Raw genomic sequence first — 48221 nt, 5'->3', positions numbered from 1 at the left:
GTACCACGACCCGTACAGGGCCCGTTCCCGCTCCACCAGCAACGGCAACGGCTCCGAACAGGTCACCAACTCCCGCAACGGATACCGCGCCAGGACCTTCTCGACCTCCGGTCCGAGCGCGGCGGCCAGACGCCAGGGGGCCGGGCTGTCCTCGTCGCGCAGGACCTCCGCGGCGGCCAGCAGGACGTCCCGCTTCTTGTGCTTCGGCACCCCGGCGGCGGCCCGTTCGAGGAGCCGGGCACCCTCCTCCAGGACCAGACCGGTGTCCATGCCCGCCGGGATCTTGATCTGCGCGTGGTGCCGCCAGGTGGCGACCGGATCCGACCAGGCCTCGACCTGGTAGGTCCAACGGCCCGGCTTCCCCTCGACGGTGACGGTGGCTCCCCAGCGGTCGGTGCCGGGGGCCAGCTCCCGCATCGGGGTCCAGGGACCGGGACGGCCCTTGGGGTCCTTCAGCACGACATTGGCGGCGACGGCGTCATGACCCTCGCGGAAGACGGTGGCGGTGACCTCGAACGACTCCCCGGTCACCGCCTTGGCGGGCCGCCGCCCCTGCTGGACCAGCGGGCGGACGTCGAGTACGGGGATGCGGCCGACGGCGGTGGCCCCGTCCGCGGGTGGCTCGGGCGACACGGGGGGTGCGGTCGAAGCGGGGGGTGCGGCACGGGCTGACGTGCGCTGTGTCGGAGGTACTGACGGCTTGTGCGTGGCGGGCATGACCGCTCCTGTCCGCGGCAACGGGGGTGTGGGCGGATGGGTGGTGACGGGACGGGTCCTGCGGCTGTATCCGGAGGCGTACTTGAGGGTCTACCTGTGCGGGGTATCAGCGCTGTGTCCATGGGGTGTACCGGAGGAGCCTTCCCATACTTTTCGGGTGGGCAATCCGGCACTTTGTTAACTACTCGGCCGTATGTCTACGCACAAGACCGGCCCCGTTCCGAACGAACGGGGCCGGTGGCGTGTTCGCAGTCGAGAAAACGCTTCACGTTCTCGGCACCCGCAGGAGCCGGTTCGGTGATCCCGGCCCCACATGGGTCACCTTCCCGCTCGCCGCTCCCGCAATCAGGGCCTCGGCGACCCGGGCCGGGGTGGCCCTCGGACGACCGGCCAGGTAGAGCGCGGCGGCGCCCGCCACGTGCGGTGCCGCCATCGAGGTGCCCGAGTAGGTCGCCGTACGGGTGTCGCTCCGGTACGAGTCCGAGGTGATCGCCACGCCCGGCGCGAACAGGTCCACGGCCGCGCCGAAGTCGGAGAAGCCCGCGCGGGCGTCGGTGCGGTCGGTGGCGCCGACGGTGATCGCCTGCGGCACGTCGGCCGGTGAATAGTCCCCCACGGGGCGCCCGTTGTTGCCGGCCGCGACCGTGAACGTCACCCCGGACCTGATCGAGTTCCGCACCGCGGCGTCGAGTTGGGCGTTGTGCGCACCGCCCAGACTGAGGTTGGCGACCGCCGGTCTGCGGGCGTGCGCGGTGACCCAGTCGATACCGGCGATGACCTGGGCGGTGGTGCCCGCGCCCGTGTCGTCCATCACCCGGACGGAGACCACCTTCGCCTTCTTCGCGACGCCGTACCTGGCCCCGGCGACGATGCCGGCGACATGTGTCCCGTGACCGTTGCTGTCACCGGCGGATCCGTCTCCGTCGACGAAGTCCCAGCCGTAGCTCGCCCGGCCGCCGAAGTCGCGGTTGCCGATCCGGACGCCGGTGTCGAGCACGTAGACGGTGACGCCCGCGCCCCCCGACCCCGGCCAGCCGTAGGACCTGTCGAGCGGCAGTCCCGCCTGGTCGACACGGTCCAGGCCCCAGGACGGCGGGTCCTGCTGGGTGCGCTGCAGCCGTATCCGGCTGTCCTGCACCACGGTCGCCACCCGCGGGTCCGCGGCGAGCCGCCGGGCCTGTGCGGCGCTCGCCCTGATGGCGTAGCCGTTCAGCACACGGCCGTAAGTATGGCTTATTTTCGCCCCATAGCGGTCGGCGACGGCTCTCCCGGCCGCCGAGGCCCCTCTCGTTCCCCCGTCCAGCGTCACCAGATAGCTTCCGCCGACCGAGCCCGGCCGGCCGGCGCCCCACACGGTCCCCTCGGGCACGGCGTGCGCGGGCAGCGCCGCCGACGACAGCGCGGCGGCCGTCACCACCGCCGTCAGGGCCCCCACGACACGCGAACGCCGGATGATCGTCCATGACATGGCTGCGCGTTCCCCCTCCTCAGCTCAGGGGGGCAGGGTCTCGTGCGGGGCCGGGTCCCACAAGGAGGCGTGACGCGCCGCCCGGGTCCGTCCACCGGGGTACGGACCCGGAGTCCGGTGCCGGAGCTCCGACAACGGCCGCCCCGACACCGGTACCGTCTGAAGGACGCCGAGCCGCACACCGCCGTACGGCTCTCACCACGAACGCGTGGAGTGGAATGTGAAGGCGATCCGTCGGTTCACCGTCCGTCCCGTTCTCCCCGAAACCCTCCGTCCGCTCAGTGACCTGGCGCGAAACCTGCGCTGGTCCTGGCATACCGAGACCCGTGACCTCTTCCAGTCCGTCGACCCCGAGCGCTGGGCCGCCTCGGAGGGCGATCCGGTGCGGCTGCTCGGCAGCGTGCCGTCGGCGCGGCTCGCCGAGCTGGCCGGTGACCGCCGGTTCCTGCGCCGGCTGACGGCGGTCGCGGACGACCTCAACGACTACGTGACCGGTGACCGCTGGTACCAGTCCCGGCCGCAGGCCGCCGGGCTCCCGGCGGCCGTCGCCTACTTCTCGCCCGAGTTCGGCGTCACGGCCGCCCTGCCGCAGTACTCCGGCGGCCTCGGCATCCTGGCCGGCGACCACCTCAAGTCGGCCAGCGACCTCGGCGTTCCGCTGATCGGTGTCGGCCTGCTCTACCGGCACGGGTACTTCCGGCAGACCCTGTCCCGGGACGGCTGGCAGCAGGAGCACTATCCCGTCCTGGACCCGAACGAACTTCCGGTGGTCCCGCTCAAGGAGGCCGACGGCACCCCGGCGTACGTCTCCCTCGCGCTGCCCGGCGGCAGGCTGCTGCGGGCCCGGATCTGGCTGGCCCAGGTCGGCCGGGTGCCGCTGCTGATGCTGGACTCCGACGTGGAGGACAACGACTTCGGCGAACGCGGGGTCACCGACCGGCTCTACGGCGGCGGCAGCGAGCACCGGCTGCTCCAGGAGATGCTGCTCGGCATAGGGGGTGTGCGCGCCGTCCGGACGTACTGCCGGCTGACCGGCCACCCCGAGCCCGAGGTCTTCCACACCAACGAGGGGCACGCCGGTTTCCTGGGCCTGGAGCGGATCGCCGAACTGGTCGCCGCCGGGCTGGACTTCGAGTCGGCGCTGGAGGCGGTGCGGGCCGGTACCGTCTTCACCACCCACACGCCGGTCCCCGCCGGCATCGACCGCTTCGACCGTGAGCTGGTCGCCCACCACTTCGGTCCCGACGCCGAACTCCCCGGGATCGGGGTGGAGCACATCCTGCGCCTGGGGATGGAGACCTACCCCGGCGGCGAACCCAACCTGTTCAACATGGCCGTGATGGGCCTGCGGCTCGCCCAGCGGGCCAACGGGGTCTCACTCCTGCACGGCAACGTCAGCCGGGAGATGTTCTCCGGGCTCTGGCCGGGATTCGACCCCGACGAGGTGCCGATCACCTCCGTGACCAACGGCGTGCACGCCCCGACCTGGGTGGCCCCCGAGGTGGTCCGGCTGGGCGCCCGGCAGATCGGCGACCGGCGTACCGAGGAGGCGCTGACCGTCGGCGGCACCGAACGCTGGGACGCGGTCGCGGACGTCACCGACCAGGAGATCTGGGAGCTGCGCCGTGGCCTGCGGGAGCAGCTCGTCCTGGAGGTACGGGACCGGCTGCGGGCCTCCTGGCGGCAGCGCGGCGCCGGGACGGCCGAGCTGGGCTGGATCGAAGACGCCCTCGACCCCGACGTCCTGACCATCGGATTCGCCCGGCGCGTCCCCTCGTACAAGCGGCTCACGCTCATGCTCCGCGACCGTGACCGGCTGCTCGACCTGCTGACCCACCCCGACCGGCCGATCCAGATCGTGGTGGCCGGGAAGGCGCACCCTGCCGACGACGGCGGCAAGCGGCTGGTGCAGGAACTGGTGCGGTTCACCGACGACCCGCGGGTCCGGCACCGGATCGTCTTCCTGCCCGACTACGGCATGGCGATGGCGCAGAAGCTGCTGACCGGCTGTGACATCTGGCTGAACAACCCGCTGCGCCCGCTGGAGGCGTGCGGGACCAGCGGGATGAAGGCGGCGCTCAACGGCGGCCTCAACCTGTCGGTCCTGGACGGCTGGTGGGACGAGTGGTTCCAGCCGGACTTCGGCTGGGCGATCCCGACGGCGGACGGGGCCGGCACCGACCCCGACCGCCGGGACGACATCGAGGCGGCCGCCCTGTACGACCTCCTCGAACAGCGCGTGACCCCGCGCTTCTACGAGCGCGGCCGCAGCGGTCTGCCCGACCGCTGGATCGAGATGGTCCGCCAGACCCTGACATTGCTGGGACCCAAGGTGCTGGCCGGCCGCATGGTCCGGGAGTACGTGGAGCGCCTCTACACCCCGGCGGCGCACGCCCACCGCTCGATGACCGGCGACGCGGCCCGGGAACTGTCCGCCTGGAAGGGCCGGGTGCGGGGGGCCTGGCACGGTGTCTCGGTGGACCACGTCGAGGCGGCCACCGCCACGGCCAGCGCCGAACTGGGCACCACCCTCGCGCTGCGGGTCCGGGTCCGCCTCGGCGACCTCACCCCCGACGACGTCGAGGTCCAGGCGGTCTCCGGCCGGGTCGACCCGGAGGACCGCATCACGGACGCGACGACGGTCCCCCTGAAACCGACGGGAGGCCCGGACCTGGAGGGCCACTGGACCTACGAGGGCCCCCTCTCCCTGGACCGCACGGGCCCCTACGGCTACACGGTCCGCATCCTTCCCGCCCACCGACTCCTGGCGTCCGGAGCGGAACTGGGCCTGATGGTGGTACCGGCCGGGGGAGCGGTGACGGGGGCCGGGGTACTGATGCGCTGAGGCGGACGGTCCGGCGGCCCGGTCCGGGCAGTCACCGGCCCCGGCCGCCGGACCCGTCAGAACGCGTCGGGCTCGTCCGCGCACAGACCGCGCAGCACCTTGCCGCATCTGCGGGCGTACGCCTGCTGCAGCCCCCGGGTCGCCGGGCCGCCCGCTCGGGCGTACCACTTGGCGGGTCTGCTGAAGGCGGCGACGGTCAGCCAGACCGTGCCGTCGCCGGTGCGGGTGACCAGGAAGGCCTCCTCGCCGGACTCGGGGTGGCCGGGCAGCGTGCCGTAGGCCCAGCCGGCCCGGCGGGACTCCTCGACCGTCCACACTATGCGGCAGGGGGCCTTGATCAGGCCGGCCAGGCTGACGGTGACGTCGACGCCGGTGGCCGCGCGGTCGGCGGAGGCTTCGATGCCGACGCCCAGGGCGCGGTGGAGTTCCCAGGTGAGGACCGCCTCGGCGGCCTTGTGGAAGACCTCCGCGCCCTCGCCTATGCGCGTGCGCACATGGAGCGGGCGGAAGCCGGGCGGGCAGGCGGCGAGGTCGTCGAGGGTCGCGCCGACCGCCTCGTACGTGAAGGACATGGGGGAGAGCGTAGGGCGGACCCCGGGGACGGCTTCGTCCCGGGGTCCGCCCGATGCGCTGTGATCAGGTCACGTGACGTTCACGGCCGACCAGGCGGCCGCCACCGTGTTGTACTCGGTGGAGCCGGAGCCGTACAGGGCGGCCGCCGCCGACAGGGTGCCGGTGCGCGCCGACTTGTAGTTGGTCGTCGACGTGAAGTACGTCGTCAGCGCCTTGTACCAGATCTGCAGGGCCTTGGCCCGGCCGATACCGGTGACCGTGGAGCCGTTGTAGGTCGGGGAGTTGTAGGACACCCCGTTGATGGTCTTCGCGCCGCTGCCCTCGGACAGCAGGTAGAAGAAGTGGTTGGCGACACCGGACGAGTAGTGCACGTCCAGGTTCTTCACCGACGAGGACCAGTTGTCGGCCGAACCGCCGTCCTTGCTGGGCTTGTCCATGTAGCGCAGCGGGGTGCCGTTGCCGTTGATGTTGATCTTCTCGCCGATGAGGTAGTCACCGGGGTCGGAGGCGTTGGCGGCGTAGAACTCCACACCGGTGCCGAAGATGTCCGAGGTGGCCTCGTTCAGGCCGCCGGACTCACCGCTGTAGTTGAGGCCCGCGGTGTTGGAGGTGACGCCGTGGCTCATCTCGTGGCCGGCCACGTCGAGGGCGGTCAGCGGGTGGGTGTTGCCGGAGCCGTCGCCGTAGGTCATGCAGAAGCAGCTGTCGTCCCAGAACGCGTTGACGTAGCCGCTGCTGTAGTGGACCCGCGAGTAGGCCGCGACGCCGTTGTTCTTGATGCCGTTGCGGCCGAAGGTCGCCTTGTAGAAGTCCCAGGTCTCCTGGGCGCCGTAGGCCGCGTCCACGGCGGCCGTCTGGTCGGTGGAGGAGCTGGAGGCCGTGCCCGTGCCCCAGGTGTTGTCGGCGTCGGTGAACAGCGAGCCGGTGCCGGAGGTGCCACGGGCCAGGTTGTACGTCTTGTGGCCGCCGCGCGTGGTGTCGTACAGCTGGTACGTCGAGCCCGACAGGTTGGTGCTGAGGCTGACGGTGCCGGAGTAGAGGCTCTTGCCGGTGCCGGTGGCGTTCTCGATGCCCTGGTACTCGAAGAGCTTCTTGCCGGTGGTGGCGTCGGTGATGACGTGCAGCTGGTTGGGGGTGCCGTCGTCCTGGAAGCCGCCGACGACCGTCTCGTAGGCGAGGACGGGGGTGCCGGAGCCGGCCCAGATCACCTTGCGGGCGCCGTCGGCGGCCGACTTGGCGGAACCGAGCGTCCTGGCGACGCTCAGCGCCGACTTCTCCGCCTTGGCGGTGCTGATCTGCGGCTTGAGGGAGGCCACCTTGATGGCCGCCTTCGTCGCCTTGGTGACGCCCTCGGTCCTGCCGGCCTCGGAGGTGTGCACGACCAGGTCGCCGCCGAGCACCGGGAGGCCCGCGTAGGTGCGCTCGTAGCGGGTGTGGACGGTGCCGTCGACGTCCTTGACGACGTCCTTGACGACGAGCTTCTCCTTGGCGCCGAGGCCTATCTGCTGCGCGGTCTCGGCGACGTCCGCCTGCGCCTTCTGGACGAGGGCGGTGCGGGCGGAGTTGGAGAGCAGGGTGGGGGCGGCGGCCAGCGGCTGCTTGGGGGCGGCCGTGGCGGTGGTGGTCAGGCCCGTGGTCAGCAGGGCGCCGGCGGCGACAGCGGTGGCGATGGCCAGAGTGGTGCGCTTGTGACGCGCGTAGAGGGGGCTCACTCAAGCTCCTTCAGGCTGTGGGGAGTCCGGGACGGAGTGGGGTTACCGCACCGGCTGTGGGGTCGTGAAGTTGCTGTGCTGTGCGACGGGTGAGGGAAGAGTGACACCTAGGTCGCGTACATGTCAGGACCCTGAAGTGATGTTGGCCGAAAAGCAGGTGTCGGGTGAACGTTGCGAACATGTAAAACGGGCGCCGCCCGGCGGGGTTCGAACCCCCGGACGGCGCCCGCGGCTCACGCCCGTGTCCTGCGGTTTACGGGAAGGTCAGCTTCCAGCTGTTGATCTTGCCGACGTCCTGCGCGGCCTGGTCCTGGACCTTCAGCTTCCACGTCCCATTGGCCGATTCCGACGAGGCGTTCACCGTGTAGGTGTCCGTCACGTTGTCCGCGGAGTCCGAGGAGCTGAAGTTCTTCAGGCGGTACGACGTCCCGGACGGGCCGACCAGGTCGACCACCAGGTCACCGCGCCAGGTGTGGCTGATGTTCGGCGTCACCTGGAGGTTGGACGGCGCGTTCCCGCTGCGGCCGGAGACCGTGATCGACGAGGTGACCGCGGGTCCGTTGTCCGGGATCGACACCACCGTGGTGCTCTCGTACGAGGTGCCGCCACCGCCGCCACCGCCGGAGCGCGAGCCGACCGCGATGGCCGCCCAGGCGTCCTGCACCGCCTTGTACTCGGCGCTCGTGGTGCCGTACAGCTCACCGGCCGCCGCGAGGGTGCCGGTGCGGGCGCTCGCGTAGTTGGTGGTGGAGGTGAACTTGGTGGTGAGCGCCCGGTACCAGATCTGCAGCGCCTTGTCCCGGCCGATGCCGGTGACCGGAAGGCCGTCGGCGGTCGGCGAGTTGTAGCTGACGCCGTTGATCACCTTGGCGCCGCTGCCCTCGCTCAGCAGGTAGAAGAAGTGGTTCGCCGGACCGGACGAGTAGTGCACGTCCAGGCCGCCGAGCCCCGAGTACCAGCTGTCCTTGGACGCGCCGTCCTTGCTCGGCTTGTCCATGTAGCGCAGCGGGGTGCCGTCGCCGTTGATGTCGATCTTCTCGCCGATGAGGTAGTCGCCGACGTCGGAGGAGTTCGCCGCGTAGAACTCCACACCGGTGCCGAAGATGTCCGAGGTGGCCTCGTTCAGGCCGCCGGACTCGCCGGAGTAGTTGAGGCCCGCGGTGTTGGAGGTGACGCCGTGGCTCATCTCGTGGCCGGCCACGTCCAGGGCGGTCAGCGGGTCCGCGTTGCCGGAGCCGTCGCCGTAGGTCATGCAGAAGCAGCCGTCGTCCCAGAACGCGTTCACGTACGAGTTGCCGTAGTGCACGCGGGAGTAGGCGCCGACACCGTTGTTCTTGATGCCGCTGCGGCCGAAGGTGTTCTTGTAGAAGTCCCAGGTCTCGGCGGCCCCGTAGTGCGCGTCGGCGCCCGCGGTGGCGGCGTTGGACGTGGTGCCGTTGCCCCAGGTGTTGCTCGACTGGGAGAACAGCGTGCCGGTGCCCGAGGTGCCGTGGTTCAGGTTGTACGTCTTGTGGCCGCCGCGATCGCCGTCGGTCAGGTTGTACGTCGAGCCCGACTGGGTCGTCGACAGCGAGACGGTGCCGCTGTACTGGGTGTTGCCGGTACCGGTGACGTTCTCGATGCCCTGGTACTCGAAGAGCTTCTTGCCGGTGGCGGCGTCGGTGACGACGTGCAGCTGGTTCGGCGTGCCGTCGTCCTGGAAGCCGCCCACGATCGTCTCGTAGGCGAGGACGGGGGTGCCGGAGCCGGCCCAGATCACCTTGCGGGCGCCGTCCGCGGCGGACTTGGTGGAGCCGAGGGCCTTGGCGCGGGAGAGGGCCGTCTTCTCGGCGCTCGCCGCGCTGACCGCCGGGGTGAGGTCCGCGACCTTGAGCGTGGCGTTGTTCGCCTTGGTCACGCGCTCGGTGGCGCCCGACTTGGCGGTGTCGACGATCAGGTCGCCGCCGAGCACCGGCAGGCCCGCGTAGGTGCGCTCGTAGCGGGTGTGGACGGTGCCGTCGGCGTCCTTGACGGCGTCCTTGACGACCAGCTTCTCCTGCGAACCGAGGCCGATGGCCCTGGCGGTGGCGGCGCGGTCGGCGCTCGCGTCGCGCAGCAGCTCCGCGCGCTGCGAGGGCGAGAGCTTCATGGCGACGTGCGCGGGGTTGACCTTGCCGGCCTGGGGCGCGGCGGGGGCGGCGCTGGCGGCGCCGGACTGGACGGCCGCGGCGATCAGGGCGGTGACGCCCGCGAGGGCCACTACTGCGGTGCGGTGGGGGGTGCGTCTGCGAGAGGAACTGCTTCTCAACACTGACTCCTTCTGCGTGGCCGCGGATCACACGGCCAGGGGAGATCCGGAGGGCGGGTGGGCCGTCCGGGCAGAACTCGGAACAGGTGGAACGCGGAACCACGTACGCGTGCGGGGCCGGACTCGGCAGCGACTGGGTGATCCTGTGGGGTTGCTGTGAGTCGGCCGTGGGAAGAGTGGCACCAGAAAACGCGATCTGTCAGGACCGCGTCATAAATTTGGCCGGAAACGGTTCGTTGACCGGATGTTCATGTTCGGTATGCGGATCGTTCGGTGCACGGATCGTTCGGTCAGGCACCAGGCACGCCGACGGATCGACGCGTTGATCGACGGCGGGACGGCGGGACGGGCGGGCCCGGTCTCAGGGCGATGTACCGCCGTGCCAGGTCGCCCAGAGCGCCGCGTACGCGCCGCCCGCCGCCACCAGCTCCTCGTGGGTGCCGAGTTCGGTGAGCAGGCCGTCCTCCATCACGGCCACCCGGTCGGCGTCGTGCGCCGTGTGCAGCCGGTGCGCGATGGCGATGACCGTACGGCCCGCCAGCACGGCGGCCAGGGCACGCTCGGCGTGCCGGGCGGTCGCCGGATCCAGCAACGCCGTCGCCTCGTCCAGGATCAGCGTGTGCGGGTCCGCGAGCACCACGCGGGCGAGCGCGAGCTGCTGCGCCTGGGAGCCGTCGGTGTCCCGGCCGCCCGCGCCGAGCACGGTGTCCAGACCGCCGGGCAGGCCGCGGATCCAGCCGTCGGCGCCCACCGCCGTCAGCGCCGACCACAGGTCGGCGTCGCTCGCGGCCGGTTCGGCGATCAGCAGATTGTCCCGGACCGTGCCGAGGAAGACATGGTGCTCCTGGGTGACCAGGACGACCTGACGGCGCAGCAGCTCCGGTGACAGCCCGGCGATGGGCACCCCGCCCACGGTCACCGTGCCGGAGCCGGGCGCGTCCACGCCCGCCAGCAGCCGGCTCAGCGTCGTCTTCCCGGCGCCGGACGGTCCGACCACCGCCAGCCGCTCCCCGGGCCGCACCGTGAGATCCACCCCGCGCAGCACCTCGCCGCCGCGCTCGTAGGCGAACCGGGCCCCGCGCACGTCGATCCGGTCGTCCGCCGGGGCCGGCGCCCCGCCCGCCGCCGTCGTCCGGGTGGCCTGCGCAAGCCCTTCCACCCGGGCGAACGACGCACCGCTGGCCTGCAGTTGCTCCACCCGCATCAGAATCTGGTCCAGCGGCTCGGTGAACTGCTTCAGATACAGCGCCGCCGACACCACCACACCGACCCCGGCGTGCAGCACCCCGCCGACCAGCAGCACCCCGGCCACCGGTACGGAGTACGACACCTCGACCGCCGGGAAGAACACGCTGCGGAGGTACAGCGTGTGCAAGCGGGCCCCGCGGTTGGCCTCCAGCGCGTCCCGGCCGGCCCTGATCCGCGTCTCCTGGAGCCGGAACGCCTCCACCGTGCGCGCGCCCTCCACCGTCGCCGTGACGATCTCGGCGACCCCGGAGGTCGTCTCGCCCTCCGCGAGATAGCCGTCCCGGGCCCGGCGCAGATACCAGCGCAGCGCGAACCAGATCGGGGTCAGTCCGAGCACCCCGAACGCGCCGAGCACCGGGTCCAGGGCGAAGACCGCGGCCAGCACGAACAGCGCCTGCACCGAGCAGACCAGCAGCTCGGGTCCGGCGTCCCGCAGCGTGGTGCCGACGGTGCTGACGTCCGAGGTGCCGCGCGCGGTCAGGTCACCGGTGCCGGCCCGCTCCACGGCCGACGCCGGCAGCGCCAGCGCCCGGTCCACGAACTGCTCGCGCACCCGGGCCAGGGTTCGCTCCCCGAAGCGGTGGCCCACGTAGCGGGCGGAGCGGGCGAGCAGCAGCTGTACGAGCGCGCAGAGCAGGATCCACAGGGCGAGGCGGTCCACGGCGCCGACCCCGCGGCCGGCCCGGACCGCGTCCACGATCCGGCCGACCAGCCACGGGCCGGCCAGGCCGGCCCCGGCGGCGAGCGCGTTCAGCAGCAGGGCGGCGCAGAAGGCACCGCGGTCGGCCCGCACCAGGCGGAACAGGGCCCGGCGGACGGCGGCCCGTCCGGCGACGGGAAGCTGGTCCGCCGTCACCGTACGACCTCCTCTTCGTCCTCCGCGTCCCTGGCCACCAGGGCGCGGTAGCCGGGTTCGTAGCCGAGCAGGTCCTCGTGGGTGCCGGTCGCCGCGACCTTGCCGTCGACCAGGTAGACCACCTCGTCGGCGCGGGCCAGCATCAGCGGGGAGGTGGTGGTCAGGAGGGTGGTGCGGCCGGCACGGGCGGTGCGCAGGCGCTCGGCCACGAGGGACTCCGTGTGGGCGTCGAGGGCGGAGGTGGGCTCCACGGCGAGCAGGACCTCTGGATCGGCCAGCAACGCCCTTGCGAGGCGGACGCGTTGGCGCTGGCCGCCGGAGAGGTTGCGGGCCTGGGCGGAGAGCTCCGAGTCGAGGCCGTTCGGGAGGGCGTGGAGGATGTCGGTGGCGGCGGCCGCGTGCAGGGCGTGAGCGGTTCGCGTGTCGGCAGGTTCGGGCTCGTGTGCGGGCTCGGGTACTCCGGCGGCCGCGGGTTCGTGTCCTTCGGCGGCCGCGGGGGCGGGTTCGTGTGCTTCGGCCGCCGCGGGTGCGTGGGGGCTGGTCGCGCAGTTCCCCGCGCCCCTTTGGGGCGCGTTGTGGTCGGGCGGGGGATGTGGGGCTGGGGTGGCTGTGGTTCGGAGGGAGTTGCGGAGGGTGTCGGCGAAGAAGTGTGAGTCGTTGTCGGCCACCAGGATGCGGGTACGGACCTCCCGCAGCGGTACGGCGTCCAGGCGGGTGGCTCCCCAGGTGACGTCCGACCCGGTGTAGCGGCCCAGGCGGTCCACCACCGCCGCCGTCTCCGTCGGACTCGCGCCCACCAGCGCGGTCAGCCGGCCCGGCCGCACCCGTACCCCCGACTCCGGGTCGTGCAGGACCGCCGGTCCGGCCGGAGCCCGCTCCGTGCCCTCGTCCGGTTCGGGTTCCAGGTGCAGCAGGCGGACCACCCGGCGGGCGGCCACCACACCCCGGCTCAGCTGGTAGCCCATGTCCAGGAAGAACGCCACCGGGCCCACCAGGACCGCGACGTAGCCGTACACCGACACCAGCTGGCCCACCGTGATCTCGCCGCGGGCCGCCATCCGGGCCGCGAGCCAGGTCACCACCGCCAGGTACACCGTGGGCAGGCCGACGCCCAGGGCCTGGACCCAGCTGGCGACCGCGCCCACCCGGTAGCCCTGGGCGCGCAGGTGCTGCGAGTCCCCGCGGAAGGCGTCCGCGAACAGGCCTTTGCCGCCGAGCCCGTTGAGCACCCGGAGGCCGCCCGCCAGGTCGCCGATGCGGGCCGTGAGGACGCCCTGGCGCTCCCGGTACTCGGTCTCCCGTCCCTGCAGCCGCCGGGTCAACGGGCCCGCGAGCAGCGCCACCAGCGGCACCCCGAGCAGGACCACGCCGGTCAGCAGGGGAGAGACCGGCATCAGCAGGGCGGCCACCACCGCGTACACCACGACCGCGCCCACCCCGGGGCCGACGACGGTCAGCGCCTGGGCGATGGTGTGCACGTCACCGACGCCGATCGTGACGACCTCACCGGCCGACGCCCGCCGGGGCAGGGCCGCACCGAGCCGCACCGCGTGCCCGACGACCACCTTGATCGTGCGGAAGTACGCGTCCATGCGCACCCGGGTCATCGTGCGGTGGCGCATGATGCTGATCCACGCGTTGACCGCCCCGAGGACGAAGATCGCCGCCGTCCATCCGGCCAGCACCCCCATGCGCCCCGGTACCAGGCCGTCGTCCACGGCCCGGGCCATCAGGTACGGCGTGCCGGCCATCAGCGTCAGCCAGGTACTGCCCAGCAGCGCCCCGGCCAGCGAGCGGCCCGGCTGTCGGTGCACCAGCCACCACAGGTAGGACCAGCCCCCGCGTGCGTCGGGCGTCCCCGGATCCTCGTACGCGTCGATCACCCTGCGACCCCCGTTCCCGCCGTCAGGCCAGACTGTCCCGCCACGCCCGGTGCAGGTCGGCGAACCGGCCCGTGCCGGCGATGAGTTCGGCCGGGCGGCCGTCCTCGACGATCCGGCCGTGCTCCATGACCAGTACCCGGTCGGCGATCTCCACGGTGGACAGCCGGTGCGCGATCACCACCGCCGTACGGCCCCTCAGCACCGTCGACATGGCCCGCTGCACGGCCCGTTCGCCGGGGATGTCCAGGGAACTGGTCGCTTCGTCGAGGATCAGCACCGCCGGGTCGGCGAGCAGGGCGCGTGCGAAGGCGACCAGTTGGCGCTGGCCGGCCGAGATGCGCCCGCCGCGCTTGCGGACGTCCGTGTCGTAGCCGTCGGGCAGTGCGGCGATGAACTCGTGGGCGCCGATCGCCTTGGCCGCCTGCTCGATCTCCTCGCGGCCGGCGTCCGGGCGGCCGATGGCGATGTTCTCGGCGACCGTGCCGGAGAACAGGAACGACTCCTGGGTGACCATCACGACCCCGCGCCGCAGCTCCGGCACGGTCAGTTCGCGCAGGTCCACACCGTCCAGGAGGACCCGTCCCTCGGTCGGGTCGTAGAAGCGGGCGAGCAGCTTGGCGAGGGTCGACTTGCCGGCGCCGGTGGAGCCGACCACCGCGACGGTCTGGCCCGCCGGGAGGGTGAGGGCGAAGCGAGGCAGGACCTCGCCGCCGGTGCGGTAGGCGAAGCGGACGTCGTCGAAGACGACCTCACGACCGGGCAGTTCGCCCTTCCGGGCGGGCAGTTCCCTGGGGGCCGAGGGTTCCGGCACGGACGGTGTCTGGGCCAGCAGGCCCGCGATCTTCTCCAGCGAGGCGGCGGCCGACTGGTAGGAGTTGAGGAACATGCCGAGGCGGTCGATCGGGTCGTACAGCCGCCGCAGGTATAGGACGGCCGCCGCCAGGACACCGAGTTCGAGCGAGCCGGACGCCACCCGGTAGGCGCCCCACAGCACGATCACCGCGACCGAGGTGTTGGCGACCAGCCGGGAGCCGACGACGTACCGCGCCATCTCGAGGAGCGCGTCGCCGTTGGTGCGTTCGTGGCGGCGGTTGAGCACGGCGAACTCGGCGTCGTTGGCGGCCTCCCGGCGGAACGCGCGCACCGGGCGGATGCCGTTCATCGTCTCCACGAACTTCACGATCACCGCCGCGATCGCGGTGGAACGCGCCTTGTACACCCGTACCGCGCGCCGCTGGTAGAGCCTGACCAGCAGGTACAGCGGCACGAACGAGGCCACGGCCACCGCGCCCAGGCCCAGGTCCAGCCAGAGCAGCATCGCCGAGATGTACAGGAAGGAGAGGATGACCGTGACCAGCTCCTGGAGGCCCTCGCTGAGCAGCTCGCGCAGCGACTCGACGTCCGTGGTGGAGCGGGAGATCAGCCGGCCCGAGGTGTAGCGCTCGTGGAAGTCGATGCTCAGGGCCTGGGCGTGGCGGAAGATGCGGCCGCGCAGGTCGAGGAGGACGTCCTGGTTGACCCGGGCGGACGCCTCGATGAAGGCGTACTGGAGGCCGCCGGAGAGCAGGGCGCTCAGGCCGTAGCCGACCCCCACCGCGAGCAGCGGGCCGTTGTCGTGGTCCCGGAACGCGGGGACGGCGCGGTCGATGGCGTAGGCCACCAGCAGTGGGCCCGCCTGCGCGGCCGCCTGCTGGAACAGCAGCAGCAGCGTGGTCACGGCGACCCGCGCCTTCATCGGCGTCAGCAGCGAGCGCAGCAGGGCGGCGGTGGCGCCGGGCGGGACGGGCAGGACGTCCCGGTCGAAGGGATCGCCGGAGCCGGTGGCGGCCGCGGTGCCGGCGGTGCCGGCCGGTTCGGGGCCGGAGCGCTCGTCGTCCTCGTCGGGGGCGGGCAGCGAGGTGGCGGCGGTCATCGGCGGTGGTCCTCCCCGGACATCAGACGGGCGTACTCGGCATTGCCGCGGAGCAGTTCCTGGTGGGTGCCGACGGCGGTGACCCGGCCGTCGGAGAGCAGGGCGACGCGGTCGGCGAGCAGGACGGTGGAGGGGCGGTGGGCGACGATCAGGGCCGTGGTGTCGGCGAGCACCTCGCGCAGGGCGGCCTCCACGGCGGCCTCGGTGTGCACGTCCAGGGCGGAGAGCGGGTCGTCGAGGACGAGGAAGCGGGGCCGGCCGACGACCGCCCGGGCGAGCGCGAGGCGCTGGCGCTGGCCGCCGGAGAGGCTGAGGCCCTGCTCGCCGACCTGCGTCCCGGTGCCCTGCGGGAGGGCGTGCGCGAAGTCCGCCTGGGCGACGGCCAGGGCCCGCTCCAGCTCCGGTGCGCCCGCTCCGTCACCGGCGCCCATCAGCACGTTCTCGCCGACCGAGGCGGAGAAGAGGGTGGGTTCCTCGAAGGCCACGGCGACCAGGGAGCGGAGTTCCTCGCGGGGTATGGCGGTGATGTCCCGGCCGTCGAGGGTGATCCGTCCTGACGTGATCTCGTGCAGGCGGGGGACGAGTGCGGTGAGGGTGGTCTTCCCGCTGCCGGTGGCTCCGACGAGGGCCATGGACTCGCCGGGGCGGATGTGCAGGTCGATGTGGCCGAGGGTGGGGGTCGAGTCGGGGGCGGCGTCGGGGTAGCGGAAGGACACGGAGTGGAAGCGGATGCCGTCGTCGTCGGCCGCGGGTGGTTCGTGGCCGGTCGCGCAGTTGCCCGCGCCCCCCTGGTCCGCGTCCTCCCGCGCCGCGTCCCGTACCTCGAAGTACCGTTCCGTCGCGGTCGCCGCCTCCTGGCTCATCGCCAGCAGGAAGCCGATCGACTCCACCGGCCAGCGCAGCGCCAGCGCCGTCGACAGGAACGCGACCAGCGTCCCCGCGCTCAGCTCGCCCTGCGCGACCTGGACCGAACCCCACAGGAGGGCCGCTCCGATGGCCAGTTCCGGGAGGGTCACGATGACGCCCCAGATCGCCGCCAGCATCCGCGCCTTGCGCAGCTCCGTGCCCCGCAGCTTCCACACCAGGTCGCGGAAGGCGCGCGCCTGGCTGCGGTGCCGGCCGAACCCCTTGATGATGCGGATGCCGAGCACGCTCTCCTCGACCACCGTGGTCAGGTCGCCCACCTGGTCCTGGGCGAGCCGCGCCACCGCCGCGTACCGCTTCTCGAAGACCGCGCAGGTCCACATCACCGGGATCGTGGGGAGGAGGATGACCAGGCCGAGTGTCCAGTCCTGGAGCAGCATGATGAGCACGCCGACGGCGATGGTCACCCCGTTGACCAGCAGGAAGGTCAGCGGAAAGGCGAGGAACATGCGGAGCAGCATCAGGTCCGTGGTGGCCCGGGAGAGCAGTTGGCCGGAGGCCCAGCGGTCGTGGAAGGCGACCGGCAGACGCTGCAGATGGCCGTAGAGGTCCGCCCGCATCGACGCCTCGACGTGCGAGAGGGGCCTGGCCACCAGCCACCGCCGCAGCCCGAAGAGCAGCGCCTCGGCGATGCCGAGCAACAGCAGGTACAGCGCGCCGAGCCAGACCCCGCCGGGGTCCCGGTCGGCCACCGGGCCGTCCACCATCCACTTGAGGACGAGCGGGATGACCAGCCCCGTGCAGGAGGCGATCACGGCCACGAACGCGGCGACGGACAGGCGGGTGCGCACCGGCCGTACGTACGGCCACAGGCGTAGCAGGGTACGGCCGGCGGACCGGTCCTTGGTGGTTGCACGTGTCGGAGGCATCAGGAGCGAGCCTACGGAACGGCACTGACAACGCCTACCGAGTTTTGGCCGGACCGGAATCCGCCGCTGGTCCTACGACCAGGGTGTTCGGTGGGTCGTCCCAACGGCTCCGCCGGCATCGGCCGATCGGTCGATGCCGATTCCGGCGAGGCGGCCGATGTGCCGGAACCGGCCCGGACGGGACCCTCGGTCCATGCCATCCGTCATCGAAGTGACAGACCTGAGGAAGTCGTACGGCGGCCGGGCCGTCGTGGACGGGGTGAGCCTCGCCGTCCAGGAAGGGGAGATCTTCGGGATCCTCGGGCCGAACGGCGCCGGCAAGACCACCACCGTGGAGTGCGTCGAGGGACTGCGGGTGCCCGACGGCGGCCGCGTCCGGGTCACCGGACTCGACCCCGTCGCCGACCACCAGAAGGTCTCCCGTGTCCTCGGCGCCCAGCTCCAGCAGAGCGAGCTGCAGCCCAAACTCACCGTCCGCGAGGCCCTCGATCTGTACGCCTCCTTCTACCCGGCCCCGCTCGACTGGGGGCCGCTCGCCGAGCGGCTCGCGCTCACCGACAGGCTCGGCACCCGGTTCGGCAGGCTCTCCGGCGGGCAGCGCCAGCGCCTGTTCATCGCACTGGCGTTGATCGGGAACCCGCGCGTCGTGGTGCTGGACGAGCTGACCACAGGGCTCGACCCGCGGGCCCGCCGGGACACCTGGAAGCTGATCGAGGACGTCCGCGACCGTGGGGTCACCGTCCTCCTCGTCACCCACTTCATGGAGGAGGCGCAGCGGCTCTGCGACCGGATCGCGGTGATCGACAAGGGCCGGGTGGCGGCGCTCGACACCCCGGCCGGGCTGATCCGCCGCTCCGCCGGCGCCACCGTCATCAGCTTCACCCCCTCCGCCCCGCTGGACGACGAGGACCTGGCCGCGCTCCCGGGCCTGGCCTCGGTCGAGCACAAGGACGGCCGGGTCACCCTCGCCGGCACCGACGAGACCGTGAACGCGGTCGTCACCCTGCTCGCCCGGCACCGCGTCACCGCCCACCAGCTCCGGGTCGTGGACGCCACCCTCGACGACGCGTTCCTGGACCTGACCAAGGAGGAAGCGGTATGAACACCGCCGTCCTGCGCACCGAGTTCCGGCTGTTCCGCCGCGAACCCGGCGCCGTCTTCTGGATCTTCCTGTTCCCTACCCTGCTTCTGGCGATCCTCGGCTCGATCCCCTCGTTCCGGGATGCCGACGAGTCCCTGGGCGGGCTGCGTCCCGTCGACGCCTACGTCCCCGTCGCCGTGCTGATCGCCCTGATCATGTCCGGCGTGCAGTCGCTGCCCCAGGCGCTGACCGGCCACCGGGAGCGGGGCGTCCTGCGCCGGATGCGGCTCACCCCCGTCCGGCCGTCCGCGCTGCTGTCCGCGCAGATGGTGGTGACGGGCACCGTCGCGCTCGGCTCCGCGCTGCTCGCGCTGGCCGTCGGCCGGCTCGCCTTCGACGTGCGGCTGCCGGGGCAGCCCGGCGGGTACCTGCTGGCGCTGCTGCTGACGACCGTGGCCGCGCTCGCCCTCGGTTCCCTGGTCTCCGCGCTGTCCCGCACCACGAAGATCGCGGGCGCGATCGGCTCGGCGGTGTTCTTCCCGATGATGTTCTGCGCGGGCGTGTGGATCCCGGTGCGGGAGATGCCGCACGCGCTGTCCAGGGTGGTCCAGCTGACCCCGTTCGGTGCGGCGGCCCGCGCCCTTGACCAGGCAGCCGCGGGTCACTGGCCCGGCTGGGACCACCTCGGTGTGCTGGCGGCCTGGGCGATCCTGCTGACGGCCGGTGCCGCCCGCTGGTTCCGCTGGGAATAGGCGGCGGCCCGCCGTGCAGACTGGGGACATGACCGCCGAGGACAGCCGGATCGACCGGCGCTGGGAGCAGTTGCACACCTGGAGTCCGTTCGGGTTCCTCGGGATCAGCATCGTCCTCGGGGTCGCCACCGCCGACCCCGACACCTCCCGCGCGCTGTGGTCGACCGCCTGGTCCCTGGTCGGCGTCGCGCTCGTACTCCAACTGTGGTGGCACGGCACCCGGTTCCGCCGTCCCGACCGCGGCCGTACGCCCTCCCCGGCCGGATGCCTGTACTACGCGGTGCGCTGGGCCCTGGCCTTCGCGCTCGCCTGGCTCAATCCGTTCTTCGCGTTCTACGCCGCCTCCGGCTACATGGACGCGGACGAACTGCTGCCGCGCCGGTGGCGGCGGCTCGGGCTGCTGGCGAGCGCGGTCACCGTGGCCGGCGCGCAGTCGGGCGGGATGCCGCTGCGAAGCGTGCTCCAGTGGAGCCTGTTCGCCGTGCTGCTGGCCGTCAACTCCGTTCTCCAGATGGCCGTCGCCCACCTCAACGAGCAGGAGAAGCAGCGGTCCCGCGAGCGCACCGAGACCATCGCCGCGCTGCGTCAGGCCCTGGACGAGAACGCGGCCCTGCACGCCCAACTCCTGCTCCAGGCACGGGAGGCCGGCATCGCCGACGAACGGCGCCGGCTCGCCGCCGAGATCCACGACACCATCGCCCAGGGCCTGGCCGGGATCATCGCGCAGCTCCAGGTCGTCACCAACACCCCCGACCCGGAGGCGGCCGAGGAGCACGTGGGCCGGGCCCTGGCGCTGGCCCGGCACAGCCTGGGCGAGGCCCGCCGCTCCGTGCACAACCTGGCCCCGGTGGCCCTCGAGCACGACGCGCTGCCCGAGGCACTGCGCAAGACGGTCGTCGAATGGGGCGAACGGACCGAGATTCGGGCCGAGTTCACGCTCACGGGCACCGCCGAGCAACTGCACGCGGAGGTCGCGGCCACGCTCCTGCGCATCGTCCAGGAAGCACTGTCCAACGCGGCCCGGCACGCGCGCGCCTCCCGCGTCGGCGTCACGCTCTCCTACCTGGGCGACGAGGTCATCCTCGACATCCGCGACGACGGCGCCGGTTTCGACCCGCTCGCCCTGCCCGCCCGCAGCAGCGCCGGCGGCTTCGGCCTGGACGGGATGCGGGCCCGCGCCGAACGCATCGCCGGTGCGCTGACCGTGGAGTCCGAACCGGGGCTCGGCACGGCCCTGTCGGCACGCGTACCGTTGGTCCGCCATGACAGCTGACCTACCGATCTCCCTGCTGATCGTCGACGACCATCCCGTCGTCCGTGACGGCCTGCGCGGCATGTTCGCCTCCGCGCCCGGGTTCACGGTCCTCGGCGAGGCCCCCGACGGCGTCGCGGCCGTCGCGCTCGCCCGCACCCTGGATCCCGACGTCGTCCTCATGGACCTGCGCATGCCGGGCGGCGGCGGAGTGGACGCGATCCGGGAACTGGCCCGGCAGGGCGTCCGGGCCAAGGTCCTGGTCCTGACCACCTACGACACCGACTCCGACACCCTCCCGGCGATCGAGGCGGGCGCCACCGGCTACCTCCTCAAGGACGCCCCGCGCGAGGAGCTGTTCACCGCCGTCCGCGCCGCCGCCCAGGGCCGTACCGTGCTCTCCCCGGCCGTCGCCTCCCGCCTGGTCACCGCCGTCCGCACCCCGGGCGCCCCCGGCAACGAGCCGCTGTCCGCCCGCGAACGCGAGGTCCTGGCGCTGGTCGCCGGGGGCGCCTCCAACCGCGAGGCGGCCCGCGAGCTCTTCATCAGCGAGGCCACGGTGAAGACCCATCTCACCCACCTGTACGTCAAGCTGGGCGTCAACGACCGCGCGGCGGCCGTCGCGACGGCCTACCGGCGCGGGATCCTCGGCTGACTCCCGCCGGGCACCTCAGCCGGTGACCTTCAGCAGCAGCACCGCACGGGCCGGGACGGTGACCGCCGTCCCGGCCTCGTGGACCACCCCGGGTGCCTGCGTCTGGTCCTCCCGGCCGGTGTCCACCAGCACCTCGTAGCGTTCCGCCCACGGCGGCCCCGGCAGCAGGAACCGCGCCGGGCGGTCGCCTGCGTGCAGGACGATCAGGAAGCTGTCGTCCAGGACCGGTGCCCCGCGCTCGTCCCGGCCGGGGATGTCCCGCCCGGAGAGGTACATACCGAGGGTGGCGGCGGGCGCGTACCAGTCGCCCTCGGTCATCTCCTCGCCCCGAGCCGTGAACCAGGCCAGGTCGCGCAGCCCGTCCGCGGAGTGGGCGCGGCCCGAGAAGAAGGCCCGGCGGCGCAGCACCGGGTGGCGGTGGCGCAGCCGGATCAGCCGGGCGGTCAGGTCGAACAGCGGCCGCCAGTCCGGATCCTCCAGCAGCGACCAGTCCAGCCAGCTGATCTCGTTGTCCTGGCAGTAGGCGTTGTTGTTGCCCCGCTGGGTGCGGCCCAGCTCGTCGCCGGCGACCAGCATCGGAACGCCGGTCGACAGCAGCAGGGTGGTCAGCAGGTTCCGCAACTGCCGCCTGCGCAGGGTCCGTACGCCCTCGTCGGCGGTCTCGCCCTCGACCCCGCAGTTCCAGGACCGGTTGTCGCCGGCGCCGTCGCGGTTGTCCTCGCCGTTGGCCTCGTTGTGCTTCGACTGGTACGACACCAGGTCGCGCAGGGTGTAACCGTCGTGCGCGGTGATGAAGTTGACGGAGGCGTAGGGGCGTCGGCCGCCCCAGGCGTAGAGGTCGCTGGAGCCGGAGAGGCGGTAGCCGAGGTCGCGGACGTCCGGGAGGGCGCCGCGCCAGAAGTCCCGGACGGCGTCCCGGTAGTGGTCGTTCCACTCGGTCCACAGCGGCGGGAAGGCGCCGACCTGGTAGCCGCCGGAGCCGACGTCCCACGGCTCGGCGATCAGCTTCACCCGGCGCAGCACCGGATCCTGGGCGATCACCGCGAGAAAGGGGGAGAGCATGTCGACGTCGTGCATCGAGCGGGCCAGCGCCGCCGCGAGGTCGAAGCGGAAGCCGTCCACGCCCATCTCGGTCACCCAGTAGCGGAGCGAGTCGGTGATCAGGCGCAGCACGTGCGGCCGCACCACGTGCAGGGTGTTGCCGCAGCCGGTGTAGTCGGCGAAGTGCCGGGCGTCGGCCTGGAGCCGGTAGTAGCCCCGGTTGTCGATGCCCTTCAGGGACAGCGTCGGTCCCAGCTCCCCGGCCTCGGCGGTGTGGTTGTAGACCACGTCGAGGATGACCTCGATGCCGGCCGCGTGCAGCGCGCGGACCATCCGCTTGAACTCGCCGACCTGCTGTCCCGTCGTACCGGAGGCGGCGTAGCCGGCGTGCGGGGCGAAGTAGCCGACGGAGTTGTAGCCCCAGTAGTTCCGCAGGCCCCGTTTCAGCAGGTGGTCCTCGTGCGCGAACTGGTGCACGGGCAGCAGTTCCACGGCCGTCACGCCGAGGCGCGTCAGGTGCTCGACGGCGGCCGGGTGGGCCAGTCCCGCGTAGGTGCCGCGCAGGTGCTCGGGTATGCCCGGGTGCAGTCTGGTGAAGCCGCGCACGTGCAGCTCGTAGATGACGGAGTCCGCCCACGGCGTCTTCGGGCGGTGGTCGTCGGACCAGTCGTCGTCGTCGTGCACGACCACGCCCTTCGGGACGTGCGGTGCCGAGTCCCGGTCGTCCCGGACGGTGTCGGCGACCCGCTGGTCGGGCCAGTCCCGTACGTGCCCGTACACCTCGGGCGGCAGGGCGAACTCCCCGTCCACCGCCCGCGCGTACGGGTCGAGGAGCAGTTTCGCGGGGTTCCAGCGGGCGCCGGTCCACGGGTCCCAGCGGCCGTCGACCCGGTAGCCGTAGCGCTGCCCCGGCAGTACGCCCGGGACGAAACCGTGCCAGATCTCGTGCGTCAGTTCGGTCAGCGGGATCCTGGTCTCCCGGCCCTGCTCGTCGAAGAGGCAGAGCCGGACCGCCTCGGCCCCGGCCGCCCACAGGGCGAAGTTGGTGCCGGCCACCCCGTCCGGGCCGACCCGGAACCGGGCGCCCAACGGAGTGGACGACCCCGGCCAGGCGGCCGGGACGGGGAGTGCCGTCCCGTTCACCACGGGGGCCTGTGCCCTCGGGGCCCGCGCCCGTGCCCCCTGCTGCTCGGCTGCGCTCGTCACCTGTCGGCCCCTTTTTCGTTCCGCGGCTCGCCGACCCCCGGGGCGCACCCCACCCGTGTCCGGGCAGCCGTCCGTGCCCGGACTCACGGTCCCGGGCACGGTCGGCTGCTCGCTTCGGGCACGCCCGCGACGGCTCTGGCACGGGCGTGGCGGCTCCCCAGCTCGTCGTCCTTCCCTCTGTTCTGCCCAGTGCCGGGGTCGCACTCACGTTTCCCGGGGCGGGCCCGGTCGTTAGAGCCACGTGAGTCATGCACAAGGGCGCGCACGGCGCGCGGGGGCCGCGTTGGCCGCGGTACTGACATGGGCGGCGCTGCTGGCCGGAGCCGCCGGCTGCTCCTCGGACGACACCGGGGGGCTCGGCATCGACCACGTCCTCGGGGGCGCACCTCCGGCCCCCGAGGACGTCATCCGCATCTCCCCGGACGACGGCACCAAGGCGGTACGGCCCGGCGAACGGCTGGCGGTGCGGGTACCCGGCGGCCGCCTGGAGTCCGTCAGCGTCGTCAGGGCGCAGGACGCCCAGGACTTCCCGGTCCCCGGGCACATCGCCGCGGACGGCAGGGTCTGGCAGCCCGACGACCCGAAACTCGCGCTCGCCGCCAAGTACACGGTCGACGCGGTCGCCCTGGACGGCGACGGCCGCCGCTCGGCCCGCCACACCACCTTCACCACGCTGGTCCCCGACGAACGCTTCATCGGATACGTCACGCCCGAGAACCGCGCCACCGTCGGCACCGGGATGATCGTCTCCCTCGCCTTCAGCCGCGACATCGAGAACCGGGCCGAGGTGGAGCGCGCCGTGCGGGTCAGCGCCAACCCGGCGGTGGAGATCCGGCCGCACTGGTTCGGCAAGAACCGGCTCGACTTCCGCCCCGAGCACTACTGGCAGCCCGGCACGGTCGTCACCGTCGACCTCAGGCTCCGCGACGTCGAAGCCGCCCGCGGGGTCTACGGCCTGCAGTACAAGACGTTCACCTTCACGGTCGGCCGCAGCCAGGTCTCCCTCGTCGACGCGGCCCGGCACACGATGGAGGTGCGCCGCGACGGCGACCTGCTCGCCACCGTCCCGATCACCGCGGGCGCGCCGGCCCACACCACCTACAACGGCAAGATGGTGGTGATGGAGATGCACGAGGTGACCCGCATGAACAGCCGCACGGTCGGCTTCGGCGGCGAGTACGACATCCCCGACGTCCCGCACGCCCTCAAACTCACCGACTCCGGCACCTTCCTGCACGGCAACTACTGGGCACCGGACGCCCCCGGACGCGTCAACGTCAGCCACGGCTGCGTGGGTCTGCGAGACGTGAAGGGCGGCAGCTCGGACACGCCGGCGGGCTGGTTCTACGACCGAACCCTGATCGGTGACGTGGTCGAAGTGGTGAACAGCAACGACAAGACGGTCACTCCCGACAACGGCCTCGGAGGCTGGAACATGGGGTGGAAGGAGTGGAAGGCGGGCGGCGCGGTGAGGTGACCGGGCGGGGTCTTCCGGGGTCGGGCGGGGGCCGTCGTGCGCCGTCGCGGAAGTTGCGACGCAACGGTGACATTCGCCCAACACCAAGCTCAAAACCGTCCGGTTACTATGCGCAAATGCGCGGGCGGTACGCGCTGGGGTGGGCCTGACCTGGCCCTGGGAGGGGAGAACGACTTTGAACGTACGGCCGATATCGGGGGCGGCGGTCCGGGCCCGGGGCAGGGGTCTGGCCGTCGTGGCCGGAGTTGTGCTCATGGCGGTGACCGCGTGCGGGGGCGGCTCCTCGGACAAGGGGAGCGGGGCCGGCAAGGAGAAGGACGCCACGACGCAGGCGAGCAAGCAGTCCGTCGCCACCGTCAGCATCAGCCCCAGGTCGGGGGCGACCGACGTCGACACCAGCGGGACGCTCAAGGTCAGCGCGGCCAAGGGCAAGCTGACCGACGTGGAGGTCAAGGACTCCAAGGGCGGCGAGGTCGACGGCACGATAGCCGCGGACGGCGCCAGCTGGAGCCCGGCCGGGCACCTCGCCAGCTCCACGAAGTACACGGTGCACGCGGTCGCGAAGGACACCGAGGGGCGTGAGTCCGCCGAGGACTCCACGTTCACCACGCTCACGCCGAAGAACACCTTCACCGGGTACTTCACGCCCGAGGACGGTTCCACGGTGGGCGTCGGAATGCCGTTCTCCGTACGGTTCACCCGGGGCATCACCGACCCGGCCGCGGTGGAGAAGGCGATCACCGTCAAGACCGAGCCCGCGGTGGACGTCGAGGGCCACTGGTTCGGCAACGACCGCCTGGACTTCCGTCCGGAGAACTACTGGAAGTCCGGCACGAAGGTCTCCGTCACCCTGAACCTCGACGGTGTCGAGGGCCGCGACGGGGTCTACGGCAAGCAGGCCAAGACCGTGAAGTTCACGATCGGCCGCAACCAGGTGTCGATCGTCGACGCCAAGAAGCACACCATGAAGGTGATGCAGGACGGCAAGGTCGTGAAGACCCTCGCCGTCACGACCGGCAAGCCCGGGTACGACACGTGGAACGGCCAGATGGTCATCAGCGAGAAGCTGCGGGTGACCCGGATGAACGGCGAGACCGTCGGCTACGGCGGCGAGTACGACATCAAGGACGTGCCGGACGCGATGCGGCTGACCACGTCGGGCACCTTCATCCACGGCAACTACTGGGGCGGGGACGCCTTCGGCAACTACAACGCCAGCCACGGGTGCGTGGGGCTGCGCGACATCCGGGGCGGGGGTGACCGGGGGGTGCCGGCCGCCTGGTTCTTCGACCACTCGATCATCGGTGACGTGGTGACCGTGAAGCACTCCAACGACCAGACGGTGTCGCCCGACAACGGCCTCAACGGCTGGAACATGTCGTGGAAGGCATGGACTGCCTGAGTCGACCGCCCCTTCCGGCCCGCAGGTACGCGTGAACGCCCGCTAACCTGCGGGTCATGACTGTGACCCTCGAAGTCGCCGAAGGCGTCGGGACCATCCGTCTCGACCGGCCCCCGATGAACGCCCTGGACGTCGCCACCCAGGACCGGCTCAAGGAACTGGCTCAGGAGGCCACCCGCCGCGAGGACGTGCGCGCCGTCGTGATCTACGGCGGCGAGAAGGTCTTCGCGGCCGGGGCCGACATCAAGGAAATGCAGGACATGGACCACGCGGCCATGATCGTGCGCTCGCGTGACCTCCAGGACTCCTTCACCGCCGTCGCCCGGATCCCCAAGCCGGTCGTCGCCGCCGTCACCGGGTACGCGCTCGGCGGCGGTTGTGAACTCGCGCTCTGCGCCGACTACCGGATCGCCGCCGACAACGCCAAGCTCGGTCAGCCCGAGATCCTGCTCGGGCTGATCCCGGGGGCGGGCGGCACCCAGCGGCTGCCCCGTCTGGTGGGGCCGTCCAAGGCCAAGGACCTGATCTTCACGGGCCGCATGGTCAAGGCCGACGAGGCCCTCGCCATCGGCTTGGTCGACCGGGTCGTTCCCGCCGCCGACGTCTACACGGAGGCGCACGCCTGGGCGGCCCGGCTCGCGCAGGGGCCCGCGATCGCCCTGCGGGCGGCCAAGGAGGCGGTCGACACCGGCGTGGAGACCGACCTGGAGACCGGCCTCGCGGTCGAACGGAACTGGTTCGCAGGGCTGTTCGCGACCGAGGACCGTGAGCGCGGGATGCGCAGCTTCGTGGAGGAGGGGCCGGGCAAGGCCAAGTTCCGTTGATCTCGCGCCGGTTGTGAGGATCCCGCGCCTGGGGATCCCGAACCACTTGCAATTGACGTGATGTCTCATTCAGGGGTCCCTCGGCGGGACGGTTTATGGGAGCCTTAAGCCACCCTTAAGCCTGTCTTGTCGAGGGAGTCTGTCGATTGCCCGGAGATGAGTCGTCGCCGCAGCTCGGGCAGGTTGTCCGAGCCCCTGAAATGCCGTTGGTATATGCCGTTCGACCGGTATCGGACGGGAGCTTCGCGGGGGCGTATTCCTCCGGAACGGCCCCGGAAGGGGGACCGGGCGGCCATGATGGGGGCATGGCGGGGCTGGAGGGCATCGAACAGCCGCGGGGACACAGCCGTGCGGCCGCGGCGCGATGGTCGCCCACGGTCGAGGACGAGCGGGCACTCAAGGCGATCGAGCTGTTCGGCAACCCGACGGAAGCAGAGATTCCGTTGCCGTCCCGCCCCGAGTCCGCGGCGACCGCCCGCCGGCTCGCCCAGGTCGTGGTCCTGCGCCAGTGGCGGCTCAGCCCCAGGATGACGGAGGACGCGGTCTTACTCGTCTCCGAACTCGTGGGCAACGCCGTACGCCACACCGGTGCCCGCGTGTTCGGGCTGCGGATGCGCCGCCGGCCGGGATGGATCCGGGTGGAGGTGCGGGATCCCTCGCGTGGGCTGCCGTGCCTGATGCCGGTTCAGGACATGGACATCAGCGGACGGGGGCTGTTCCTGGTGGACAAGCTGTCGGACCGCTGGGGCGTCGATTTGCTGCCGCGAGGAAAGACGACCTGGTTCGAGATGCGGGTGGCCGACCGCTGAGAGGCTCGCCTGACGAGCCCCCTGTCAGGTCAATCACCCATTTTCTTACCCAATCACCCTTAAATGGGGCGGGTGACCACCTCCAACCGACGCGGCGTCCTCCGCGCAGGCGCCGGCCTCATCGCCGGAGGCACACTCGCCACCGGTTGCGGCGCCACCGGTACGGGCGCGCCACCCCCGCACCCGGCCGCCAACCTCGTCTCCGCCACCTCGACCCCCACCCCCACCCCGGCGGCGTCCACCGCGCCCGCTCCCCGGGCCTTCCCCGGGCAGCCGCTCCAGATCACCCACGGTCCCCGCGGCGCCGCCGCCGTCGCGCTCACCTTCCACGGCCAGGGCGACCCCACCCTCGCCACCCGGATCCTCACCACCGCCGAGAAGCGCGGCGCCCGCCTCACGGTGCTGGCCGTCGGGAGCTGGCTGGACGCGCACCCCGCCATGGCCCGCCGCATCCTCGACAGCGGCCACGACCTCGGCAACCACACCCAGCGGCACGTCTCCGTCAACGCCATGTCCGAGTCCGGCGCCCGCGCGGAGATCACCGACTGCGCGGACCGCCTCAGACGGCTCACCGGCTCGATCGGCAGCTGGTTCCGCCCCTCCAGGGCGCCCACCGCGTCGGAGCTCGTCGCCCGGCTCGCCGCCGAGGCCGGCTACCCGCACGTGCTCTCCTACGACGTCGACTCGCTCGACTACACCCGGCCGGGCGCGGCCGCGGTCACCCGCAAGGTGCTCGCGGAGGTCACGGGCGGGTCGGTGGTCAGCATGCACTTCGGATATCCGGACACGGCCGACGCCCTTCCCGCCGTACTCGAAGAACTCGACCGCCGCGGACTGCGCGCGGTCACCACCACGGAGCTGCTGAGCTGATGCCAACCACGAAAGCCGCCCGGCTGCCCGCCGCCCTCACCGCCCTCGCCGTCCTGGCGCTGCTGTCCGCCTGCGGCGGCGGACCCGACTCCGGGACACCGGCCGCCCCCAGTACCGTCGCCGCGCAGCCGCAGGTGAGGAAGGCCGACCCGGCCGTCGACGTACTGCCGGGCATGCCCCCGGTGCTCGATCCGCACGACGTGTACTCCGCCGACCGCCCCGGCAGGCTCTCACCCGTCGTCAAGGACTTCCCGACCCGGATCTACGTCCCCAACACCAACTCCGACACGGTCTCCGTCATCGACCCGAAGACCTACCGGGTGACCGAGACCATCAAGGTCGGCCGCCAGCCCCAGCACGTCGTCCCGTCCTGGGACCTGAAGACCCTGTGGGTCAACAACGACCTCGGCAACAGCCTCACCCCCATCGACCCGCGGACCGGCCGGGCCGGACAGCCGGTGGCCGTGCACGACCCGTACAACCTGTACTTCACGCCCGACGGCAAGTACGCGATCGTGATGGCCTCCGCGGACCGGCAGCTGGTGTTCCGGGACGCGCACACCATGAAGACCGTCAAGACCGTCCCGGTCAGCTGCTACGGCGTCAACCACGCCGACTTCTCCATGGACGGGCGGTACTTCATCGTCTCCTGCGAGTTCAGCGGCGAACTGCTCAAGGTGGACACCGCACAGATGCGGGTGCTCCGGCAGGAGAAACTCCCCTTCCACGGCGCCATGCCGCAGGACGTCAAGGTCTCACCCGACGGCAAGCTGTTCTACATCGCCGACATGATGGCCGACGGGCTGTGGATCCTGGACGGCGACCACTTCACCAAGCCCGCGTTCCTGGCCACCGGCAAGGGCGCGCACGGCCTGTACGTCAGCCGGGACTCCCGGCAGATGTACGTGTCCAACCGCGGCGAGGGCACCATCTCCGTCTTCGACTTCACCCAGAACCGGCTGACCGCGAAGTGGCGGCTGCCGGGCGGCGGCAGCCCGGACATGGGCGGGGTGTCGGCGGACGGCAAGATCCTGTGGCTGTCCGGCCGCTACAACTCCGAGGTGTACGCCATCGACACCGCCACCGGAACCGAACTCGCCCGCATCGGCGTCGGCAGCGGCCCGCACGGCCTCGCCGTCTATCCGCAGCCCGGCCGCTACTCCCTCGGCCACACCGGCATCTTCCGCTGATCCCGGCGCTCAGGGCGCGAGCAGGAGCGCCTCGGCGCCCACCGGCAGGTAACCGGCCGCCTGGAACGCCCGTACGCTGCGGGCGTTCCCCGGGGCGACCTGCGCCCACACCGGTTCACCGGCCAGCTGCCGGGCGGCGGTCACCAGGGCCCGGCCCAGCCCCGTCCGCCGGGCCCCCTCGTCCACCTCCACCGAGACCTCCAGGCGCCCCGCGACCCCCCGGCCCAGCACGACCACCCCGCCGGGGGCCGCCCAGGCCCGTACCCCGGTACGGCGGGCGCGGGCGTAGGCGACCCGGGAGTGGCCGGGGCCGGCGAGCTCGGTCAGCGGCAGGTCCGGTCGGCCCGGGAGCGGACCGGCGACCAGCAGCGCGTCGACGGTCTCCTGCTCCCGGCCGGTGCGGTCCATCAGGGCGACCAGGAACCGGGCGTTCACCGACGCGCACAGCGGATCGCAGGGGATCGCGCGCAGGGTGTCGTACACCCAGTCCGGGTCCTCGTCGGTGAAGACGACCGAGTGCGCGGTGAAGGAGATCACTCCCGCGTCCCGCGCCGAGGGCTGCGGGACGACGGTCGTACGGCCGTCGGGCGGGGGGAAGACACCACGGGCCGCGGCGTCGAGAATGTCTCGCAAGGTCTCCATGGCCGTACCCGCTCCTTGAGTCTCCACCCACTGGAAGGCCCACACTCGCAGACGTGATCGAGAACAGCACCGGACTTCTCACCATCGGCGAACTGGCGCGCGCCACCGGGCTGACCGTGCGCACCATCCGCTACTGGTCCGACGAGGACGTCCTCACCCCGGTGGGCCGTTCCGCCGGCGGCTACCGGCTGTACGACGCCGGGTCCTTCGCCCGCCTTGAGCTGATCCGCACCCTGCGCGAACTGGGCCTGGGCCTCGCGCACGTGCGGGCGGTGCTCTCCGGCGAGCGGACGGTGGCCGAGGTCGCGGCGGCGCACGTGGCGGCACTGGACGCGCAGATCAGCTCGCTCAAGGTGACCCGGGCGGTCCTGTCGACGGTCGCGCGACGTGGTTCGAGCGCGGAGGAGACGACCCTGATGAACAAGCTGGCACGGCTGTCGGCGGCGGAACGGCGGCGGATCCTGGAGGAGTTCGTCGAGGAGACGCTGCACGGACTGGACACCGTCGACCCGGAGATCCGCAAGCGGATGCTCGCCACCGTGGCGGAGCTGCCCGAGGATCCGACCCCCGAGCAGGTCGACGCGTGGGTGGAACTGGCCGAGATGGTCCAGGATCCCGGCTTCCGGGCCCGGATGCGCCGGGCGACCGAGTTCAACGCGGCCGACCGGGGCCCCGAGGTGCCCGCCGGAGCGTCCCTGTGGTTCATGAAGAGGCTCGTCGACCGGGTGGGCGAGGCGCGGCGGCGGGGCGTCGCGCCCGAGGCGCCGGAGGCCGCCGAGGTACTGCGCGAGGTACTGGGCGACGCGGACCCGGCCGCCGTGCTGGAACGGCTGGACACCGCCTTCGACGACCGGCTCGCCCGCTACCGCGAACTGCTCTGTGTGCTGAAGGGACGGCCCCTCGCCGTGCACGCGGAGGAGTTCGCCTGGACGGCCGCGGCCCTGCGGGCTCTCCCGGCCCGTTAATCTGACCTGCGACAGTACGCCGACACGGCGCAGGCAATACGAAACAAAAGGGGCGGATCGGTGGCGGACATCGAAGAAGCGCGCACTCACTTCCAGCGGATCGATGCGGACGGTGACGGGTTCATCACCGCCGTCGAGTTCAAGACCGCCCTCGCGCAGGGCGGCGACTGGAACGTCACCGAGACGGTCGCGCAGGCGATCATCAACAGCCGCGACCTGAACGGCGACAAGGTGCTGTCGTTCGACGAGTTCTGGGCCCACCTGAGCAAGTAGGCACCAGGGGCGAGGAACGCGGGGCCCGGATTCCGGGCCCCTTTCTCATGCCCCGGAGCCGACGCGCACGGTCCGGCGGGGTGCCCGGATCCGTTCCCCCGGTCGGGCGACCCGTGGAATAGGTCACGCGAGGCCGGGGTTGTCGCCGCATGCCAGTGCATGCATGCGTGTGCATCGAATCTCGAAAGGCCTGTCATGAAGATCGGCATCATCGGCGCGGGCAACATCGGCGGCAACCTCACCCGGCGGCTCACCGCCCTCGGCCACGACGTCTCCGTGGCGAACTCGCGCGGCCCCGAGACACTGGGCGGACTCGCCGAGGAGACGGGAGCGACGGCCGTACGGGCCGAGGAGGCCGCACGCGGCGCCGAGGTCGTGGTCGTCACGGTCCCGCTGAAGGCCGTCCCGGACCTGCCGGCCGGGCTGCTGGACGGCGCGGCGGCGAACGTCGCCGTGATCGACACGGGCAACTACTACCCGCGTGAGCGGGACGGCCGCATCGACGAGATCGAGGACGAGGGCGTCACGGAGAGCCGCTGGACCGAGCGGCGGATCGGGCACCCTGTGATCAAGGCCTTCAACGGCACGTACGCCCAGGACATCCTGGACCGCCACCGTCCCGCCGGCGACCCCGGCCGGCAGGCCCTCCCGGTCTCGGGCGACGACGAGGCGGCCAAGAGGGTCGTCCGGGACCTGATCGACGAACTCGGCTTCGACACGGTCGACAACGGCGGCATCGACGACTCCTGGCGCCAGCAGCCGGGCACCCCGGTCTACGGCCTGCGGGACGGTGCCGAGGCCGTACGCAAGGCCCTCGCGGAGGCGTCCCGGGAACGTCCGCAGGGCTTCCGGGGATAGCGGCCCTTCCGCCCCGCCCGCCCGGGACCCGGCGGGCGGGGCTCAGGCGTCCTTCACCGCCCAGGACTTGAGCGCGGCCTTGGAGGCGAAGTCCGCCACGTTCTTGTCGTGCGGGTCGCTGGTGTACTGGTGGAAACGCCAGTTGGCCTGGATGCGCGGGTGGCCGGCGCTGACGTAGTCCGCGATCCAGAGGCCGTCACCGGCGAACGAGGTGGTGTCGACGTTCAGCCAGAAGTCGCGGTTGGTGTACAGCACGACCCGGTGGCTGGGCCGCAGTTGCTGCACGGTGCGGATGAACCGGTCCTTCTCGGCGTTGCTCGCCCGGGTGCCGTCGCCGGTGGTCTCCCAGTCGACGGCGAGGATCTCACCGGCCTTCTCCGGGGCGTGCGAGACGAAGTACTCGGCCTGGGCGGTGAGGTTGCCGGGCCAGAGGAAGTGGTAGTAGCCGACGACCAGTCCGGCGTCGCGGCCTGTCTTGGTCTGGGCGGCGAGCCTGGGGTTGACGTACGAACGCCCCTCCGTCGCCTTGATGAAGACGAAGGAGAGGCCGTCGGTGTCGTAGGCGGAGGACTGGTACGCGCTCACGTCTATTCCGTGCAGCATGTGGGGGACTCCCTGGGGAGCAGGAATTGAAAGTGCGTGTTCCGTATTCCCCGTAACGGAGCCCTCGATCCACGTGTGCGCGCGGTTTGTCGGTCCGGGCGCCGGTCTCGGCGGCCCGTCCAGGTTTCCCGGGTGGCGGGCCCGCGAGCAACTCCGGTCAACCCAGCAGGATTCCGACGGCCACGAGAACCAGGGTTATGGAGAGCAGCGCCAGCGTGACCCGTGCCAGCCGGTCGGAGGCCCGCTGGCGGTCGCGAAGGGCTGACATGTCGGCGCCCCAGGAGGCGCGGAGCCGGGTCAGTCGTTCCTCGGCCGCAGTATCGCGGGCCTGCCCGGCCGACCTCGCCTCCTCCTCCGCCCGGTTAAGCTCGCGGACGACGGCGGCCGTATCGGTGGCCTGGGCCTCACGGTGCAGCTCCAGCAATGCGGTCAGGCCGTCCCCGACGGACTCGAGCCGACGGCGGAGTGCCTGGTTCTCCCGGAGCAGCGCCTCCTGCTGCCGTTTCAGGGCACGAACGGCATCCTCCTGCTCCTCGGCCGTGCCGTCCAGGCTCGTCCTGAGTTTCGTCAGCGCCCTCTCGACCCGGTCCGCCTCCTCGGAGACCCGCGCGACGGTGCTCTTGGCCAGCGGGCCGGTCAACTGGTCGACGACGTCCTGGAAGGAGGCCCACAACGGCTCGGGCGCAGGGGGTTCGTCGGCGGTGTCGGACACATCGAAGACATCGGTCATGGGAACATCCGGTTCAGGTCGTGGATGCCGCGCAGGGCGGCGAGGAGGAGCCAGTACCGTCGGTCCTCGTCGGGCTGGGCCGCCTGCCGCGCCAGGCGTTGGACAAAGGTCCGGTTCCGCTCGTCGTGCACGGTCCGTACCGACCGCGCTACCACGAGGTTGGCGCTGTCGGCGGCCTCTTCCTCGGCGGCCCGGTCGAGCTGTCCGTCCAGCTCGGTGACGGCGGCTACCAGTGCCCCGGCGGTCCGGCCGACATGGCGGGAGGCCACGGCGCAATGCCGGCCGGCGGCGGCATCGGCCTCACTGAGACGCGCGGAGGCCGCGTCGGCGTGGGTGTGCAGGGTGGCCCGGATCCATGCCGGCAAGTGCGCGCCCGCAGCGGTCATCCGTGCGTAGCAGTACTCCGGGGTCTCGGATTCCCGCACGAACCTTTTCCACCAACCCTGTTCGCACAGCTGGCAGCACGCGCACAGTGCGTCGTACCTCTCCCGGGTCCGCGTGCTCAGGTCGTGGGGCGGATGCCGTGGCACCGCCCGTGACGTCACCGTCCCCCGCCATTCTGTCCATGTCCTGCGCGCGGCCGCCGTCCATGCGGCACGCTCCTCTTCCTGCTTGGCGCGTACCGCGGTCCCCCGCATCTCCGGTGCCTCCGGCCGGTCACAGATCACCGGCCACTCGGCGAGCCGCGCCAGATCCTCGCGGAGCAGCAGGGTCCGCCGTCCAGCCGCCTCGGCGGTCCTCCGGGCCTGGTCGTGGAGGGCGAGCGCCTCGGCGTGGGCGCGTTCGGCCCGCCGCCGGGTCGCCACCGCTGTCTCGAGGGCCCGCTCACGCCGCCTGGCGTTGTCCCGCACGACGATTTCAACCCGGGCGGCGATCTCGGCCGCAGCCAGATGGCGGCGGTCCGGGTCGGAATAGCGGGCGACGGTGTCACTCAGCCGCCGCAGCAACTCGTCGCAGACCGGGCGGATCGCCACCGCGTACTCGGGATCGCCTCTCAGCAGGTCCGTCCAGGAGTCGCCGAGTTCCACCAGGAAGAGGGACTCCGGCGCGAGCGCGGGCAGGTCTGAGAGTCGCACCTGCTCCGCGTAGTGTGCCTGGACCGCCTCGATGACTTTGTCACGCTGCCAGGACGGACCGCAGGGTTCGCCCAACACTGTGCGCAGATGCCTGCCGACGCTCTCCGCGCTGAACGCCCGGGTGAACACCATGCTGAAGCGATCCCTCTGCTCACTCCAGCCGAGAAGGAAGGGGTTCTCGGTGACGGCCGGGTCCCGGACCATCTCCCCGAACTGGTTTCCGGACACCACGAACACCACGTGATCCATCACGGGGGAGTAGGCAGCCAGCAGAGCCTTGGCCGCCTCCCGTTCCTCGGCGCCGGCACCGTGCAGTCCCGGCAGATCGAAGACCCGCAGATCCGGTCGACGGCCGGGGCCCGCGAAGCGGTCCGGCAATCCGATCTCCAGAGGCCGGGCCCGTGCCCGCCAGAGCAGTCGGTCCCCGGCTCCAGTACGGAACGATGCGAGCCGTTCCTCCAACTCCTCCGAGGTCAGCCAGACCGTCTCCCGGGTTGCGGCGGCCGCCACGTCGGGGTCGTCGTAGGCCAGGGACCACCGCTCGGGATCCCCGGACCACTGGTACCGGATGGGCACCGGCGTCGCCGAGCGGCCGCGGCCTCGCCCCGCTCGCAGCGGCGAGGCCGCCTCTGCCGCGGCCTCCGGGTCGGTCACTCCCAGCAGTCTCAGCAGCAGAGTCGTCTTGCCCACCTGGGAGTCGCCGAGGACCATCACATGGGCCAGGCCGGAGTCCTCCAACGCCTCGTCCACACCGCGCAGCCGGGCACGCAGCCAGGAGACGGCCTCCGCCGACCAGGCCCAACGCGACTCGTCGAGGTCAGCCCAGTTCGTCATGCCCGAGCGCCTCCAGCATCCGCTCGCGGTAGCTCTCCACCGCGCGGGTGGCCGCCACCAGCCGGAACTGCCCGTTGAGCTCGTTGTCCGCGCCCAAGGCCTGCTGCAGCCGGGACTGCAGGATCTCCCGGGTCACGCGCAGCAGTTCGTCAACGTTCTCCAGCACCTGTCGTTCCGCCGCTTCCCGGTGACGGGCCAGCAGAGACCGCGCGAGGCGGTCGCGCTCGCTCATCGCGTTGTTTCCGGCGTTGAGGAGTGTCGCGCCGACGGCACCGATACCGAGCGTGGTGAGCAGCAGAGTCGAGGCGGTGGCGCCGACCCCGGTCGCCGCCTTCGCGCCGTCGGCGAACAGGCCGGCCGAGAGCGTTCCGATGTTCTTAAGGAGATCGACGTCCTCCTTGACGAACAGGTCCGTGCCCAGCAACAGGCCGACGGTGCCCAGCAGCGCCTTGCGCTCGTTCGCGAGGTCGCGCAGCGCGTCCGACAACTCGGCGGGCGACTTCGTCGTCTCCAGCGAGCCGTCGGGCATGGAGAGTTCACCGACCGCGAAGGCCCTCGCATCGAGCGTCATGAACGGCAGGGCCCTGACGGCCTGCACCAGTCGGCCCCCGACGTGCACGGCGGGTGAAGCGGCGGTCCGGACCTCGCCCGACTGTGCGTCGGTGCCTTCGACGGGAGGGCGTCCGGTGAGCACCAGCGCGACATCCCGGTCGAGACGGCCATCGGTGAGTGACCCGGTGAAGGCCGCCAGCCGGATCTGGCGCTCGGTGTCGACGGTCGACTCGATGCTCCCCAAGTATGCCGCGTTGGGCCCGGGAAGACCCGGCTGCGCGGGGGTCAGCCAGGCATTCTGCACCAGCTCGACGAGACGGTTGTCGCGCTCGTTCCTGCGCAGCCGCAGGAACTCGGCGCCGCGCCGGGTGCCCTCCTTCCAGCCGCCGTTGTCGCTCAGCAGCCCTGTCAGGCGGCTTGAGGCCCGGGTCATGTGCTGGTCGTAGTGCTCGGTCACCTTGGGTGCGAGCGCGTGGCGGAGGGTGTCGCTCGCCGCGTCGAACTCGTCCAGCAGCCCTTGGATCTGGTCGGCGACCTCGCTCTTGAGAGCCTTGCGGTCACGAGCCGCCTTCGCCGTTCGCAGGACACCGGCGAGCTCCCGCCGGATCAGCTCCCGCAGCAGGTCGGTCTCCAACCGTCGACTGTCCCGGGCGCTCCCGCGCTTGGCGTCGATCCGGGACCTGAGCGTGGTGATCCAGTCCTTCGGGCTGGAGCCGTCCCTGCCCACGGGTACGACGTCCGACGGACCGACTCCGAAGACCTCCGCCGCACGGGCCGTACGGTCATGGATGACCTCGGGAGCGGAGGCCTCACACCGGGAGACGGCCACCACCAGGTGCAGTTCCTCCTCGTCCCGGCGCAGCAGACGCAGCAGCTCGGGCTGTCCGGCGTTGGCCAGCCGCTGTTCGTCGGCGACGAGCAGCGTGGCTGGGCTGGTGGCCAGAACGATCTTCATCAGCTCCTGCCACTGTGTCTGCGCCCGGCCGCGCTCCAGACCGGGTAGGAGCACGAATCCGGTGCCTTCCAACTGCCAGAAACCGAGAGGTACCTCGAGCTGGGTAAGCAGCACCTTGGGGTTCTCGCTGCGCACCTGCCGGCGCCACTCCTCACGCTGGCCGACGGTGTAGTAGCGATAGTCCACAAGCTGTCCGCTGCGTTCCGCGTCCACGCCCGACCGCCGAAGGACCACTACTCCCCGCGGCTCCTCCAAGCCGGCTCGCTCGATGATGGCCACCGGGCACTTCTCGCCCACGCCGGTATTGTCCTCCAGCCAGTCGGCGGCTTCTGGGTACAAGTTCCGGGCGAGTAGTGTCTTGCCCGCGCCCTGTTCGCCGGCGATGGAGACGAACTGGTCCTCGCCGAGTGAGCTCAGCACGTAGAACTGACGCACCAGCCGCAGCCAGTCGCTGTCATCGGCACCCCTGATGTCGAGTTCCACGCCGAGCCGCATCAGAGCCATGGCGAGCCCCTGCAGCAGTCTCTCCGCCTTCACGAAGCGGCCGTCGACGTTTTCCGGTTCGTCCATGTCCCTGCCCCCTGGGGAGTTGTGTCGAAGAACTGAGCGGCGTTGCGGGCTGCGGCGGTGGGGCGCTCGCGGAGCGGGTCGATGCTGCGCACGGGAACGTGCGCGCGGCTCGCACGAGGGCGCGAGCCGCTTTCCCAGTGTGGCCGTAAAGTGCAGTTGAATAAAGAGAGTTGACGCAAGTTACGGCCGTTTTGTACTGTCGTTCGGGCTGCCGTGGGGGGGCAGCTGTCGGCCGCATGTGGGAGGGGGTTGTCGTGGAGCGACACACCGGCCCGAAGATCAGGTTCTTCACCGACCTGGACGTGGGCGAGGAGATCGCCGGCATCGTCGAGCGAAACGGCGGGGTCGTGCTGTCGAAGGGGCCCGCCGAAGACCCCGGCAGGTTCGCCTTTGACTTCGGCACCGTCACCGCCGTGGTCACGCTGGCCGGCACACTTCTCTTCAAGGAGCCCGTGATCCCCGAGCTGTACCGCCTGTTGCGGCGGCGGGGCGACGGCCAGAAGGTGGTGGTCGAGGGACCGCACGGCAGGGTCGAACTCGGCTCCCGCGAACGGCCTCTCTCGGAAGCAGAGATCAGGGCTGCGGTGGAACTGGTCGCGGGCGCGAGGCAGACGCCGGACGGCGACGGCTGAGACACCGCGCACCCGAACGACTCCGGGAGCGCGACAGACCGAGTCCGGGACACGACGACGAGCCCGAGGTGCAGCGTATGAGTTCGGGATACGGCGAGTTCGACCCCAAGTTCCCCGGAATCTCGTTGCACGCGCAGTCCGCTGCGGCCTGGGAGCGGATCAGCCGCTTCTCCATAGGTTCCGAGACTCCCGATCCGGCTGCCGCGACCACATCCGAGGGCTTCCTGGACGCGGTATCGAGCCTGAGCGTGACGATCCACGAACTGCGCCACTTCCACGACTTCCTGATCTCGGACCACGGCTCCCGCCTGGTGCGGGCCCGGCTCCAGGTCGTACTGAACATGGTGGAGGTCGTGCAGGCCTTCCGGCACCTGGACGCTTGGCGGCAGGCCAACGTCGTGCTCACCCCGCTGTCCGAATGGTGCCGGCTGGAACCGGACGAACGGCAGGCGGAGATCGACGGCCTCAACTGGGCTGGCGCCGACTACCGTCCGCCGGATCTGCCGTACTTCGCGCAGGACTGGTCACCGCCGGACCGAGGGCTGGCCGGCCTGCACGACGTCTCCGCGGAGATGCTCGGCCGCCAGCTTCAGCTCTGTGGCTTCTACCAGGACCGCGTCCGCCTGTTGAACGGCAAGCCGGAGGGGCTGGAAGAAGCGCCCTATTATCCGCAGCAGTTCGCGGAGGCGTCGGCGATCCTCTGCCAGCAGGCGGAGATCACGAGTGCCTGGGACGCCGAGACGGCCCAAAAATTCACGGCCGTGCTGCTTGCGCCGGGCAACCGCTACGGCATGGCGCTGGCCCATGTCGGCGCCCTCTTCGGCGGTCGGGGCGGGGTGGACGCGGCCTTGGTGGCGGGTTTCCTCGGCTGGTGTCTGTTCGGCAATTACGAGTCCGGCGCCGATGCCTTCCCGATCGTGCGGTTCGGCCGGCTCGGTCAGGTCCTGCTGGAGCGGCCCCGCGACACGGTTCCTGCCGTCACCCCCAGGACTCCGGAGGAATGGCACCGGCTCTTCGCCCGCTGGGACGACCTGACCGACCAGCCCTCCACGATGGACGATCTGGTTCGCTCGGTACGCGAGACGGAGCTGTCGTACGCGAAGGTGTGCTCGCGGGTGAGGGAGACGGCCCGGGACGAGCTGTACGGGGATTTCCTGACTGGAGTGGGGCAGATCGTGCGGGCGCGATCCCACATGGTGGAGCGGTTCCTGGCCGATCCGGGCGGCTATCTGAGCCCCTTCGCCTACCGGCTGAACATGGACCGCTGGACAGCGGCGCCCCTGAAGATCACGCTGCCCGCGGACGCCGCGCTCACCGGGGTGGACGAGGAACGCTGGTCGGTCCACGCCTCTCAGCGGGACAGGACGGGGCGTCTCCTGGTCACCGTCATGGGCCTGCGTGAACCACTGCGCGGAGTCCGGCACATCGATCCCGAGGCCGCGTTTCAGGTGTATCACCTGGCCAGCGTGGCCGAGGTCCTGATCGGCCCCTGTCCCCCGGACGTCAGCCCGCTGGACCGCGCCCTCGCGGAGACCTTGCTGGGCGTCCCGACGCTGCCCCTGATCCGCTAGCCGGCCCCGCTAGCACTCGATGATGTTCACAGCCAGCCCACCCCGCGCCGTCTCCTTGTACTTGACGCTCATGTCGGCGCCCGTGTCCTTCATGGTCTTGATGACCTTGTCCAGGGACACCTTGTGCGAGCCGTCGCCGCGCATGGCCATGCGGGCCGCGGTGACCGCCTTGACCGCGGCCATGCCGTTGCGCTCGATGCAGGGGATCTGGACCAGGCCGCCGACCGGGTCGCAGGTGAGGCCGAGGTTGTGCTCCATGCCGATCTCGGCCGCGTTCTCGACCTGCTCCGGGGAGCCGCCCAGCACCTCGGCCAGCGCGCCCGCCGCCATCGAGCAGGCGGAGCCGACCTCGCCCTGGCAGCCGACCTCGGCGCCGGAGATGGAGGCGTTCTCCTTGAAGAGCATGCCGATCGCGCCGGCGGCGAGGAGGAAGCGGACCACGCCCTCCTCGTCGGCGCCGGGAACGAAGTTGATGTAGTAGTGCAGGACCGCCGGGATGATGCCCGCCGCGCCGTTCGTGGGGGCGGTGACCACCCGGCCGCCGGCCGCGTTCTCCTCGTTGACGGCCATCGCGTAGAGCGTGATCCACTCCATCGCGTGCGCCAGCGGGTCGCCCTCGGCGCGCAGTTGGCGGGCGGTGACGGCGGCCCGGCGGCGGACCCGCAGACCGCCCGGCAGGATGCCCTCCCGGGACATGCCGCGCGAGACGCACGCCTGCATCACCCGCCAGATGTCCAGCAGACCCTCGTGGATCTCCTCGTCGGTTCGCCAGGCGCGCTCGTTCTCCAGCATCAGCGCGGAGATCGACAGGCCGGTCTCCTTCGTCAGGCGCAGCAGCTCGTCGCCCGTGCGGAAGGGGTACTTCAGGATCGTGTCGTCCAGCTTGATGCGGTCCGCGCCGACCGCCTCCTCGTCGACCACGAACCCGCCGCCGACCGAGTAGTACGTCTTGGACAGCAGCTCCGCCCCGGAGGCGTCGTACGCCCACAGGGTCATGCCGTTGGCGTGGTACGGCAGGGTCTTGCGGCGGTGCAGCTTCAGGTCGGCGGTGAAGGAGAACGCGATCTCGTGCTCGCCCAGCAGGGACAGGCGTCCGCCGGTCCTGATGGCCTCGACCCGCTCGTCGGCGTGCTCCACGTCGACGGTGCGCGGCGAGGCGCCCTCCAGCCCGAGCAGCACCGCCTTCGGGGTGCCGTGCCCGTGGCCGGTCGCGCCGAGCGACCCGTACAGCTCGGAGCGTATCGAGGTGACGGAGTCCAGCAGCCCCTCGTTGCGCAGGCGCAGGGCGAACATGCGGGCCGCGCGCATCGGGCCGACGGTGTGGGAACTCGACGGCCCGATGCCGATCGAGAACAGGTCGAAGACCGAGATGGCCACGGGGGAACTCCTTGGAAAGGGGTGGGGGCACACGCCATCGGGTGCCCCCACCAGGGAACTACTTGTTCAGACCGGGGTAAAGCGGGTGCTTCACGGTCAGTGCCTCGACCCTGGCCCGGAGGGCCGCCGCGTCGTAGGACGGCTTCAGCGTCTCGGCGATCACGTCCGCGACCTCGGCGAAGTCCTCGGCCGTGAAGCCGCGGGTGGCCAGCGCCGGGGTGCCGATCCGCAGCCCCGAGGTGACCATCGGCGGACGCGGGTCGTTCGGGACGGCGTTGCGGTTGACCGTGATGCCCACCTCGTGGAGGCGGTCCTCGGCCTGCTGGCCGTCCAGCTCGGACTCGCGCAGGTCGACGAGGATCAGGTGCACGTCCGTGCCGCCGGACAGGACGTTCACCCCGGCCTCGCGGGCGTCGGGCGCGGTGAGCCGCTCGGCGAGGATGCGCGCACCCTCCACCGTACGACGCTGGCGCTCCTTGAAGTCCGCCGAGGCGGCGACCTTGAAGGAGACCGCCTTCGCCGCGATCACGTGCTCCAGGGGACCGCCCTGGAAGCCCGGGAAGACGGACGAGTTCAGCTTCTTCGCGAACGCCTGGCGGGCCAGGATGATGCCACCGCGCGGACCGCCGAGGGTCTTGTGGGTGGTGGAGGTGACCACGTCGGCGTACGGCACCGGGTTCTCGTGCAGACCGGCGGCGACCAGGCCGGCGAAGTGGGCCATGTCGACCCACAGGTACGCCTCGACCTCGTCGGCGATCCGCCGGAACTCCGCGAAGTCCAGCTGGCGCGGGTACGCCGACCAGCCGGCGATGATCACCTTGGGCCGGTGCTCCTTGGCGAGCCGCTCGACCTCGGCCATGTCCACCAGACCGGCGTCGTCGACGTGGTACGCGACCACGTCGAACTGCTTGCCGGAGAAGTTCAGGCGCATGCCGTGGGTCAGGTGGCCGCCGTGCGCGAGGTCCAGACCGAGGATGGTGTCGCCGGGCTGGGCCAGTGCGAACAGGGCCGCCTGGTTGGCGGAGGCACCGGAGTGCGGCTGCACGTTGGCGTACTCGGCGCCGAACAGCTCCTTCACCCGGTCGATGGCGATCTGCTCGGTGACGTCGACGTGCTCGCAGCCGCCGTAGTAGCGGCGGCCGGGGTAGCCCTCGGCGTACTTGTTGGTGAGGACCGAGCCCTGCGCCTCCATGACCGCGACCGGAGCGAAGTTCTCCGAGGCGATCATCTCCAGGGTGGACTGCTGGCGCACCAGCTCGGCGTCGACCGCGGCCGCGACCTCGGGGTCCAGCTCGTGCAGGGGCGTGTTCAGAACGGACATCTGTTTCTACGACTCCTGTTTCCTACGACTCCTGGTTTCCGCGACGTCTCAGCCGGCGGTGAAGGCGGTGTACTCGTCGGCGGAGAGCAGGTCGGCCGGCTCGTCCGCGAAACGCACCTTGAACAGCCAGCCGCCCTCGAAGGGGGCCGAGTTCACCAGGGACGGGTCGTCCACGACGTCCTCGTTGACCTCGGTGATCTCACCGGTGACCGGCGAGTAGAGGTCGGAGACCGACTTGGTCGACTCCAGCTCGCCGCAGGACTCGCCCGCGGTGACGGTGTCGCCGACGGCCGGGAGCTGGACGAAGACGACGTCACCGAGCGCGTTGGCCGCGTGCTCCGTGATGCCGACCGTCGACACGCCGTCCGCGGCGGCCGACAGCCACTCGTGCTCCTTGCTGTAACGCAGCTGCTGGGGGTTGCTCATGGCGTGAATTCTCCTGTACGCGGGGGAGTGGTGAGGGAAGAAGACTGCGGGAAACATGCGTGAGCAGCGCAAATGTGCGCAGGCTCACGCGCCGCCGAGCCCAGTGTCTCCTTCTGGGCCGGCCGCTGGGGGTCTACTTCTGGCGCTTGTAGAACGGCAGGGCCACGACCTCGTACGGTTCGTGGCTGCCCCGGATGTCGACGCCGACACCCTCGGTGCCGGGGGCCGCGTGCGCCGCGTCGACGTACGCCATGGCGATCGGCCTGCCGAGCGTGGGGGAGGGGGCGCCGGAGGTGACCTCGCCGATCACCTTGCCGTCCGCCACCACCGGGTACCCGGCACGCGGCACCCGGCGGCCCTCGGCGACCAGGCCGACCAGAACCCGCGGCGGCTCGGCGGCGGCCCGGTCGGCGGCCTCCTGGAGCGCCTCGCGGCCCACGAAGTCGCCGTCCTTCTCGAACTTCACCACCCGGCCGAGACCGGCGTCGAAGGGGGTCAGCGAGGTGGTCAGCTCGTGCCCGTAGAGCGGCATGCCCGCCTCCAGGCGCAGGGTGTCCCGGCAGGACAGCCCGCAGGCCACCAGGCCGACACCGGCGCCGGCCTCGGTGAGGGCCTCCCACAGGGCGACCGCGTGCTCCGGCTGCACGAACAGCTCGAAGCCGTCCTCGCCGGTGTAGCCGGTGCGGGCGATCAGCGCCGGGACGCCGGCGACGGTGCCGGGCAGACCGGCGTAGTACTTGAGGCCGTCCAGGTCGGCGTCGGTGAGCGACTTCAGGATCCCCGGCGACTCGGGCCCCTGGACGGCGATCAGCGCGTACGCGTCCCGGTCGTCGCGCACCTCGGCGTCGAAGCCGGCGGCCCGCTCGGTCAGCGCGTCGAGGACCACCTGCGCGTTCGAGGCGTTGGCCACGACCAGGTACTCGGTCTCGGCCAGCCGGTAGACGATCAGGTCGTCGAGGATGCCGCCGTCGGTCCGGCAGATCATGGTGTAGCGGGCGCGGCCGACGCCGACGGAGGCGATGTTGCCGACCAGGGCGTGGTTCAGCAGGGCGGCGGCCTCGGGGCCGGTCACCGCGATCTCGCCCATGTGGGAGAGGTCGAAGAGGCCGGCCCTGGTCCGCACGGCGACGTGCTCGTCGCGCTCGGAGCCGTAGCGCAGCGGCATGTCCCAGCCGGCGAAGTCGGTCATGGTGGCGCCGAGCGAACGGTGCAGGGCATCGAGCGCGGTACGGCGGAGTGCGGCGGAGTCGGAACTGCTCATCGGTCGGTCGTCTCCCAAAGATCCCAGGGCATGACAGGCGAGGTCTGTCCTCCCCATCTGTCATCGGAACCTGAGAGGTTCGCCTCGACCACCGAAGTGGTCACGGCTTGCACCTTGGGTGGGACCGCCGGTACGGCGGCCCGCTTTTCAGATGTGCCTCGCCCGCGCGGTAACGGTGCCTGAGAGATTCAAGGGAGGGACTTGCTCCTTCGGCGCCCCGGCGAAGACTGCCGAGGACTCTCCCGCGCGGATTCAAACGGCCGGTATGCAGTTGGCGCGGACATCATCGCATGCCCGGCCGGGCTTTGTAACAGGCCTGTGGCCGGAAGCGGACGGAACCGCGAGACACCGTCCATTACCTTCTCTTTACGATAAGTGGGGAGAACCTTTCCTGAGCCCCCAGGGAGGACGGTCACGGTGACAAGGACCACGGCATACGCGACGACGTCAGGCATCGCCCTGCCCGGCCAGCCGGCGGCCCCGGCCCGCGAGCGGTGCGATCAGCGCCCGGCACGAGTCGTCCGCGACCTGCGCGACCGGGCCGGCCGCAGCCCGCACGGCCTGTTCTTCGGCCCCGGTGACCTGGTCGTGGTCACCGGACTGCCCGGCAGCGGCAAATCGACCCTCATGCACCGCACCGTCCAGGGCCTCCGGGTCGACTCGCAGGACACCCGCGACCGCTGGGACGCCCGCCTGGCCCGCTTCCTGCCGTACGCCGTCTACCGCCCGCTGGTCCGCCTCGCCCACTACGCCGGACTGCGCCGCGCGCTGCGCACCGGCGAGGGCGTGGTGGTGCACGACTGCGGAACCCAGGCCTGGGTGCGCGACTGGCTGGCCCGCGCGGCCCGCCGCCGCGGCGGCACCCTGCACCTGCTGCTCCTGGACGTCACGCCCGGCACGGCACTGCAGGGCCAGCGCGCGCGGGGCCGGGGCGTCTCCCGGTACGCCTTCCTGCGTCACCGCCACGCGGCCACCCGCCTGGTGCGCGCGGTGGCGCGGGGCGGGCTGCCCGAGGGCGTCGGATCGGCGGTGCTCCTCGACCGGGACGCGGCGGACGTGCTGCGCCGGATCGCCTTCCGCGAGCCGGAGAACCTCGCCGGGTAGGGCCGCCGGGCAGCGGGGCGGTTCACGGGACGAGGCATTGTCACAGCCACCCGCTAGCCTTTTGAGACTCAGCAGCAGCGGTTTCCAGCAGGCGGTAGGCAGATGGACTTCCCGGCGGACATTCCCGCGGACTTCCCGGCACAGGCGCACCCCCACCCGCACGGCGGTTGGCCCGGCAACGAACTGGAGGAGGTCCTGTCGGCCTCCCTCGGCGTCCCCGCGGCGGCGGGACGGCTCATCGAGGTACTCGCCCGCAGTTTCCTGTGGATCCCGCTGCCGGAGGGCGGCGGCCCGCACAGCGGGTCCCTCGACCTGCCCACCACGGAGATCGAGGGCCGGGTGTACGTCCCGGTCTTCAGCTCCGAGGAGCAGTTCCGCCAGGTGACGGGCTCGCACCTGTCGTACACGGTCGCCCCGGCCGTCGAGTTCGCCCGCGGCCTGCCCCCGCAGGTCGGCATCGCCGTCAACCCCGGAGGCATGGTGGGTGTCCCGCTGCCGCCGGAGGCGGTCGCCGAGCTGTGCCGCGGCGGCCGCAGCGAACTGGACGGTCCCGCCTCGGGCGGCCGGGTCCGGCTGTACGAACCGGACTGGCAGGACGACCCCATGGACTTCCTGGCCGCCGCCTCCGCCGAGTTCGCGCAGACCGGCGTGGTCGCCACGGCCCGCCGCTGCCTGGCGGTGGTCGAGACGGCGGACCCGGTGATGTTCGTGGGCGTCGAACTCTCCCAGTGGGAAGGGGACATCCGGGCGCTGCCCCTGGAGGCGCTGGGCAGGGCGCTGGGCCGGATCCCGCTGAATTGGCCGGTGAACCTGGTCCTGCTCGACGTGGCCGACGACCCGGTGGGCCACTGGATGCGGGAGAACGTACGCCCCTTCTACCAGTACGGCCACTAGAGAACGGCCGGTACGGCCACGACGGAACGGCCGGTACGGCCACGACGGAACGGCCGGTACGGCCGCCGGAGACGACCTGGGGCAGCCGGCCCGGGGGCAGGGGGAACCGCGCGCCGGGCCACGACGAAACCCGCACCCCGACGAACAATCGGCCCCCGCTGCCTTGACGCTTAAGCTGTCCCCGAACGCGGGGCGACAAATGAAGGGGCGGTAACACGTGAGCGCCAGCGGCACCGCGGCGACCGGGCAGGTCGAGCACATGCTGCGCCAGGTAACCCCCGGGCGCTACGACGCCTACGAGGCACTCCTCCGCGCCCTCGCCACGCCGTCCTCGGGCCAGGTCTGGATGCTCCTGTGGCACGGCCAGGGCGGCTCTCCCGACGCGCAGTACGGGAACATGGAGGTCGAGGGCCACGGTTACGCGCCCTGTGTGACCTCGGCACAGGAACTGTCGGCGAGTGGCTGGAACCGTTCCTACGAGGTGGTCGACGGGCTCGACGTGGCCCGCACGCTCTATCCCGACCACTTCGGCCTGTGGCTCAACCCGCACGCTCCCGGCGGCGGGGTCGGCATCCCCTGGACGGACCTGCGCCGCATCGCGACGGGCCTGGAGCGGCAGCCCGCGGGGCCGCTGCGGCTGGCCGAACCGGCCATCGAGATCCCGCAGTTCTACGCCCTGCTGACGCAGAACGCGCACCGCACCCCCGCGGTCCGCTCGCTGCGGCGTGCCTGGGTGCAACCGTCGATCGGCACGCCGTATCTCGCGATCGGGCTCGACGTGTACGACACGTCGCCGCCGGCCGTGGACTCGGTCCGGGCGATGATGCAGCAGTCCGTCGGCGTGGTGCCGGACGGGCTGCCGGTGTCGACGGTCGCGATGACCGACGAGTACGACCCGGTGGTGATGTGGATGCGGGCCGCGGCCCGCCCGTTCTACGACCGTGAGGCGCATGCGGCCCTGCCGCCGGCACCGGCCGGCGGTTACGGCTATCCCGGTCCGAGGACCTACTGAGCGACGGGCACCGCGAACGCGGTTGCCGGACCAGAGAAATCCGGGTGGGCGGCGAATGATTCTGCCGCCCACCCGGATTTCTGTTGCCGACGCCCCGCGTCGGTCGTGCGCCGGTATCACGGCTTGGGCGCGCAGCCGTTCACGCTGCTGTTGCGCTTGCCGCGGACCGGCCCACGCGACTGGTGGGAGGCGTTCGGCGGAACGGCGATGAAGGCAATGAAGCCGGCCCCGTGAATTCGGTTCGGCAAGCAATGACCGAAATCCTGATCGGCCACTCTGTTCGCGGGGAGGAAACGGAGGAGCAGCCCTGAAAAGCGCATGACAATGAGGCGAGTGACGTCGGTCACTTCGGTGGTTGGTCCTCGGTTCGTGTCCGCCCCCCCCGCCTCCCTCGCGTCCGCATGGCGGTGTGCGGGGGTCGATGGGCAGTCGCGAGGGTATCTCCGCGCGTAGACTCGGCTGTTCGGTGGGGAGTTGGGACTTTTGTCGGAATCGATTCCGTCCGACCTCTGTGTCCACTCGTCCGGATACCGGAAACCCAGATCGTCATCACGGTTGCGCATACTTTCTCCATCAGGCCTGGCGCGTGATCACCACTGCATTGAAGACTCGCCTCTCAGACGCGAAGTCACCGATCCTGCGGGCCAGTACGTCGTACCGGCCGATGGGTCTCGTGGACAGTCGGGCCGTTACCTTTGGCGCCCACCGCGCA

39 protein-coding genes and 1 riboswitch are annotated in these 48221 nt (G+C 71.5%); of the genes, 19 read left to right on the top strand and 20 right to left on the bottom strand.

Annotated features, from left to right (window positions below; translation table 11 throughout):
* Both ACFY3I_RS30975 and ACFY3I_RS30970 read right to left on the bottom strand, forming a co-directional pair.
* Nucleotides 1-717 (bottom strand): maltotransferase domain-containing protein (locus tag ACFY3I_RS30975; protein ID WP_390864395.1); only part of this gene is annotated, 717 nt, incomplete at its 3' end.
* 265 nt (nucleotides 718-982) lie between these two features.
* The gene (locus tag ACFY3I_RS30970; protein WP_390864394.1) at nucleotides 983-2185 is read right to left on the bottom strand and encodes a S8 family peptidase; all 1203 of its coding nucleotides are present in this window, start codon (nucleotides 2183-2185) and stop codon (nucleotides 983-985) included.
* Between the two features lie 220 nt (nucleotides 2186-2405).
* On the opposite strand from ACFY3I_RS30970, the gene glgP reads away from it, so the two are divergent.
* Entirely contained in the window at nucleotides 2406-5030 is a 2625-nt protein-coding gene (gene glgP, locus ACFY3I_RS30965) for an alpha-glucan family phosphorylase (RefSeq protein WP_390864393.1), read from the top strand.
* 56 nt (nucleotides 5031-5086) lie between these two features.
* Here the strand turns inward: glgP and ACFY3I_RS30960 are convergent, their stop codons facing one another.
* The 7 genes from ACFY3I_RS30960 to ACFY3I_RS30930 form a co-directional block, all read right to left on the bottom strand.
* Nucleotides 5087-5602, bottom strand: a complete 516-nt coding sequence (locus ACFY3I_RS30960; protein ID WP_390864392.1) for a DUF1990 family protein — start codon at nucleotides 5600-5602, stop codon at nucleotides 5087-5089.
* A gap of 69 nt (nucleotides 5603-5671) precedes the next feature.
* Nucleotides 5672-7315: a M4 family metallopeptidase gene (locus ACFY3I_RS30955; RefSeq protein ID WP_390864391.1), complete on the bottom strand. Its 1644-nt coding sequence runs from the start codon at nucleotides 7313-7315 to the stop codon at nucleotides 5672-5674.
* 253 nt (nucleotides 7316-7568) lie between these two features.
* Nucleotides 7569-9602, bottom strand: a complete 2034-nt coding sequence (locus tag ACFY3I_RS30950) for a M4 family metallopeptidase (RefSeq protein WP_390864390.1) — start codon at nucleotides 9600-9602, stop codon at nucleotides 7569-7571.
* Between the two features lie 361 nt (nucleotides 9603-9963).
* Nucleotides 9964-11706: an ABC transporter ATP-binding protein gene (locus tag ACFY3I_RS30945; RefSeq protein ID WP_390864389.1), complete on the bottom strand. Its 1743-nt coding sequence runs from the start codon at nucleotides 11704-11706 to the stop codon at nucleotides 9964-9966.
* The gene (locus tag ACFY3I_RS30940) at nucleotides 11703-13589 is read right to left on the bottom strand and encodes an ABC transporter transmembrane domain-containing protein (protein ID WP_390864388.1); all 1887 of its coding nucleotides are present in this window, start codon (nucleotides 13587-13589) and stop codon (nucleotides 11703-11705) included. Before ACFY3I_RS30940 ends, ACFY3I_RS30945 begins: the two co-directional genes overlap by 4 nt.
* A gap of 22 nt (nucleotides 13590-13611) precedes the next feature.
* Nucleotides 13612-15501: an ABC transporter ATP-binding protein gene (locus ACFY3I_RS30935; RefSeq protein WP_390864387.1), complete on the bottom strand. Its 1890-nt coding sequence runs from the start codon at nucleotides 15499-15501 to the stop codon at nucleotides 13612-13614.
* Nucleotides 15498-17294, bottom strand: a complete 1797-nt coding sequence (locus tag ACFY3I_RS30930; protein ID WP_390864386.1) for an ABC transporter ATP-binding protein — start codon at nucleotides 17292-17294, stop codon at nucleotides 15498-15500. The genes ACFY3I_RS30935 and ACFY3I_RS30930 overlap by 4 nt, the downstream gene beginning before the upstream one ends.
* Nucleotides 17295-17487: 193 nt before the next feature.
* On the opposite strand from ACFY3I_RS30930, the gene ACFY3I_RS30925 reads away from it, so the two are divergent.
* From ACFY3I_RS30925 to ACFY3I_RS30910, 4 genes are read left to right on the top strand one after another with little or no spacing between them, the layout of a single operon-like run.
* Nucleotides 17488-18396, top strand: coding sequence for an ATP-binding cassette domain-containing protein (locus ACFY3I_RS30925; RefSeq protein ID WP_390864384.1), 909 nt, complete (start codon nucleotides 17488-17490; stop codon nucleotides 18394-18396).
* On the top strand, nucleotides 18393-19127 hold the full coding sequence (locus tag ACFY3I_RS30920) for an ABC transporter permease (protein WP_390864383.1): 735 nt from the start codon (nucleotides 18393-18395) through the stop codon (nucleotides 19125-19127). The genes ACFY3I_RS30925 and ACFY3I_RS30920 overlap by 4 nt, the downstream gene beginning before the upstream one ends.
* A 28-nt stretch (nucleotides 19128-19155) precedes the next feature.
* A complete protein-coding gene (locus ACFY3I_RS30915; protein WP_390864382.1) occupies nucleotides 19156-20400 on the top strand; it encodes a sensor histidine kinase in 1245 nt (414 codons plus the stop codon).
* Nucleotides 20390-21034: a response regulator gene (locus tag ACFY3I_RS30910; protein WP_390864381.1), complete on the top strand. Its 645-nt coding sequence runs from the start codon at nucleotides 20390-20392 to the stop codon at nucleotides 21032-21034. The genes ACFY3I_RS30915 and ACFY3I_RS30910 overlap by 11 nt, the downstream gene beginning before the upstream one ends.
* A gap of 15 nt (nucleotides 21035-21049) precedes the next feature.
* On the opposite strand, the gene glgX is transcribed toward ACFY3I_RS30910, so the two are convergent.
* On the bottom strand, nucleotides 21050-23281 hold the full coding sequence (gene glgX, locus ACFY3I_RS30905) for a glycogen debranching protein GlgX (protein WP_390864380.1): 2232 nt from the start codon (nucleotides 23279-23281) through the stop codon (nucleotides 21050-21052).
* A gap of 241 nt (nucleotides 23282-23522) precedes the next feature.
* Here glgX and ACFY3I_RS30900 point away from each other — a divergent pair, with 241 nt between their 5' ends.
* The 6 genes from ACFY3I_RS30900 (at nucleotide 23523) to ACFY3I_RS30875 (ending at nucleotide 29853) form a co-directional block, all read left to right on the top strand.
* Nucleotides 23523-24758, top strand: coding sequence for an Ig-like domain-containing protein (locus tag ACFY3I_RS30900; RefSeq protein WP_390864379.1), 1236 nt, complete (start codon nucleotides 23523-23525; stop codon nucleotides 24756-24758).
* A gap of 175 nt (nucleotides 24759-24933) precedes the next feature.
* Entirely contained in the window at nucleotides 24934-26160 is a 1227-nt protein-coding gene (locus ACFY3I_RS30895; RefSeq protein WP_390864378.1) for an Ig-like domain-containing protein, read from the top strand.
* A gap of 56 nt (nucleotides 26161-26216) precedes the next feature.
* Nucleotides 26217-26984, top strand: coding sequence for an enoyl-CoA hydratase-related protein (locus ACFY3I_RS30890; protein WP_365293785.1), 768 nt, complete (start codon nucleotides 26217-26219; stop codon nucleotides 26982-26984).
* 305 nt (nucleotides 26985-27289) lie between these two features.
* Nucleotides 27290-27793 carry an ATP-binding protein gene (locus tag ACFY3I_RS30885; RefSeq protein WP_365293787.1) on the top strand — a complete coding sequence of 168 codons (504 nt, stop codon included), beginning with the start codon at nucleotides 27290-27292 and terminating at the stop codon, nucleotides 27791-27793.
* A 63-nt stretch (nucleotides 27794-27856) separates the two neighbouring features.
* Nucleotides 27857-28663 carry a polysaccharide deacetylase family protein gene (locus ACFY3I_RS30880; RefSeq protein WP_390864377.1) on the top strand — a complete coding sequence of 269 codons (807 nt, stop codon included), beginning with the start codon at nucleotides 27857-27859 and terminating at the stop codon, nucleotides 28661-28663.
* Entirely contained in the window at nucleotides 28663-29853 is a 1191-nt protein-coding gene (locus ACFY3I_RS30875; protein WP_390864376.1) for a YncE family protein, read from the top strand. Before ACFY3I_RS30880 ends, ACFY3I_RS30875 begins: the two co-directional genes overlap by 1 nt.
* A gap of 9 nt (nucleotides 29854-29862) precedes the next feature.
* Here the strand turns inward: ACFY3I_RS30875 and ACFY3I_RS30870 are convergent, their stop codons facing one another.
* Nucleotides 29863-30495 carry a GNAT family N-acetyltransferase gene (locus ACFY3I_RS30870; protein ID WP_390864375.1) on the bottom strand — a complete coding sequence of 211 codons (633 nt, stop codon included), beginning with the start codon at nucleotides 30493-30495 and terminating at the stop codon, nucleotides 29863-29865.
* 53 nt (nucleotides 30496-30548) lie between these two features.
* Between ACFY3I_RS30870 and ACFY3I_RS30865 the strand changes: the two genes are divergently transcribed.
* From ACFY3I_RS30865 to ACFY3I_RS30855, 3 genes are all read left to right on the top strand, one after another.
* Nucleotides 30549-31460 (top strand): MerR family transcriptional regulator, encoded by a 912-nt coding sequence (locus tag ACFY3I_RS30865; protein WP_390864374.1) that lies wholly within the window; start codon nucleotides 30549-30551, stop codon nucleotides 31458-31460.
* A gap of 60 nt (nucleotides 31461-31520) precedes the next feature.
* Nucleotides 31521-31733 (top strand): EF-hand domain-containing protein, encoded by a 213-nt coding sequence (locus ACFY3I_RS30860; protein WP_362722651.1) that lies wholly within the window; start codon nucleotides 31521-31523, stop codon nucleotides 31731-31733.
* A 195-nt stretch (nucleotides 31734-31928) separates the two neighbouring features.
* On the top strand, nucleotides 31929-32591 hold the full coding sequence (locus tag ACFY3I_RS30855) for an NADPH-dependent F420 reductase (RefSeq protein ID WP_390864373.1): 663 nt from the start codon (nucleotides 31929-31931) through the stop codon (nucleotides 32589-32591).
* A gap of 42 nt (nucleotides 32592-32633) precedes the next feature.
* On the opposite strand, the gene ACFY3I_RS30850 is transcribed toward ACFY3I_RS30855, so the two are convergent.
* The 4 genes from ACFY3I_RS30850 to ACFY3I_RS30835 all read right to left on the bottom strand — a co-directional run bounded on the left by ACFY3I_RS30850 (nucleotide 32634) and on the right by ACFY3I_RS30835 (nucleotide 37911).
* Nucleotides 32634-33194, bottom strand: coding sequence for a glycoside hydrolase family 25 protein (locus ACFY3I_RS30850; protein ID WP_390864372.1), 561 nt, complete (start codon nucleotides 33192-33194; stop codon nucleotides 32634-32636).
* A 157-nt stretch (nucleotides 33195-33351) separates the two neighbouring features.
* A complete protein-coding gene (locus ACFY3I_RS30845) occupies nucleotides 33352-33924 on the bottom strand; it encodes a hypothetical protein (RefSeq protein ID WP_390864371.1) in 573 nt (190 codons plus the stop codon).
* Complete coding sequence (locus tag ACFY3I_RS30840) at nucleotides 33921-35834, bottom strand: hypothetical protein (protein WP_390864370.1); 1914 nt, start codon at nucleotides 35832-35834, stop codon at nucleotides 33921-33923. The genes ACFY3I_RS30845 and ACFY3I_RS30840 overlap by 4 nt, the downstream gene beginning before the upstream one ends.
* Nucleotides 35818-37911: a hypothetical protein gene (locus tag ACFY3I_RS30835; RefSeq protein WP_390864369.1), complete on the bottom strand. Its 2094-nt coding sequence runs from the start codon at nucleotides 37909-37911 to the stop codon at nucleotides 35818-35820. Before ACFY3I_RS30835 ends, ACFY3I_RS30840 begins: the two co-directional genes overlap by 17 nt.
* Nucleotides 37912-38165: 254 nt before the next feature.
* On the opposite strand from ACFY3I_RS30835, the gene ACFY3I_RS30830 reads away from it, so the two are divergent.
* The gene (locus ACFY3I_RS30830) at nucleotides 38166-38543 is read left to right on the top strand and encodes a hypothetical protein (RefSeq protein WP_390864368.1); all 378 of its coding nucleotides are present in this window, start codon (nucleotides 38166-38168) and stop codon (nucleotides 38541-38543) included.
* A gap of 77 nt (nucleotides 38544-38620) precedes the next feature.
* Nucleotides 38621-40114, top strand: a complete 1494-nt coding sequence (locus ACFY3I_RS30825) for a hypothetical protein (RefSeq protein ID WP_390864367.1) — start codon at nucleotides 38621-38623, stop codon at nucleotides 40112-40114.
* Between the two features lie 9 nt (nucleotides 40115-40123).
* Here the strand turns inward: ACFY3I_RS30825 and ACFY3I_RS30820 are convergent, their stop codons facing one another.
* The 4 genes from ACFY3I_RS30820 to gcvT all read right to left on the bottom strand — a co-directional run bounded on the left by ACFY3I_RS30820 (nucleotide 40124) and on the right by gcvT (nucleotide 44499).
* Nucleotides 40124-41491 carry an L-serine ammonia-lyase gene (locus ACFY3I_RS30820; RefSeq protein ID WP_365293803.1) on the bottom strand — a complete coding sequence of 456 codons (1368 nt, stop codon included), beginning with the start codon at nucleotides 41489-41491 and terminating at the stop codon, nucleotides 40124-40126.
* A gap of 58 nt (nucleotides 41492-41549) precedes the next feature.
* Complete coding sequence (gene glyA / locus ACFY3I_RS30815; protein WP_365293805.1) at nucleotides 41550-42812, bottom strand: serine hydroxymethyltransferase; 1263 nt, start codon at nucleotides 42810-42812, stop codon at nucleotides 41550-41552.
* Nucleotides 42813-42860: 48 nt separating this feature from the next.
* Nucleotides 42861-43238, bottom strand: coding sequence for a glycine cleavage system protein GcvH (gene gcvH, locus ACFY3I_RS30810; RefSeq protein WP_365293807.1), 378 nt, complete (start codon nucleotides 43236-43238; stop codon nucleotides 42861-42863).
* A 133-nt stretch (nucleotides 43239-43371) separates the two neighbouring features.
* Nucleotides 43372-44499: a glycine cleavage system aminomethyltransferase GcvT gene (gene gcvT / locus ACFY3I_RS30805; protein ID WP_390864366.1), complete on the bottom strand. Its 1128-nt coding sequence runs from the start codon at nucleotides 44497-44499 to the stop codon at nucleotides 43372-43374.
* A 157-nt stretch (nucleotides 44500-44656) separates the two neighbouring features.
* Nucleotides 44657-44754, bottom strand: a riboswitch (glycine riboswitch).
* Between the two features lie 162 nt (nucleotides 44755-44916).
* Here gcvT and ACFY3I_RS30800 point away from each other — a divergent pair.
* The 3 genes from ACFY3I_RS30800 to ACFY3I_RS30790 all read left to right on the top strand — a co-directional run bounded on the left by ACFY3I_RS30800 (nucleotide 44917) and on the right by ACFY3I_RS30790 (nucleotide 47509).
* On the top strand, nucleotides 44917-45603 hold the full coding sequence (locus tag ACFY3I_RS30800; RefSeq protein ID WP_390864365.1) for an AAA family ATPase: 687 nt from the start codon (nucleotides 44917-44919) through the stop codon (nucleotides 45601-45603).
* Between the two features lie 102 nt (nucleotides 45604-45705).
* Nucleotides 45706-46497: an enhanced serine sensitivity protein SseB gene (locus ACFY3I_RS30795; RefSeq protein WP_365293813.1), complete on the top strand. Its 792-nt coding sequence runs from the start codon at nucleotides 45706-45708 to the stop codon at nucleotides 46495-46497.
* A gap of 217 nt (nucleotides 46498-46714) precedes the next feature.
* Entirely contained in the window at nucleotides 46715-47509 is a 795-nt protein-coding gene (locus ACFY3I_RS30790; RefSeq protein WP_390864364.1) for an enhanced serine sensitivity protein SseB C-terminal domain-containing protein, read from the top strand.
* Between the two features lie 116 nt (nucleotides 47510-47625).
* On the opposite strand, the gene ACFY3I_RS30785 is transcribed toward ACFY3I_RS30790, so the two are convergent.
* Nucleotides 47626-47856 carry a hypothetical protein gene (locus tag ACFY3I_RS30785; RefSeq protein WP_390864362.1) on the bottom strand — a complete coding sequence of 77 codons (231 nt, stop codon included), beginning with the start codon at nucleotides 47854-47856 and terminating at the stop codon, nucleotides 47626-47628.
* Between the last annotated feature and the right edge of the window lie 365 nt (nucleotides 47857-48221).

It is taken from the genome of Streptomyces sp. NPDC001068 (assembly GCF_042897315.1).
In the GTDB taxonomy this organism is placed as follows: Bacteria; Actinomycetota; Actinomycetes; order Streptomycetales; family Streptomycetaceae; genus Streptomyces.
The sequence above is the reverse complement of the archived record's forward strand: the minus strand, read 5'-3'. Positions and strand labels throughout refer to the sequence as shown.

Excerpts from the sequence above, each read along its gene's own strand:
- ACFY3I_RS30970 (WP_390864394.1), bottom strand. The coding sequence starts at position 2,185 with ATGTCATGGACGATCATCCGGCGTTCGCGTGTCGTGGGGGCCCTGACG.
- ACFY3I_RS30960 (WP_390864392.1), bottom strand. The coding sequence starts at position 5,602 with ATGTCCTTCACGTACGAGGCGGTCGGCGCGACCCTCGACGACCTCGCC.
- ACFY3I_RS30935 (WP_390864387.1), bottom strand. The coding sequence starts at position 15,501 with ATGACCGCCGCCACCTCGCTGCCCGCCCCCGACGAGGACGACGAGCGC.
- ACFY3I_RS30930 (WP_390864386.1), bottom strand. The coding sequence starts at position 17,294 with ATGCCTCCGACACGTGCAACCACCAAGGACCGGTCCGCCGGCCGTACC.
- ACFY3I_RS30925 (WP_390864384.1), top strand. The coding sequence starts at position 17,488 with ATGCCATCCGTCATCGAAGTGACAGACCTGAGGAAGTCGTACGGCGGC.
- ACFY3I_RS30920 (WP_390864383.1), top strand. The coding sequence starts at position 18,393 with ATGAACACCGCCGTCCTGCGCACCGAGTTCCGGCTGTTCCGCCGCGAA.
- ACFY3I_RS30915 (WP_390864382.1), top strand. The coding sequence starts at position 19,156 with ATGACCGCCGAGGACAGCCGGATCGACCGGCGCTGGGAGCAGTTGCAC.
- ACFY3I_RS30910 (WP_390864381.1), top strand. The coding sequence starts at position 20,390 with ATGACAGCTGACCTACCGATCTCCCTGCTGATCGTCGACGACCATCCC.
- ACFY3I_RS30890 (WP_365293785.1), top strand. The coding sequence starts at position 26,217 with ATGACTGTGACCCTCGAAGTCGCCGAAGGCGTCGGGACCATCCGTCTC.
- ACFY3I_RS30885 (WP_365293787.1), top strand. The coding sequence starts at position 27,290 with ATGGCGGGGCTGGAGGGCATCGAACAGCCGCGGGGACACAGCCGTGCG.
- ACFY3I_RS30880 (WP_390864377.1), top strand. The coding sequence starts at position 27,857 with ATGGGGCGGGTGACCACCTCCAACCGACGCGGCGTCCTCCGCGCAGGC.
- ACFY3I_RS30875 (WP_390864376.1), top strand. The coding sequence starts at position 28,663 with ATGCCAACCACGAAAGCCGCCCGGCTGCCCGCCGCCCTCACCGCCCTC.
- ACFY3I_RS30870 (WP_390864375.1), bottom strand. The coding sequence starts at position 30,495 with ATGGAGACCTTGCGAGACATTCTCGACGCCGCGGCCCGTGGTGTCTTC.
- ACFY3I_RS30855 (WP_390864373.1), top strand. The coding sequence starts at position 31,929 with ATGAAGATCGGCATCATCGGCGCGGGCAACATCGGCGGCAACCTCACC.
- ACFY3I_RS30850 (WP_390864372.1), bottom strand. The coding sequence starts at position 33,194 with ATGCTGCACGGAATAGACGTGAGCGCGTACCAGTCCTCCGCCTACGAC.
- ACFY3I_RS30845 (WP_390864371.1), bottom strand. The coding sequence starts at position 33,924 with ATGACCGATGTCTTCGATGTGTCCGACACCGCCGACGAACCCCCTGCG.
- ACFY3I_RS30840 (WP_390864370.1), bottom strand. The coding sequence starts at position 35,834 with ATGACGAACTGGGCTGACCTCGACGAGTCGCGTTGGGCCTGGTCGGCG.
- ACFY3I_RS30835 (WP_390864369.1), bottom strand. The coding sequence starts at position 37,911 with ATGGACGAACCGGAAAACGTCGACGGCCGCTTCGTGAAGGCGGAGAGA.
- ACFY3I_RS30825 (WP_390864367.1), top strand. The coding sequence starts at position 38,621 with ATGAGTTCGGGATACGGCGAGTTCGACCCCAAGTTCCCCGGAATCTCG.
- glyA (WP_365293805.1), bottom strand. The coding sequence starts at position 42,812 with ATGTCCGTTCTGAACACGCCCCTGCACGAGCTGGACCCCGAGGTCGCG.
- gcvH (WP_365293807.1), bottom strand. The coding sequence starts at position 43,238 with ATGAGCAACCCCCAGCAGCTGCGTTACAGCAAGGAGCACGAGTGGCTG.
- gcvT (WP_390864366.1), bottom strand. The coding sequence starts at position 44,499 with ATGAGCAGTTCCGACTCCGCCGCACTCCGCCGTACCGCGCTCGATGCC.
- ACFY3I_RS30795 (WP_365293813.1), top strand. The coding sequence starts at position 45,706 with ATGGACTTCCCGGCGGACATTCCCGCGGACTTCCCGGCACAGGCGCAC.